Origin of the sequence: Nocardia carnea (assembly GCF_029868325.1) — a bacterium.
In the GTDB taxonomy this organism is placed as follows: domain Bacteria; phylum Actinomycetota; class Actinomycetes; order Mycobacteriales; family Mycobacteriaceae; genus Nocardia; species Nocardia carnea_C.
On sequence record NZ_JARWNW010000237.1, the window covers coordinates 1 to 57,671 of the forward strand.

The following is a 57,671-nucleotide window of genomic DNA, read 5'->3' on the forward strand; positions in this document are numbered from 1 at the left end:
GGCCAAGGGATTGGCCAGCGGCTTCCCCCTCTCCGGAATCGCCGCCTCGGCCGAACTGATGAGCGCCGCCTGGCCCGGATCGCAAGGCGGTACCTACGGCGGGAACGCCGTGGGGGGCGCCCCCCCGCCCACCACCCCCCCCCCCCCCAACACCCCCCCCCCCCACCCCCCCCCCCCCCCCCCCCCCCCCCCCCCCCCCCCCCCCCCCCCCCCCCCCCCCCCCCCCCCCCCCCCCCCCCCGCCGCCCCCCCCCCCCCCCCCCCCCCCCCCCCCCCCACTCCGATGCTGCGATACCGGCCGCGTACGGTGCGGCCGGTAGGGGTCAGCGGCTTGCGTAGACGACGAGAAGGTCGCGCATGGCGCGGATTTCGCGATTCGCCTCACTCAATGCGGTACGCAAACGCAGATTCTCGTCGAGAAGATCGTCGAGATCACCCGTGGTCTCCGCGGTCCGGTCGGCGGTGCGGATATGCACGAGTTCGGCGACAGACGCCGTTGCGGATTCCGTCAGCGGTTCGGCCTGGGCGCCGGTTTCGGCGGTGGCCTCGGCCGCCGGAAGCGGGGCGCTCTCGGTCACCGGAATCCCGGACTGTTCGCCGGGTGTTTCGGGCGCCGTATTCTGTTCGGCCTCCGAAGCGTTCGGCTCTGGTTCCGGCACCGGGGTCACGGCCGCCGGCGCCGATTTACGGGTGGCGGTCCGGCGGCGGCGTTTCTTCGGTGCAGCCGGAGCGGCCGGTGCGGCCTCCTCCTGGGTGGGCTCGGCTTCGGGGAGCTCTGCCGCCTTCAGCCAATTCGCGAGTGTGTTCGCCGCGGGCTGGCCACCTTCACGTTCGGAAACCGAAGTGCACGCGGCATTGACCGTTTTGCCCTGGGCGATAAGTTTTTTCACCCGATTGACGAGTTTGGTCTGTTCCCTTTTCGAGTAGCGCACTGCCATCCTCTACCTCCTGCACTCCGAGCGCTTGCTGCGAGAATTGAACCATTGTGCAGCCGTTCTCGTTCGGCCGGGGGCAATGGATTTCCGCGGAAGGGCCCGCGGTCATTCGGCCGGCCGCCGCCGAGAACCTTTTCCGGCAATGATTTACGAAGGCAATCCGGCCACCGGCGGCGCGCCCGCGGTTCGGCCCGACCGGTGAATTCCCGGTGGGTTCGTGAGGGAAACTTTGTGCTGACGCGTCCCCGGTTCGGTCGCGCGTTCGCACTCACGCGGGTCCCGGCGGCGACGAGATGCCGTGGGGTCCGGCAGCGGCCGGATCCGGGGTTGCGCCACGTCTCGTCTTGGCAACAGGCATTCACGCCCTCCCGCCGCGCCTGTTAGTTTGGGGCTGCTTTCCGTCGATTTCCCGCACCACGAGCGTGCAGAGGAGGCAGGTGGATGCACAGCCCGGAGCGCACGATGATCACCCGACTGGTGGTGTTCGGCGGAACCGGTGATCTCGCCGGGCGTTATCTCCTGCCCGGGCTGGCCGCGTTGCGCGCCGCCGGCTATGTGGACGACGATTTCGAACTGGTCTGCGTGGACCTGAAGGACTGGGACGAGTCGCGCTTCGAGACCTGGGCGCTGGACCAGCTCGATCGGCACGCGGCCGGGATACCGATCGAGGCGCGCCGGGCGCTCGTCGGCACCGCGCGGTACCGGCGTTCCGATATCGGCAATGCCGTCGAGGTGGCCGAACTGGTCAGCGGCGAGCGGCCCGTCGCGGTGTATCTCGCGCTGGCACCGAACCTGTTCCCGGTGGCGATCCGCACCCTGCATGCCGCGAAGATGCCGGCGGGTAGCCGGATCGTGCTGGAGAAACCGTTCGGCGAGGACCTCGCCACCGCGCAGAACCTGAACCGCCTGCTCGCGGATCTGGTCCCCGAACGGGCGGTGTTCCGGGTGGACCATTTCCTGGCCATGACGACCGTGCAGAATCTGCTCGGCAGCCGGCTGGCGAACCGCGTGCTCGAATCGATCTGGAACAGCGCGCATATCGCCAGGATCGAGATCGTCTGGGACGAGACCCTCACCCTCGAGGACCGGGCCGGCTATTACGACCGGGTGGGAGCGCTCAAGGATATGGTGCAGAACCATCTGCTGCAGTTGATGTGCCTGGTGGCGATGGAACCACCGATCTCGTTGTCCGAGCGTGATCTGCGCGACCGCAAGGTGGATGTGCTGCGCACGGTGCGGCCACTCGCGGAAGCCGATATACCGCACCGGACCCGCCGCGGCCGCTACCGCGCGGGCACGATCGGCACCCGGGAGGTCCCGTCCTATGTCGACGAGCAGGGCGTGGACCCGCAGCGGGATACGGAAACCTTCGCCGAGATCGAACTGAGCCTGGACAACTGGCGCTGGTCGGGCACCAGGTTCGTATTACGCAGCGGTAAGGCATTGGCCGAGGATCGCAAGGAGGTCGCGGTCCACTTCCGGCCCGTCCCCTCGATGCCGTTCGGCCGCGACGGCGGCACCCGGCCGAACGTGCTGCGGTTCGGGCTCGACCCGGAATGCCTGACGCTGGCTCTCACCGCCGCCGGTACCAGCGCGGACACCCTGGAACCGTTGACCATGACGGCGCAGATGGATCCGCCCGAGCTCCCGGCCTACGGGACCCTGCTGCTGAACGTCCTGGTCGGCGATCCCGCCTTGTCGATCCGTGCCGACGAGGCGGAGGAGGCGTGGCGGGTGGTGGCCCCGGTGCTCGCGGGCTGGGCACGCGATCTCGCGCCGCTGGAGGAATATCGCGCGGGTTCACGCGGTCCCGGCGAGATCGACCGGGGTGGATGAGGCCGGTGGACGTTGCGGGGGCTTCACCGCGTTCACCGTTGCCGTGTGTCGTCGTGATGGGCGTTTCGGGCAGCGGGAAGAGTTCGACGGCCCGGCTGCTCGCCTTACGCCTCGATGTTCCGTTCGCCGACGCCGACGATATGCACCCCCACGCCAATATCGCCAAGATGCGGTCGGGCCGGCCGCTGGACGATACCGACAGGGAACCGTGGCTGACGGAGGTCGGGCACTGGTTGCGCGATCGAGCGGCGGACGGAACCGGGGGAGTGGTCGCCTGCTCGGCGCTGAAGCGGCGTTACCGCGACAGCCTGCGAGCCGCCGCGCCGCGAATATTCTTCCTGCTCCTGACCGCGGACCGCGAGGAACTACTGGAGCGAACAGCGCAGCGAGGCGAGCATTTCATGCCCGCCTCGCTGCTCGATTCTCAGCTCGCCGCACTGGAACCGCTGGCACCGGACGAGCCCGGTACGGTCCTGCACGGCACCCGCGGCCCCCGCCAGGCCGTCGACCTGGCGCTCACGAGCCTCGACGAGGTCATCGCGGGTGATCAGGGCTGACCGGAGCGCGGGTCTGTCCGATCAGCAGCCCATGGGGACGTCCTCGCCGCGGAACCGGGCCTCCACGAAACTCCAGGCATCGGCGAATCCCGCGACCGCGGCCGTCATATGCTCGGCGATATCGTAGGTGGTCAGTTTGACCGGTGCCCCCGCCTTGCAGGCGCGGTCGGCATATTCGGCCACCCCGTCGTACGGGGTCAGCGTGTCGAAACGGCCGTGCCAGAGGTAGGTGGGCATCGCCGGTACACCGTCGAAATAGCGCAGACTGTTCTCGTGCAGCACCTCCCGCGCCTCGGGACTGTCCATCAGGCTCTTCGACGCCGCCATCTGCTCCGCACTGCGGAACGCGCCGTGGAACAGCAGGAATCGGCGGCAGGCGTCATGGGTGAACTCACGGAACCACAGGCCGTTCTCGTTGAGCTGATCCGATATCGGCAGCCGGTGCGGGTATTCGCGTTCCAGCCCCATGGCCGCGGCGAACGCCAGCCCGAAACCGGGATGCGGGGCAAAACCGAGCCCCAGCGCCATCTGCTCCAGATCGGCCGGGATCCCACCGGCCACGGCCGCGTCGATCTTCAGCTCCGGGGCATAGTCCGGCTGCAACGCCGCGGCCCAGCCGGTGGCGAGCCCGCCGCCGGAATAGCCCGCGATGGCGACCGGGGCATCCGCCAGGCCGAGTTCGGCGACCTGCTGAACGGCGCGGATACTGTCGAGGGTGATCATGCCGCTGAGCCGGCCCGCGGCGTAGGCCACGGTGGGCCCGAGGTAGTCGGGGACAGAAATGGCCCAGCCGCGGCCGATCGGGAGCATCGCCCCGACCGCGTCCTGCAGTTCACCGTTGAACAGCGACCGCGACGGATTGCACCGGGTGCCGAGCGAATTGATCAGCGCCTGATAGGAGACCAGCGGCGGGTTCTCGACACCGACCGGCATGAGCACGGTGGTGACCCCCAGAATGGGCTGGTTACGGGAATTGGTGGACCGGAAGGCGATCTGATGGCCCGTGGTCCCCAGGTAAAGGCCGGTATCGATGGTCCGGGTCCGGACCACATCGCCGGGCTGGAGATCGCCCAGGTTATCGGGTTCGGCGTAGAAGGGGTCCGGGTCGGGCTGGGGATACAGCGGTTCGGCTTTCGCCTCGACGCCGAACAACCCTACCGAGACGAGGGTCAGCAGCAGGATCAGGATTCGGGTGGAAACTCTGAACACGATCTTCTTTCGGACAGCAGGAAACGACCCGGCGACGGACCGGGCACTTGTGATGCCGTTCGGCCCGTCGCCGAGGGATAGGCGAGGTATGCGGGCGACTGCCGTCGCCGCGAAACTGCCGCCGCGACGGCCCGGAGGCAGCGAGCGCGGTGATCGCTCGAACGAACTGTCTCCGTTGGCTTGTGGCCGTGGCCCCAGTTCCGCGCGTGGCGGCTTACTTTACGACGCGCACCGATCGTAGCGGTCGGCTCCGGCCGCGTATATGCCCGATTCTGCGTGAGGTCACAAGGAACCGGCGGGACCTTCTCACTCGGTCCCAAGATCATCAGTGGGCGCCGGTGCCCGTCCTGCGACAGGCGCGGGTCCGAACACGCACGCCGGCCCTCCCGCCGCGCTGGGCGGTGTCGACGCCGGCGGGCAGAATGTCCATGTCGCCGAGCCGGCCGCGGGGCTGTCGCGGCGGCGTGACGACGTCACCGGCTACACGCCGCGCAGGCTCCTCGCTGAAACCGCCGGTGTGGCCGGGCGAGACCTGATCTACGCGGGGTCGCACGACCACGGTGTGCACCCGGACGCGCCGATCCTGGATCGATCAGGTGGTGGCGCCGTAGGAGTAGTCGTCGAGCGGGAACCGCACCGCCTCACGGTGGGCGTTGACGGTACTGGTGGGGCGCAGTAGCGCCGCTTCGCCGTGCTGATTGAAGTAGTAGCTGCGGGCGGTCGCGCAGTCGCCGCCGTAGAACACCGAGGAATCGAGTTTCCCGGTCACCCGTTCCAGGAATTCGGTGTTGGCGCGTTCGGTGACCTCGAAGGTCTTTTCGCCGCGGCGCCGCAACTCGCCGAAGAGGCGGCCCATATGTTTCATCTGCGCTTCGATGGTCGTGAAATACGATAATCCGCTGTAGGAGTACGGGCTGTTCAGGCTGAGGAAGTTCGGGAATTTCGGCACCGTGATTCCCTCGTAGGCCTGGAAGCGGTTCTCGCGCCAGAATTTTCCGAGGTCCACCCCGTCGCGGCCGGTGATCTCGAAGGCCGGGAAGTTGGCGTCCCACAGGTTGAATCCGGTGGCCAGGATCAGGGTGTCGATGGGTGTCCGGCCCCCGTCGGCGGTGACGATACCGTCCGCCTCCACCCGTTCGATCGGGTTCGTTTCCAAACGGACGTGCGGTTTGTTGAACGTGGCGAAATAGTGGTTGGAGAACGTCGGCCGTTTACACCCGAAATCGTAATGGGGTGTCAGTTGCTCGCGGAGCCGTTCGTCGCGGACCTGGGCGCGCAGATGTGCCTTGGCCAGCAGCGCCGCGGCCTTGTTCAGCGGCCGGGCCTGTTTGTAGTGCAGCACGCCGACCACCATCAAGGCCTCCAGCATGGTCGTATTGACCATCCGGGCCGCCTTCTGTGTCGCGGGTATCCGGGCGAAGAGCCGCTGCACCGCGTCCGGGATGGCCGCATCGATCTTGGGCACCACCCAGATCGGGGTGCGCTGGAAAACGGTGAGTTCACGGGCGCGGGCAGCGATCTCGGGTACCAGCTGCACACTCGTGGCGCCGGTGCCGATGATCGCGACCCGCCGATCGGTGAGATCGTAGGATTCGTCCCAGGCGGTGGTGTGAATGATCTTGCCGGCGAAGGTGTCGATCCCCGGGAAGGGCGGCGTGTAGGGCTGGGAGAGGAAACCGGTCGCGGTCAGCAGATAGCGCGCGGTGAGCGTTTCCCCACCGGCCACGGTGACCACCCAGTGCTGCTCTGCGGCGTCCCAGTGGGCGCTCTCGACCGTGGTGTCGAAGCGCATCCGTTCCCGGAGCCGGTACTTGTCCGCGACGTGGTCGGCGTATTTCTTCAGTTCGGCACCGGGGGCGAACAGGCGCGACCAGAACGGATTGGGTTCGAAGGAGTACGAGTAGGTCACCGAGGCGATATCGACAGCCAGACCGGGGTAGCGGTTGACGAACCAGGTGCCGCCCAGGTCGGCTTCCCGTTCGAGTATCACGAAATTGCCGAGACCGAGACGGTCGAGCTCGATACCCGCCCCCATACCACCGAATCCCGCACCGATCACGACGGCGTCGTACCGAGGTGCCACGTCGAACCTCCCAGCGAACTGAATCACACGTCACGGAATGACACCTCATTCCGTTTGTGATGACCGTATCATCGGGAGCGTGACGAAGCCACAGACGCGGGCCGAACGCCGCAAGGCCGAACTACGGCGCGACATCATCGATACCGCCTTCGTCTGCTTCGCGGAGAAGGGCTATCACGCCACCGGTATCGCCGATATCGCCGCCGACCTCGGTATCGGGCACGGCACCTTCTACCGGTACTTCAGCAATAAACGCGACATCATCGACCACGTTATCGACGATCTGGCCGCCCGTATCGTCGAAGCGCTCGGTACCGACAATGCCCCGGACGCGGCGAGCACGCTGGACGAATACCGGCAGCAGATCGAACGGATCGGGGATGCGCTCACCCGCATCCTGCTCGCCGATCGCCGGGTGGCGCAGTTGCTGCTGTTCCACGCACCCGGTATCGACGACGAGCTGACCCAGCGCCTGTACGGCCTGCTCGATACCGCCGACGCGCTCACGGCCGGATATCTCGAGCACGGTGTCGAGCTCGGCTATCTCCGTGCTGATCTGGACACCCGCAACACCGCCCGCGCGGTCACCGGCATGCTGCTGGCCGGGGTCGTTCACGGTCTGCGTGACCCGGACGAACAGGCCATCGCGGCGTTGAACGAGGCCATCCGCCGGCTGCTGATCGACGGGGTCGCCAAGGGGTGACCGGCGCCGCTACGGCCGATCGGCGCACCGGCCGCGGACCCGAGAGGCGCATACAGTGGAGTCCATGTCGCCGATGGACGAATGGCATCCGTCCACCGTCGCGGACTGGAGCGATGAACGTCGCCGGGCCCGGTTGCGGGAAACGCGCCCGAGTTACCGGTGGAAGGCATTGTCGCGCACCAGACAGGCGTTGCTGCGGGTTGCCGTACTACTGACGATCGCCCTGGTCGCCTTCGCGCAGTACTGGGAGCACGATGTGACCCCGGAACGGCAGCGCCTGGCCCGCACCGAACCCGCGCTGCTGCCGATCGCCGGCCCCGCCGATCCGGCTCTGCGGGATACCGCGGTCATCGATTTCGTCGGGCTGGGCGGCCTGAACGCCAGCGATACCGCCGCCGCACTGCCCGCGCTGCGCGAGATGGGTTCGGTCTGGGCGATCCGCTACGACAATCGCGGTATCGATACCGAGGTGATCGCCGAACTGGTCATTCGCGCCGCCGTCATGTCGGGGGTGCGCAATATCGTGCTGGCGGGGCACAGTATGGGCGGAGTGATCGCGCTGGAGGTGGCGCGGCATATCCACACCGGCAGCGATCGGCGGCTGCTGGCGGTACTGCTGGATTGCACACCCCTGGACCTCGATGCCGTACGCCCCGAAAGCCGGGGCCTCGGTGAGGATATGGTCCGCTGGATGGGCTGGCTGCCCGGCGCGCGGGAGAGTCGCGGCCTGCGGATCGCCGTGGAGACCTATGCCCGGCGCGAACGGTTTCTCGACTTCACGGGCGTCCCGGGAATCCGGTTCGACCAGTTGGGTGCCGCGGTCGAACAGGTGTTGCGGGACAAGATCTTCAACGCCGATGCCGCCAGCAACGGGCTCATCGAATCCCAGTTCCTGGCCATTGTCGCCGGCGGTGCCACCGACGATCTCCGGCAACTGTCCGGTGCGGCGCGCGGTAAACCACGCCCGGCCGTCGTCTTCCTCCGGCCCCACGACGCCACCCGCGACCGCGTGGTCGACGTCGCCCGCACCCATCAGGTGCTGATCGACGAGGTCGGCGGGGTGAACGGCAATCTGCTGGTGGTGAAGCCGCGTGGCACGGGGCACGCCGATCCGCGACAGCATCCGGCCGAATACAACAAGGTGATCGGGCAGCAGGTGCTGCCCTTCGTGGAGCGGTACCGGGCGGAGATCACCGCCGCGAGTTCGGCGGCGCCGCCACCGCGGTGACCTCCGATTCCGCGGTGCCGGTGAGGTAGCGCTGCACCGTAGGGCCCAGCCAGGCGATCACCTCGTCCCGGGTCATGGTGACCAGCGGCGGAAAGCGCAGAACGAATCGGCACAGGGCCATGCCGAGGATCTGGGTGGCGGCCAGGCCGGCGCGGATCGGGGCCTCGTGCGGGTCGTTGCCGGCTGCCGTGACCACGGGGCCGAGCTGGCCGGCGAAGATCGCGCGCATCCGTTCGGCGACGGCCTCGTTGGTGACACCGGCCCGCAGCAGGATGAGCAGGGCCTCGTCGCGTTCCCAGCGCTCCAGGAAGTGGGCGACGAGTGCGGTGCCCATGTCTTCGCGTGCGGCGGCCGACAGATCCGGTAGTTCCAGATCGAATTCGGCGGCCGCGGCAAAGAGCCGTTCCTTGTTGCCGAAATAGCGCATGACCATGGCCGGGTCGATCGAGGCGTCCGCGGCGATCGCGCGGATGGTTGCGCGTTCGTAGCCGTCGGCGGCGAAACGCTCACGTGCCGCCGCGAGGATCGTCTCTTTCGTTTCCGCTGCCGATCTCTTCATGCCAACAAGTGTAGGCCAACAAGTGTTGACATAGCTTTCCCGGGCGCTCTATCGTTGATGCCAACAGTTGTTGACTTCACGGAAGTGCAGGTGGGAGACATGTCCACACGCGAAATCGACGTGATCGTCGTAGGCGCCGGGCCGGTCGGCCTCACCACCGCGATCGTCCTCACCCAGCTCGGGCACCGCGTTCGGATCGTCGACGATCAGGCCGCCGGCGCGAACACCTCCCGCGCCGCCGTGGTGCATTCGCGCACCCTCGAACTCCTCGAGCCCTACGGCGTCGTCCCGGCACTGGTCGACCGCGGAATACCTATCCCGCGCTTCACCATTCGCGACCGGGACCGGGCGCTGGTATCGGTGCCGTTCGCCGGACTACCCACCGCCTACCCCTACACGCTGATGATCTCGCAGGCCGATACGGAGAAATTCCTGCTGGCGCGGGCGGCCGAACTGGGCATCGTTGTGGACCGCCCGGCCACGGTGACGGCCATCGCTCAGGACGACGACTCGGTCACCGCGACGCTGTCCACCGGCGAACCGATATCCGCCCGGTATCTGATCGGCGCGGACGGGATGCACAGCACGGTACGCGAGCAGGCGGGGATCGGATTCACCGGCGGCAGTTACGCGGAATCGTTCGTCCTGGCCGATATCCGGTCCACCGGAGGTATCCCACGCGACGAGGTGATCCTCTATTTCTCCCCGGCAGGCCTGGCAGTGGTGGCGCCGCTACCCGGCGATATGTACCGGGTCGTTGCCGTTGCCGATGAGGCACCGCACGATCCGGATATCGGTTTCGTGCAGCGGCTGCTGGACGACCGTGGCCCGCGCGTCGTTCCGGCGGCGGTCACAGAGGTGGTGTGGGGTTCGCGCTTCCGCGTCCACCACCGCCTCGCCGACAGCTATCGGCGCGGCCGGATCCTGCTTGCCGGTGATGCCGCCCATGTCCACTCGCCCGCCGGCGGTCAGGGAATGAACCTCGGCATCGAAGACGCCGTCACCACCGGCCGGATCCTGTCCCGGGTCCTGCAGGGCGAGACCGCGACGCTGCTCGACGAGCATGCCGCCGCGCGGCGCAGCACCGCCCGCTCGGTGATGTCGATTGCCGGGCGGCTCACCGATGCCGCCACCCTGCCGGCCACCGCGCGACCGTTACGCAATATCGGGCTACGCCTCGCCGGTGCCGCCCCGACCGTCCGGCGGCGGCTCGCCTACCGGTTGTCCGGGCTCGACCGCCGCTGAACCGAACCGCACCACTCGAGGAGTCCACCATGCGCGTCGTCAACGAACAGCACGCGAGCAAAGCCCGTCTCGCCGCTCCCACCGTCAATGGTTTCCTGCTGCTCGCCGCGGAGATCGGTGACTGGGCCGGGCCCCTACCGCGACCTTCGGTGCAACGCCGCCGGATCCTGGCCCGGATCGGGCGGCCGGTCGAGCGACTGGCCGCCCGGCACGATGTGCTCGAGGTGACGGCCTTCCGTGCCGCGCTTCGCCCCCCGGGGGAGGGCGCGCAGATCCTTCGCGGCGCCGGTATGACTCCCGCACGTTTCGACGTCGTCGTACTCGTCAGGTCGGAATCGGTGGCCGATCTCGCCGCCATCCGCACCGATCCGGCCTGGCTCGAGCTGTCTGGCCTGCTGGGAGATTCGGCCCGCCGCACCCATCTCGTCGCGGCGAGCAGTCCCGCCCGGATCGCCGATGTGGACCACGGCCCCGACCACTGGTTCCTGTTCAACTACTTCTACGGCGACGATCCCCGGACGGTGCACGATATCTGGGAGTACACCGCCGGTTGGTTCCAGCGGAAGACGGCCTTGCCGAATTCGGCGCCCATGCGCCCGCTGCCGGGTGAGCCCGCCGGCTATACGCTGATCAACCACGCCTCCTGGCCGGCGCTGCGCACCTTCCTTCCCGGGCTGCTCCTGCGGCCCACATTCCGTTCCTTCGTCCTCGCGAATTTCGCGGCGAACGGTATCGCCGCTCAGCCGATCATCTACCGGCGACTGCCCTGATCCGGAACCGCTGGCTCGCCGCGCCCGCGGTGGCCGGTTATCCCGCCGCCCGCACGGGCCGGGATTCCGAAAATTTTCCGGCGGCCCTGTTTGCCCGGAAATAACCCGGGTAGTTGCCGGGGATGTAGCCGATCGGCACTCCGCACTGAGCGCCCACCGGTTACCCGAGAAGAGCCGAAGCCGCGCCCGATGCGGAACCGAACACCGGGAGCGGCGAGCACGCCGAATCGCGGCAGCGACCGCACCCGGGGCCGGGGACAGCCACCCCCGAAGCGCCCGGATCCGGGAACGGTCCACCTGACGCGACTCGGTTCGCCGATCACGTATCGGACGAGAAGCTAGGAGGAGCCATGGCTCAACAGGTGGAAGAACTGATCGGAGACGCCGTCTACGATCTGGACGGCGACAAGATCGGCAAGGTGAAGCGGGTCTACGTCGACAATTCTTCCGGCGCCCCGACCTGGGCGTCGGTGAGCACCGGACTGTTCAAGGACGATTCACTGGTGCCGCTGGCCGGAGCCCAGCTGCGGCAGGACACCAGAGAACTGCAGGTCCGTGTGCACAAGGAAGCGGTGAAATCCGCGCCGCATCTGGAACACGACGGCCTGATCAGCCGCGAATCCGAGGACGAACTGTTCGTCCACTACGGAATCGACCCCGGCCATCCGGGCTGGGACGACTACGGGCGCCACGCCGAACGCCCCGGCGGCGAGACCACCGGTACGGGGACAGCGGCCGGAATGGGCACCGCCGCAGGTATGGGCACCGCTGCCGGGATGGGCGGGACCACCGCGTCACCCGCGGATCGGGAGTCCATGGTGCGCTCGGAGGAACAGCTCGACGTCGGCACCGAACAGCAGGAGTCCGGCCGGGCGCGGATGCGTAAATACGTGGTCACCGAAGAACAATCGGTCACCGTGCCCACCAGCCACGAGGAGGTGCACGTCGAACGGGAACCCATCACCGACCCCAGTTCGGTGAACGCGGACCTGGGTGACGAAGAACGCGAGGTCACACTGCACGAAGAGCGGGTGACTGTGAACAAGGAATCCGTCCCCGTCGAACGGGTCCGCCTCGCCGTCGACGAGGTCGAGGACGAACAGACCGTCTCCGATACCGTCCGCAAGGAACGGATCGAGACCGAAGGGACCGACCGCGACGACCGTCGCTGAGTACTGCACACCAAGGGATCCCGGGTGACAGGCCCGGGATCCCTTCTCGTCGGAGACCCCGCCCGCGCTGTATCCCCCAGCGATCGGTCGTCGCACGGGTGCGGGTTGCGCTCGATACTCCATCGGCGAGGCCGGGAGTGTGGAAACGTCTCTGCTGCACCGATGACTTTCGGGTGAACCTGTCGTCGATATGTCTGGATGAATCGGCAGACAGGAGTCGGGGTATGACAGGACCGTTTCGATCGGCAACGTCCTCGGTGCGGGCAAACGGTGTCGATCTCGGCATCGAGAGCTTCGGCCGCGCGGAGGATCCGCTGGTCCTGCTGGCCGGTGGCACAACAATGTTGTCCTGGCCCGACGCACTGTGCGAGCGGCTCGCCGCGGAGGGGCGGCGCGTGGTCCGCTACGACCTGCGCGACTCCGGCGCATCGACGACCCTCGACCCGGAGAACCCGGCATACGACCTGCGCGACCTCGTCGCCGACGCGGTCGCGCTGGTCGAGGTGCTCGGCGCCGGGACCGCCCACCTCGGTGGGGTCGGCGTCGGCGGGATGGTCGCTCAGGTCGCCGCGCTGGACCACCCGGACATATTCGCCGCATTGACCCTTGTCGGCACCCGGCCGGTGGCGCCGGGCCCGGTCGACAAGGACCTGCCCGACCACGACCGCGCGGTCATGGGCGCGATGTTCTCCCGCCCACGGCCGGACTGGACCGACCGGGACGCTGTCGCGGCGTTCGCCGCCGAGGGCGCCGAGCCGATGGGCAACGATCCGCAGCAGGCGCGGGCGACCGCGACCCGGATCTGGGACCGGACACCGTCGAACGATCCCGCGGTGCACCAGGCGAACCAGCTCGGGATGGTGTTCTCGCGGATCGACTGCACCCCGCGCTGGCGGGAGCGGCTCGGTGAGCTCGATATCCCTGCGCTCGTGGTGCACGGCCGCGCCGATCCCTTCTTCCCGGTCGGCAACGGCGAGGCCCTCGCCGCCGAAATCCCCGGGGCCCGGCTACTCGTCCTAGACGATATGGGTACCGCCCTGCGCGACGCTTCTGCCGATCGGATAGCCGGCGCCATGCTCGCCCTGTAATCACCCGGACGCGAGGCAGCTCGAACCGGCGGATCGTACGATATGCCGCGTTGCCCGCCGCTGGCGGCGATACCGGTTACGCGTCCTGCTCGACCTCGGCCGGTTCGGTGTTGTCCGCCGCGGGGAGCGATTCCTGTTCGCCGCCGGGCAAGGCCGGGGTCTCGGCGCGACCCGTTTCCACACCGGGAAGCAGTCGGGGGAGCAGGGCGGATCCCGCGGTGGCACCCGCGGCCGCGGTGGTCGCGACGGACCAGCCGATCGGACCGAGTGGAGTACAGCCGAAGTACGCGCCCAGCCCCGGTGTCATGACGACGATCCCCAGCACCGCACCGCTGGCGGCGGTGGTGAGCCAGACCAGTGGACTGCGGTAGCCGGCGACCAGGGTCTGGCCCAGCTGGGTACCGATCAGCGCGACCAGTCCGATGGTGTCGGCGCGCCGCTGGGTGCCGGTATAGCGTCCGACCAGCCAGGCGGCCGACGCGCCGGTCGCGGTGGCGACACCGCGGACGGCGATCGTCCGGATCAGATCGGAGCCGAGGCTGGCGGGTGGGATCGCGGCGAGCTGACGGGCCCGCTCCTCCACCCAGTCCGGGTCGTCCTGCGTTTCGACACCTTCCTGGCCCCCGGCCAGCGCGAGCGCCAGGGCCGGGAACATATCGGTGAGCAGGTTGACCAGCAGGAACTGGCGGGTGCCCAGCGGTGCCCGGCCGCCGACCGCGGTCCCGAACAGGGTGAACGCGATCTCGCCGGCGTTACCACCGACCAGCACCGCGACCGAATCGGCGACCCGCTGCCACATACTGCGGCCTTCGACCAGCGCGTGCAGCAGGGCCCGCGGGTCGGGCTCGGTGAGCACCAGATCGGCGGCGTTGCGGGCGGCCGCCGAACCGTGCGCGGCGATACCGATCCCGATATCGGCGGTGCGAATCGCGGCGGCGTCGTTGCTGCCGTCACCGGTCATACCCACGACATGGCCGCTGCGGCGCAGCGCCGTGACGATCCCGACCTTCTGCTCCGGGTCGATCCGGGCGAATACGGTGCTGCGTTCGATCAGCTCCCGCCGCTCGGTGTCGTCGAGTTCGTCGAGGTCCGCGCCCGTGGTGACCGTGCCCACGGTGATCCCGAGCTGCCGGGCGACCGCGGCCGCGGTGACCGGGTGGTCGCCGGTGATCATGCGGACACCGACCCCGTTGTCCTGTAGCGCGCGCACGAGATACGGGGTCTGTGGACGCGGGGTATCGGCGATCCCCAGGAAGCCGAGCAGCGTGAGTTCCTCGACGGCGTTCTCCATATCCTGCGGATGTTCCGGCAGGTCGCGGCGGGCCACCACGAGAACCCGCAGCCCCTGCTCGGCGAGGTCGTGCACCTTGGCGTCGGCGCGTTCACGCAGCTCGTCGGACAGGGCCGGATCCGGTTTCGTACCGGTACGCACCCGCGTGCAGCGCGGCAGGACGACCTCCGGTGCGCCCTTGACCATGAGCCGCAGTTTGTGCGCGGTCTGACCGAATGCTGCGGCGTATCCGCGGTTGGATTCGAACGGGATCTCGTCGAGGGGGTCCCAGCGATGTGCGTCGGATCCGAGCGTTTCGGCGGCGGCGTCGAGGACGGCACGGTCGGTGGCGTGCAGCACCGGCCCGTCGTCGGGTTCGGGGCAGGCCCGGGCGGCGGCCCGCAACAACCGTTGCGCCGTGGCGGATTCGCTGTCGGGCCGCCATTGCTCGTCGAGGTCGGCGAGTGCGGTGAGCCGCAACCGGCCCTCGGTGAGCGTGCCGGTTTTGTCGAAACACAATTCGTCGACCCGGCCCAGTGCCTCCACCGCGCGGTTGGAGCGGACCAGGACTCCGTAGCGGGACAATCGCCGCGCCGCCGCCAGCTGCGCCACCGTCGCCACCAGCGGCAACCCTTCGGGCACCGCGGCTACCGCCACCCCGACACCGTCGGCGATCGCCGCGCGCAGGGTGCGCCCGCGCAGGCCGCCGAGCGCGGTCACGATCGCGCCGCCGGTCAGCGTCAGCGGCAGCGCCCGATCGGTGAGTGAGCGCAACTGTGCCTGCACACCACCCTTGTCCGGGGGGACCGCACCCGCGGTCGCGCGACCGGCCTGGGTGTCGGCGCCCACCGCGACGACCACCGCCACTGCGGAGCCGCTGACCACGGTGGTGCCTTCGAACACGAGGCAGGCGCGGTCGCCGACAGCGGCGCCGGGAGTGGCATCGACCCCCTTGGGGACCGTCACCGATTCACCGGTCAGCCCGGATTCGTCCATCTCCAGGTCGTCGGTGCGCAGCAGCCGCGCATCGGCGGGAACCACCTCGCCCGCGCGGACGACGAAGACGTCCCCGACCTCGAGGCAGTCGGCGGGGACCTCGGTGCCCGCCGGTTCCGCGGCGCCGATTTCGGCCCGGTCGATCACCCGGCCGGTCAACCGCTCACCTTCGAGCAGTTCCTGCAGTTCGTTCTCCGCGGCCTGCCGCTGACGGGCGGAGATCATGGCGTTCACGGTGAGCACCGAGGACAGCAGCACGGCGTCGGAGGGTGCGCCGAGAATCGCGGTCGCCACCGCGCCCACGCCGAGCACCGGAGTCAGCGGGTCGGCCAGCTCGCGCCGCATATGGCCGAGATAGCCGGTGACCGGCGCGAGCGCGTTCGTAATCGCGCCGCGTCCGGCGGGTTCGTCGGTCTGCCGTTCCCCCGGGCTCGCGGGTTCCGGCAACCGGGACAGCACCTCGTCGGGTTCCAGGGCATGCCAGGGCAACAATGGTGCGGGCGCGCCTGCGACCTCCGGCCGGGCGGCCCGCAGACCGGTGACCGCGCCGTTGAACAGCCCCGCGAAGTTCGCCGCGATCATCGGTGCGGTCCGGGACCGGGCGGCCGGTGCGGCGGCCAGGATCAGCCCCGTGAGGCTGCAGGCCGACAATGCCAGAGTGCGACCGCGTTCGCTGACCTGCCGCGCGGGCCCGACCGCCGCCAGCGTGCGCCGCACCTGCTCCAGATTGCGGCACAGCAGATCCGCCGACCACGGCACATGGATACCGCCACCTTCACACCCGATGAGACCGATCGCGACATCGGCGTGATCGAGCGCCTTGTGCGCCCGGGTGCTCAGCACCGCCACCGCATGACCGTCCTGCTGCAGGCGTTCCACATGCGCGCTCAGCGATCCCCGGGCGGCGACGAATTCATCCGCGAGTCCACGTAATTCGGCGGCATCGCGGTGACCGGCGAGCACGATGCGCAAACCCGCGCGCCGGGCGGCGTTGAGCACACCGTGCGCGCGCGGATCCAGTTCGCGGCCGACCAGTACCCGCCCGACGACCCGGTCGCCGTCGCGCAGTTCCCGTTCCACCGGGCGGCTGGTGGTGCCGCGATCGCGGGTTCCGGAATGCGGGTGCACCAGCCGCAGCGGATGGCCGTCGGCGCCGGTGTTGTCCTGTGGCTCCCACAGCAACCGTTGCGCCGTACTCCAGACCCGCGCGTCCGGCCACTCCGCATCGGCACTTTCGGCCTCGAGCACCACCCGCCGGGTGGTGGCCAGCGATTCGGCGTCGACCACCACCGCCGTCAGCCTGTCGAAGCGCCGCCACGCGGCCGGGTGCAGCGTCAGGACCCCGGCGGCGGACAGGGTGGTGGATATGGTCGCCGAGTAGACCTCGCGCCCGGCCCGCGCCGCTTTCGGCGCGCCGAGGATGAGGGCGTCGGCGATATCGCCCGCCCGGCCGAGTCCGGCGAGGGTGGTGGCACCGGCGAGCGCCGCGGCGGAGGTTTCGTCGGCGACCCGCTCCACCGGCCCGCGCGGCATATCGGCCGGCCGGGTGAAACGCGGTAGCGGTTTATCGACCCGGAAATGTTCGGCGTCGACGATATCGGCCTCCCATTCGCGCCACTGCGCGTGCCGGGCCACGGCTTCGGTGAGGGCGAAACCACGCTGGACGGTGTCGGCCACCAGGTTGGTGACGCCGCCGGCGGCGCCCTCGCCGAGCGCCGACCCCGCGGCATTGGCCACCGCTAGCAAGAGGTCGGTGCGGGTACTGCCGAGCCGCTCCTCGAGGTGCCGGCGCAGCCGGGGCTGGGCGTCGGTGAACGCCGCCACCGAGCGCACCCCGCGCATGACCCCGCGCAGCGGCGGTACGGTGCCGGCGGCGGAGATCGCGATCGCGCAGATATCGCCGGCCACCTCGATCGCGGCCGCGATCACCGGTTCCCGGTCGGCCGGGAACTCCACGGCGCGGCTCCAGCCGGCGTCGGCGACCTCGGATTCGCGTTCGACCTCCTCGATCTCCGCGAGCAACCGGTCGAGGTCGGCTCCGCTGGACAGCGCCGTCACGATCCGCCCGGTCACCGCATTGACCCGCCACCACTGCACCCCGCGTAACCGCCCCAGATGCTGTTCCAATGCCCCGGTGACCGCGGACCGGTGGCTGTCGTCCAACCCCTGGACCTCGATGGTCGCCCTATCGTCGGAGAACGCGACCCGGCGTTGTGCGCGCCGGTCCCGCGGGTCGAGCAGTGCGGTCAGATCGTCGCGTAGCCCGCTGTTCTGGCCGGGTAGCAGGGGCGCGATCCCGGACGCCACCGTTGTGGCCATCTTTTCCGCGGTCCGCACCGGGGTTTCCACCACCTGCAACCCGGTGTCGACTGCCCGCTGGGCCCCCGAACGCATCGCCCCGGTCACCGTGGCGACAGGTGTGGTGATCAACCGGGGAGACAGGAGAGAGCGCACAGTGGGGGACATACCGGGGCGCTACCCGGCAGACGCCGCCGCAAACGCGCCGGACGGGCACGCCGGGGTGTCGTAGGGCGTCGATAGTCTCGCCGCATGTCTTCGGCATGGTTGCGCGCGAACGCGGTGTCCTGGTCCCTGCCCCGCACTCCCGGTACGCTCGCCGGCGCCCTGGCCGATATGGAGTTCGTCCAGGCAGATCCGATCCGGGCACCGGCGCGGGCCCAGGATCTGATCCTGCGTCAGCGTGTCCGCGGTTACCGGGCCGGGGATCTCGACCGCCGCTATCGCGAACTCGGCATCGACGAAGATTTCGTGTACGCCTACGGCTACACCGTGCCGCGGCTGCGCCCGATCCTGCACCCTCGGCGCCATCCGCGGGCAACGAACGGCGCCTACCCGCACGACACCCATTCGGCCGAGGTCCTGGAATTCGTCCGGGAACGCGGGGTGGTGCACCCGCGCGAACTACAGGAGCATTTCGGTCATCGCGGGGTGGTGAACGCCTGGGGCGGCACCTCCTCGGCGACCACCGTGCTGCTCGAGGAGTTACACCGCTACGGGCTGCTGCGGGTGGCCGACCGGGTCTCCGGTATCCGGCGTTACGAGGCGGCCACGGCCTCCGGGGAACCGGAATGGGAACCGGCGGCGCGGCGCCGGGCGCTGGCGCTGCGTATCGCCCGCACCCTCGCCCCGGCCGCGGAATCGACGCTCACCGCGACGGTCAACCGGGCGGTACGCCCGATCGGTGACGCCACCGGTTCGGCCACGATCCGGGAACTCCGCACCACCGGCGAACTCGCCGCCCGCATCGTCGACGGCGTGCGCTACCTGTGGCCGGCCGATCTGGTTCCCACCGACCGCCCGGCGCCGGCCCGGGTGCGTTTCCTGGCTCCGTTCGACCCGCTGGTGTGGGACCGGAAACGGTTCGGTGCGATCTGGGGCTGGGATTACCGGTTCGAGGCCTACACACCCGTCGCGAAGCGGGTCCGCGGCTATTACGCCATGCCGATGCTGTGGCGCGACCGGGTGATCGGCTGGGCCACCTGCGCGGGCGCCGGCAGCGAAGTCGACGTGGGGTATGTCGACCGTGCACCCGCGAGCAAGGCGTTCGCGACCGCCCTCGACGCGGAGATATCCCGGCTACGAGACTTTCTCGGTTTGCGGTGACCGGTCCCGGGTAGATCGCCCACCGGACCAACCGGCGAGCCGGCGCGGCCGCTCGACCGCACCGTGTTCGAGCCGGAACCAGCGTAGGAGGCCGTCGGTCGAGGGAGCGGATATGAAGGCTGTGACGTGGCAGGGCAAACGCGATGTGCAGGTATCCGATGTGGCCGATCCGCGGATCCAGGAACCTGGTGATGCCGTCGTCCGGGTGACCTCCACCGCGATCTGCGGATCGGATCTGCACCTGTACGAACTACTCGGCCCGTTCATGTCCGCGGGCGATGTGCTCGGGCACGAGGCGATCGGGGTGGTCGAGGAAGTCGGTTCCGGGATCACGAACCTCTCGAAAGGCGACCGCGTGGTGGTGCCGTTCCAGATCAGCTGCGGTGGTTGCGTGATGTGCCGGCAGGGGCTGATGACCCAGTGCGAGACCACGCAGGTGCGGGATCAGGGCTGTGGTGCGGCGCTGTTCGGTTACTCCAAGCTCTACGGTCAGGTGCCGGGCGGTCAGGCCGAATACCTGCGGGTGCCGCATGCCGATTTCACCCATATCCGGGTGCCCGACGGTCCCGCCGACACCCGGTACCTTTTCCTGTCGGATGTACTGCCGACCGCGTGGCAGGCCGTCGAATACGCCGCCGTGCCGGACGGCGGATCGGTGACCGTCCTCGGGCTCGGCCCGATCGGCGAGATGGCGGCGCGGATCGCGCACCATCGCGGGTTGCGGGTGATCGGTGTGGACCTGGTGGCCGAACGGCTGGACCGCGCTGCCGCGCACGGTATCGACACCATCGATCTGGGTGCTGTGGGCGGTGGAGTCGCGGACGCGGTACGCGACCGCACCGACGGCCGGGGTAGCGATGCGGTGATCGAGGCGGTCGGTATGGAGGCGCACGGGTCGCCGGTGGCGGCCGTGGCGCAGCGGGTCGTCTCGTACCTGCCCGACATGGTGGCCGCGCCGGCGATGAATGCCGCGGGGCTGGACCGGCTCGCCGCGTTGCATACCGCGATCGATATCGTCCGGCGCGGCGGCACGATCTCGATTATCGGCGTGTACGGCGGGATGGCCGATCCGATGCCGATGCGGGTGCTGTTCGACAAACAGATCCAGTTGCGTATGGGCCAGGCCAATGTGAAGCGCTGGTCGGACGATATTCTGCCGCTGCTCGACGACAGCGACCCGCTGGGCGTGGAAACCTTTGCGACCCACCACCTGCCATTGTCTGCGGCGCCCGAGGCGTACCGCATGTTCCAGGCCAAGGACGACGGCGCGATCAAGATCGTGCTGGATCCCGCCGCCTGAGAAGGCTCGGCAACACCGGGGAATTTGCGACTCAGGGTGAAAATGTCTCAGTTCGGGTTGAACTCCGGGACGAAGTGCGGAATACCTAGTAGCGGAGTGGCGATGTCGCGGTAGCGCGCGGCACGGAATCGAAGGAGACACCTGTGCGCACATTCACCGGCAAGGACGAAGTTCTCGCGGCCGTGGGAGAGACTCTCGGCACCAGCGACTGGGTGGAGGTCACCCAGCAGATGGTCGACCAGTTCGCCGAGGCGACCGGAGATCACCAGTGGATCCATGTCGACCCGGAACGGGCGAAGCGGGAGAGCCCCTTCGGCGGGCCCATCGCCCACGGCTATCTGACCCTGTCGATGCTGCCGCTGCTCGGTTCGCAGATCTTCGCGTTCGAGAACGCGAAACTGGGAATCAATTACGGCTCCAACAAGGTCCGGTTCCCGAGCCCGGTGCCGGTGGGCGCGAAAGTCCGCTCCACCGCCGTCCTGGCGCACGCGACCGAGGTGTCCGGTGGTGCGCTGCAACTGGTCGTCCAGCACACCGTCGAAACCGAGGGCGGTAGCAAACCCGCGCTGATCGCGGAGGCGGTGAGCCGCGTCGTGTTCTGATCTCCGGTGGTCCGGCGCCGGTCAGCGATCGGCGTCGGTGAACCGGATGATTCCGCGGATATTGCGGCCTTCGAGCATATCGGTGACCCCCTCGTTGATCTGCTCGAGCGAGTATTCGCGGGTGATCATATCGCCGAGCCCGAGATCGCCCAGTTTGTACAGCGCCAGCACCTCCGGGATCAGCAGTTGTGGGTTCCCGCCGCCGAACAGGGTGCCGCACAGGCTCTTCTGCTGGAAGGTCAGGGCCGAGAGGTTCATCCGGGGATTGGTTTCGGCGGCGTCGCCGGTGGCGGCGAGCACGCAGGTACCGGCCTTGGCGGTGATCCGCATCCATTTGGCCAGATCGTGGCCGTCGCACCGGCCGACCGCCACGATCACTGTCCGGCACATCTGCCCGCCGGTGATCTCCTCGATCGCGCCGATCGCGCTATCGATATCGGAGTAGGTGTGGGTGGCGCCGAACTTTGCGGCCTGCGTGCATTTGGCCTCGACCGGATCCACCGCGAAGATCCGCCGCGCCCCGGAGATCACGGCGGCCTGCACCGCGGCTGTACCCACCGCGCCGGCGCCGATCACCGCGATATCCTCGCCGGGCCGCACCGTGGCGGTGTTGACCACGGCGCCGTATCCGGTGGTGACGCTGCAACTGGCGAGGCAGGCGATATCGAACGGGATGGTGGGGTCGATCTTGACCACCGAACTCTTGTGCACCACCGCGTAGGGGGCGAAGGCCCCGATCAGGGAGGTGGGGTGCACATCGTGGCCGCGGGCGCGGATGCGGAAGGTGCCGTCGGATACGGCGCCCCGGGTGAGCAGTTCTTGTCCACGGTCGCACAGGTTGTGATGGCCCGATAGGCAGGACTGGCACAGCCCGCAGGCCGGGATGAACGAGAAGACCACATGATCGCCCACGGCCAGCTGGTCGACTCCGGCGCCCACTTCGACGATCACCCCGGCGCCCTCGTGCCCGCCGAGGATCGGGAATTCGGCGGTGGGGACGTCACCGCTGGCCAGCCGCTGATCGAACTGGCACAGGCCCGCCGTTTCGACCCGGACCTTCACCTCACCCTGCTGGGGATCGCCGATCTCGATCTCCTCGACCGACCACGGCTGCGCGTAATCCCAGATCAAAGCACCCTTGGATTTCATCGGCTTCCCTAACTGTCGTGACGGTCGTGCCCGCGGTCCACGGCAGTACCCAGATTGCCTGATAATGCCGTTCTCGGAAAGTGTTATACCGAATTTTCCTACCGGTTTTCCGCACGACCCCCACGAGAACCCGCCGCGGTGCCCGGTGACTGCGCCGCGGCGGGGTCTGCTCAGTACTGCGCCGAACCGAGATCCACCGAGATACTGCCGGCCGTGACGAACCGGGATTCCTCGCTCGCCAGCCAGCACACCGCGTCCGCGATATCCTCCGGCATCGCGATCCCCTCCGGCAGCAGCGGAGTATTCATCCCGGTCAGCTGTCCGTTCGTTTCGGCGGCCCGGGTGAGGGCGCCGACCATATCGCCCGAACCCATCGGCGTAGCCACCGGTCCGGGCGCGACGCTGTTCACCCGGATCGAATGCTTCCCGAGTTCGGCGGCGAATGCCCGCGCCATCCCGGTGACGGCATGCTTACTGGAGGTGTAGTGGACCATGAACGGCTGCATGGCCACCCCGGACGCCGAACTGATGAGGATGATCGACCCGCCGCGCCCGCCGTCGATGATGTGCTGCGCGCCGGCCATCACCGTATTCCAGGTTCCCGTGACATTGGTGTCGATCACCGCCTGGAACGATTCCGGGGTGATGGTGTCCCAGGGCTCCGGCGGACAGATCCCGGCGTTGGCCACGATCACATCGAGGCGGCCGAACCGCGCGACCCCCTCGTCCACAACGGTGCGCAACGCCGCGAGGTCACGGGTATCAGCGACGGCGGCAAAAATCTTGCCGCCGGCACCCTCGACCAGACGCACGGTCTCGTCGAGATCGTCCGGGGTCGCCGAATCGTAGGGCACCGCGGGCGGCAAGGGAGCGCACAGGTCGACCGCGATGATATCGGCGCCCTCCGCCGCCAGTCGCTGCGCGTGCGCGCGGCCCTGGCCACGCGCCGCCCCGGTGACGAAAGCTACTTTGCCGGATAGTCGACCGCTCACTTGCTCTACTCCTGTCGTAACGGGAAACGTCCGACCATTGTGGGCCGACAGGCGTTCCCTGCGCACAGGCCGGGGGTCGACAGCTGCCCGCGGTGGCACCGCAGGCAGCCCCCACACCTCGGAGTATTTACTCCGACAACGCTTTCAGAGCGATCTCGGCCAACTCAGGCCGGCAGATGAGCAGATCGGGCAGGTATGGATCCGGCCGGTTGTAGCGCAGCGGGGACCCGTCGAGCCGGGACACATGAAGCCCGGCCGCCAGCGCGACGGCGACCGGTGCGCACGAATCCCATTCGTACTGCCCGCCCGAATGGGCGTAGATATCGGCCTCACCGCGCACCACCGCCATCGCCTTGGCGCCGGCCGATCCCATCGGCACCTCGGTGGCCGACAACCGGGCCACGAGTTGGCGGACCTCGAAGGAGGGGCGGCTGCGCGATAGTGCGACCCGGATGGTGCCCGGAGGCGGCGGCGGAGCGAGCTCCGGCGGCCGGCCGGTGTGCAGGACCACGCCCGCGGCCGGGAGCGCGACGGCGCCGGCCACGGGTTCGCCGTCCACCGCCAGCGCCACGTGCACCGCCCAGTCCGGCCGTCCCGGTTCCCCGAATTCCCGGGTGCCGTCGAGGGGATCGACGATCCATACCCGGGAACGGTCGATGCGGGCCGCATCGTCGGGGGACTCTTCGGACAGCACGGCATCCGCCGGTCGCAGTTCGGCCAATCGGTCGAGCAGCAGACGGTTGGCCCGCAGGTCACCGGCCCGCCCGCCGAGTTCGCGGATCGACAGGAGCAGTTCGCCGGCGTCTTCGGCCAAGGTCGCGGCGAGGGTGTGATCGTCCATGGGGATCCTTCCTGGCGGGCGTTGCCGTCCGGATCCATATAACACGCCTGCGTCCGGCGGCTCGTCGTGCGGTTGCCGTAACGGCCGGCGGCGAGGCGGCCCGTGTCCGGCCGGGGCCGGCGGCCGGTACGGGCGCGACAGGCCTGGCTCAGAAGGCCATGAACAGGATCTGATCCCGGGTGTAGTCGTGGCCGGGGTGGTTCTCGGCCAGGTGTTTGCGCACGTTGTCGACGAGTTCGTCCTCGTTCGCGCCGGTCAGGTGTTCACCGCAGGGGCAGTTCAGCTGGGTCTTCATCCGGCCGTCCTTTCGTCATGGGGAGATAACGCCGCTCAGCGTAATAGCCGGGGCGCCGCGATGACGACCGATCAGACCCGCTGCACCGGCATTCGCTTGATGCCGTGGATGAAATCGCTGTGCACATACTCCGGTTTGCCGAGTACCACCTCGGGGACCCGGGTCAGCAGCTCGTGGAACAGCAGCCGCAACTGCATCCGGGCCAGCCAGGCGCCGAGGCAGAAATGGGCGCCGCCGCCCCCGAACCCGGAGTGCGTGTTCCGGGTGCGGGTGATATCGAAGATATGCGGATCGTCGAGCGCGGACTCGTCGCGGTTGGCCGAACAGTAGAACAGCACGAGCTTCTCCCCGGCCCGGATCCGGGTGCCGGCGACTTCGGTATCGGCCACCGCGTGACGCGCGAAATGCAGCACCGGTGTCGACCAGCGGATGAATTCCTCCACCGCGCCACCGATTCGCGCGTCGAAATCCTCCAGCAGCCATTCCCGCTGCGCGGGCCGGTCCACCAGCGCCTCGAAAGCATGGGAGGTGGCCTGTTTGGTGGTGTCGTTCCCGGCCGAGGCCAGCAGCACCATGAACGCCCCGATCTCCTCGTCGGTGAGCCGATGGCCGTCGACCTCGGCGGCGACGATGGCGGACATGAGATCGTCGCGGGGCGCCGCGCGCCGCAACCCGGCCAGATCGGTGCCGGCGCGGTGCAGAATCCCGAACTGCGCCATGAAGAATTCCGCGCGTTCCTCCAGGGCGGCGTATTCCTCGTCGCTGGAGCCGAACATGGCCTCGGCGGCGTGGGCGACCGCATCACGTCCGGCCGGATCGATACCGATCATGTCCGAAATCGTGCGCATGGGAAGTTTGCGCGACACGCTGTCGACGAAATCGACCGGCGCACCCGAGGACAGGTCCGCGAGGAATTCGCCGACGATCTCGGCAGCGTTGGCCCGGATCTGCGTTTCGATACGCCGCACCTGTTTCGGAGTGAACGCCGAACTGATCAGGCGCCGGTAGCGAGTGTGCTGCGGGGGATCCATGGTGAGGAAGAACGTGGTGGGCCGCTGCAGCTCGATCGGCATCGGGTCCATGCTGATACCCAGGGCCGACGTGAACAGCTCGGGATGCCGGCTGACGAAGGCGATATCGTCGTGCCTGGTCACAGCCCAATACCCGGGCTCGGAGTGCGGGAACACCGCGGGCGGCGGTGCGTGCCAGCTGAGTCCGGGCTCGGCACGCAACTGCGCGAACACCTCGTCGCGGGCGCGGAAATCCCGGGCCCAGAACGCGGGCTGGGAAATATCGAGCCGGTGGTAGCGGCGCGAGGTGGCGGGCGCGCTGTCGAGAGGGCTCATGAGCGACTCCGAGCTCGGTGATCCATGGTGCGCGCGGCACAGGCTGAGTGCGCGCGAGTCGTAGAAATACTCTAGAGCGCCACTCCTTCCCGGGCGGCGGCTTCCGGCGAATCCAGATGCGCCCGGCGCACCCGTTGCAGGAAATCGTCCAGGGGCGCGTCGTCCGGTGCCTGCGGCAAGACGGTGACGGCGGTATCGAAACGGTGCTCGTAGTCGGCGACCACCCGGCGAACGGCCTCGGCGCCGGGGTCCGTCGCGATCGAGGCACCCAGTGCGTGGTATCGCACGGGGTCGGGAACACGGATCGGCAGGCGTCCGGTGGTGTAGAGCTCGTAGCCCTGCCACAGCAGGCGCAGGGTGTGCCGGGCGTGTTTGGCCCGGCGGGCGGCCGCCGCCTGCGGCCGGGGGCCGATCAGTCGCCGGAACTGGCTGGTGGCGTAACCGAAGAACGCCTCGCGCACCCGGTCCGCGGACAGGAAGCAGGTCCGCAGCCCGACCAGTTCCCGGCCGAAGGCGGATTGCGCGGTGTAGTCGTCGAGCCAGAGGATTTCGGTCGCGGTGGGGTTGCACGAGAGCATGAGCCGCATGGCCTTGCCGATCTCGTGATAGGTCGCATCGGCACCGTCCCGGCCCTGCCGGGTCTGCCGGGTGGGTGGATACAGGCCCAGCAGGTTCCGGGTCGGCTCCACATAGATTCCGGCGTAGTCGATATCGCTGGCGGGTCCGGCCAGACCGTAGGCCGTCGAACCCACCACCCCTTCGAGCAGCAGATCATCCGTCTGGTTCATCCGCGATCTCCCTCGTCTTCCTCCCGATCGCCGTCCCCGGCGCATGAGCGCGCTTGTTGCCGGCGCCTGTCCCGAGATGATCATGAATGACCGGACACCGTGTGACCAACGGTTTTTCGGCAGCTACCTGCGCAGACGAGTGCCACGGAAATATTTTTCGAATGTTTTCTCCGGCCGGCGATGAATTCGCGGCGGTGCTTCCGTCACCACTGTCGAGCCCTACCTGTCGACGTCGCACCACCCCACAACCGGATAGAGAGAAACCGATGCCAGATTCGTCGTTCAGCTCGCCGGAGCCCGGCCGGAGCCCGGCCGGAGCCGATACCTCCCGGGCCGGTATCGCCCGCGTCTACGATGCCAGCCTCGGCGGCAAGGACAATTTCGAGGCCGACCGCCAGGCGCTCGACGCGGTTCTGGAGATCGCTCCCGGTATGTGCGCGGTCTCGCGCCGGAACCGGGCCTGGCTGCGCCGGGTGCTGCGGTACCTGGCCGGGGTCGTCGGTGTGGAGCAATTCCTGGATGCCGGTGCCGGATTGCCCACCGCGAGCAACACCCACGACATCGCCCAGCTGGTGAACCCCTGGGCGCGGGTCGTCTACCTGGACAATGATCCGATGGTCAGCGCGCACGGCCGGGTGCTGCTGGAAACCAACGAGGACACCATCTACCTCCACGGTGACCTCACCGATCCCGGTGTGCTCGGGGCGGATTCGGCGGTCTGGCGGTATCTGGACCAGGACCGGCCGGTTGCGGTGATCCTGGGCTCCGTACTGCACCACCTGCCCGATTCCGCGGACCCCGCGGGCATCGTGGCCCGGGTGGTGGATGCGCTGACCCCGGGGTCGTTTGTGGCGATCACGCATTTCTGGGATCCGGGCGAGGATTCCCCGGACCACGAGCTCGCGCGGGAGGTGGAGCGCCGTTTCGTGGAGAAGGGGCTGGGTTCGGGCTGGTTCCGCACGCGCGCGGAGATCGAATCCTATTTCGCGGGGCTGGAATTGATCGATCCGGGCGTGGTTCCGCTCGACGAGTGGTGGCCGTCGGGGCCGGTGCATCCGCCGGAGACCGCTGAGGAGCGCCTGATCCTGGGGGGAGTAGGCCGTAAGAGTGGGCTTGTCGCGGTGCAGTAGATGCTCGGCGCCACCCCGCGGGTGAAAACGGGGTTCTCTCAATCAGAGAATTGACTTATACTTCCGCTGGACCGGCTGTCCGGCGGAAGGCGACGCAGCGCGACCCCGGACGGCGCAGCACCGCCGGAACTGGATAGATGCCGTGAGCTCGTCGAACCAACCGTGGACAGTGGCCGAGGCGCCCGATCAGTCGGGCCGTACCGCAATGGTGACCGGATCGAATACCGGTATCGGCCTGGAGGTGGCGCGCGGGCTGGCCCGCCGGGGCGCACGGGTGATTCTCGCCTGCCGCAACGACACCGCGGCCGCGCAGGCCAAGCGGGATATCGAGGATTCGGTTCCGGGAGCCGATATCCGCACGACCCAGGTCGATATCGGCAATCTCGCCTCCATCGCCGACTGCGCGCGCCGCCTGCACGCCGAACTGCCCCGGCTCGACCTGCTGATCAACAACGCCGGTGTGGTCACCGGTACCCGGACGTTGACCGTCGACGGATTCGAAAGCGATTTCGGGATCAACTTTCTCGGCCATTTCGCGCTCACGGCGCAACTGATCGTTCTGCTCACCGCCGCGCCCGCCGGGCGGGTGGTCAGCGTCGGCAGCCTGAGTCACGGTCGCCGCAATGCCGAACTGGATTTCGACGATCTGCAGTCCGAGCACAGTTTCGGCCGTCTCATCACCTATTCGCGGTCGAAAATGGCCGCCACGACGTTCATGGTGGAACTACAGCGTCGGCTCGCGGCCGCCGGTGCGCCGGCCCTGTCGGTCGGCGCCCATCCCGGCGGCGTGCGGTCCACCATCCTGCGGGAACAGAGCCTCGTTGCCCGCATCGCCTACAGCGGTGTGGTGATGACCCTGGCACGCCTGTTCACCCAGACTCCGGAACAGGGCGCCCAGCCGATCCTGCGGGCCGCGCTCGACTCCGCGGTCCAGGGCGCCGGCTTCTTCGGCCCGGCACACCGCTGGGGGCTGGTCGGGCCACCGATCGCCGTACCCGCCGCGCCGTCGGCCCACGACCCCGAAACCGGCCGGCGGCTGTGGGCGGTGGCCGAAGAACTGACCGGCGTGGAATTCAGCCTGGGCGCAACGGTTCCGGCGACGCCGGACGTTACCCCGCCCGGCCCGTCCATCGGATCGTCCACGAGTGAAGCGGCAGGCGACGGCGCGGGGCTGGATCGGGGCCGATAGCCGCGGACGGTCCGGCCGTCCGCGGCGGGTTCACCGATTCACTTGGGGGCGAACCGCATACCGGCGTCCAGGCGCAGGCACTGGCCGTTGAGCATGGGGTTGTCGACGATGGAGCAGGCCAGCTTCGCGTATTCCTCCGGCCGGCCCATCCGCTTCGGGAAGGCGTTGCCTGCGACGAGCGGTTTCACCATTTCTTCCGTCGCACCGGCCAGGATGCCGGTATCGAACAGGGACGGCGCGATGGCCAGCACCCGGACCCCGACCGACCCCAGATCGCGGGCCATGGTCAGCGCCATTCCGGCGATACCGGCCTTGGCGGCCGTGTAGGCGACCTGCCCGATCTGGCCCTCGAACGCCGCGATGGAGGCGGTGTTGACGATGACGCCGCGTTCGCCGTCGGCGTTCGGTTCGCCCTGGCTCATATGCCAGGCCTGCAAACGGTTGAGGTTGAAGGTGGAGACCAGGTTCAGGTTGATGATCTGCTGAAACGATTCCAGATCGTGCGGCCCGGTCTTGGACAGGGTGCGCTTGGCGATACCGCCACCGGCGGTATTGACCGCGATATCGAGCCCGCCCAGCTGTTCCACCGCTTCGGCGAGTACCGATTCGACACCGGCGTGGTCGGTGACATCGGCTTCGAAGAAGGAACCACCGAGGTCGGCCGCGACCTTGCTGCCCTCACCGGCGGTGCGGTCGACGACGACCACCTTCGCGCCGCGGGCGGCGAGCAGTTCGGCGCTGGCCCGCCCCATTCCGGAGGCGCCTCCGACGACGACTGCACGTGCTCCCTGAATCTCCATATTTTCTGTCCTTCTCGGTGTTCGGCACTGGCCATCGATCGCCGATGGGGCCCGGTTACGTTATATCCGTCCGGGGAGCCTGCACCCAAGTATTTCGTAGAAGTATCGGTGAAAGCGCTGATCAACCGCTCAGCCGACAGGTGCGGGGTCGCGCGGATATCTGGCCGCGGCGCGAGTCCGGTCGCCGTAGTGGAAACAGGTCACCAGATCGTCGGCGACCTGGATCAGCAGATCCCGCCCCTCCACCGCACCCACCCATTCCCTCGGCAGCGCGGACAGTCCGTGCCCGGCACCGATGAGATTGCCGGCCACGGCGCCGGTGGAATCGGAATCACCGGAATGATTCACCGCCGCCAGCAGCGCACCTCGCACATCCCCGGTGTCCTGCGCGGACACGGCGCAATAGACGGCCACCGCAAGGCATTCCTCGGCGATCCAGCCTTCTCCGGCCTGTGCCACGCCCTGCGCGGAGCCCGGATCCGAATCGGCCAGCGATACCGCCAGTTCGAGCGCGTCGATCGTTTCCTGCCCGCCGGTGCTCGTGCGCAGCCGCGCCACAACCTCCTGCACCGCGGTGCGCAGCTCCACTCCCCGGATCGAGTGGTCGACGAGCGCGGCGAACGCGCCGGCGGCCAGATAGCCGGTGGGGTGGCCGTGAGTCAGCTGGCCGCATCGGGCCGCGAGGTCGAAGGCGGCGGCCGGGCCGGAACCGGTCAACCCGAACGGCGCTGAACGCATCACTGTCCCGCATCCCTTGGAATGCGGGTTCACCGGCCCTTCCGTGCCGAACTGCCGCGGCGGCAGCAGCCCCGCGGATTGCCGCCGCAGCCCGGTCATACAGGCATTGCCGGGCGCCCGGACGGCATAGAGGAAAGGTTGCGCTGCCAGCCAACCGTCTGGTTCGGGTGCGGGGCCCGCTGACTGCTGAGTGTCCAGCCAGCGTAGATAGGCCCGGTGCAGCGCGGGAACGGCGTCGCTACCGGGCGGGCAGCGCAGCAGGCCCTCGGCGGTGAACAGTGTCATCTGTGTGTCGTCGGTGATCGCCGCCGGGGCCCCCGGTTCGGGTCCGGGCAGGAAGCCGGTGACGCCCGGTTCGCCGTACCGGCGCAGGATTTCGGTCCGGGACAGGAACTCGATCGGCCATCCGAGAGCATCCCCGATGGCGCCCCCCACCATGGTCCCGCGGACTTTGTCGACGAGCATCTCGTAGTCGTGCACGCTCACCGATCCTGCCAGTTCTACGGTTGCGGGCCGATATACTTCAGGAGGACTGTCGCAGCGCAGGGCATGCGCCGGCAGCGCTGCCGAACGGAAACCCGCGCAGCCCCGGCCGAATTCGCGTAGCGGTGCCCGTTACGCCGTGGCCTGCAGATGGTGCGCGGCCATCCCGACATCCGCCGGCCCCGAACCCACCAGCAACTTCTTGAACGACGCCTGTTCCCGCAGTCCGCGTTCCTCGGCACGCTGCCGGGCGGCCGGGCTGACCCGGGTGGCCGCACTGCGCGCGAGGTTCACCGGTACGCGCAACACCGGATACCACGGCGGCATATAGGGCCACAGGCCGAGTTTGCGCATGGCGCCCGGCCCCAGGTACATGCTGGAGATAGACAGATGCTGGGCGCGGGCGATCCGGCCGCGCAACCACGGCAGGTTCGGGTAGTTCCAGGTGAGCGGGTCGTTGGCCATCGGCAGGGCGAGCTGCCGGGTGGTGTCGTCGGGATTCGTGATGGCTGTCATGGTGTGGTAGAGAATCCGGACGCTGTCGCGGAATCCGGTCGGCAGCCACTCCTCGGCAACACCCATCAGCCGGCCCACGTAGCGGGCGAGGTGGGCCGCGGCCTCCCGGTCCTGGCGGGACGGCACGATCCCCATCACCAAACCGCCGACGAACGGCGCGATGAGCGCGCCCACCAGGGTGGCGGCCATATCCGTCTGGTTGATCGGCAGCCCCCATGCGCGCTGATCCCAGTCGGGCATGGCCCCCACGTGCCGGCGGACCAGTGAATGGACGAATCGCACATGCAGGGTGGAGCGGTAGCCGGGTTCGAACTTGCCCATACCGTTCTGGACGTCGAGCGCCCACTGCATCGTCTCGGCGAACCGCTGGGCGGGCCCTTTCTCCAGCGCTCCGGTGCGCAGCAGCGTCTTGTTGAATCCGGAGGCCAGGTATCCGCCGAGGAAGGATACGTCGCGCGCCAGATACAACCCGTCGTAGCCGCCGCGGCGCAGGACCTGTTCGCCGCGGCGCAGCATCTCCTCGTCCAGCCAGTCCGGGGGAGTTTCGACGGCGGTGAAGAAGTCGCGCAGCGGCTGCGGTGCGTCGGTGACCGAATCGATGCCGCCGGCCACGGCCTGTTCGAACAGTGGCCGGGTATCGGCCATTCCGGTGCCGATCATCCAGTCGACCAGATCGTCCATCGGCTGGTCGCCGATCAGCAGCGATTCGCCCATGGCCGCCCAGCGCCGGGCGTCCGGTGCACCGATGCCCATCAGCATGGCGAACGGTTTCAACCCGGGCACGGCCACCGGACCGGCGGGGTGCCGGGTGGGGATCGCGGTGCCCATGTTTTCAGAACCCATGAAACGAATATATTGAGTGCGTTACATTGTGTCAATGATGGGGTCTATGGTGAGGCGGAGCGCAATATGAACGATTCCCGCCGATACGTCGTGATCGGGGGCGGGCTGGCGGGGCTCGCCTCGGCGGTATGGCTGGCCGAAGCCGGTAAGCAGGTGACACTGCTCGAACGCCGCGCCCGGCTCGGCGGACGCACCCAGGCGATGCAGGTGCCCGAGGTGGGGGATGTTCCCGACAACGGCCAGCACGTGCTGGCCAGCGGCTACCGCAGCCTGTTCCGGTACCTGGAGAGCGTGGGTACGCGCGACTGTGTGGAGTTCCCGGGGGGCGGTACTCTGCGCTGGCCGGGGGGTCGTGCGGTCCCGTTGCGCACCTCCGGTCCGGGGGTCGTGCGCACACTGCTGGGCGCCCACCCCGATGCCGGACCGCTGGACCGGCTGCGGGCATTGCGGGCCACCGCCCGCCTCGGCCGGCAGGCGCTGTTCCAGCCCGCGGACCTGGCCGATATCACCACCGAGCAATGGTTCGTACGCGTCGGTATGCCCGCGAAGGCCCGGGAGGCGCTGTGGGATTGGCTGGCACTGGGGATCGCCGCCGAACCGGTGCAGCGGGAATCGGCGAAGGTATTCGCCGATGTGCTGGCCACCGGTATCCGGATCGGTGTGCGGGACCGGGCCGGTGTCACCATCGGCTACCCGACGGTCGATCTGGACACGCTCTACATCACCGGCGCGGAGCGGATTTTCCAGAAGTACGGCGTGGACGTCCGGTACCGGTCCGTCGCCCGCCGGATCGTCGTCACCGACGGTCTGGTGACCGGTGTGCAGCTGGCCGACGGTACCGAGATCGCCGCCGATGCGGTGGTGTGCGCGGTCCCCAATTCACGGATCCACGGCCTGCTCGACGATCTGCCCGAGCATGCCGAAATCTATGCCGCCGCGGACAAATTGGGAGTTACCCCGATAGTGAGCACCAACCTGTACCTGGATCGCCCGCTGGCGACGCAATCGGCGATGGAGGCGCTGATCGGCGGTACCGGTGTGATCGACGAGGTCTTCGACCGTCAGCGCATGCATCGGCGCACCCCGGACGGCTCCTGGCTGTACTGCCTCACCACCAGCGGCGCCTACGAGCAGATCCACAAGAGCAACGAGGAGATCGTCACCGAACAGCTGGCGCTGATCCGCCGCTACTATCCGGAGGCGCACGCGGCGAAACTGGTGCACGCCCAGGTCGTCAAAATGCCGAGAGCGACCTTCTCGCAGGTCGTCGGCACCACCGGATTGCGCCCGGATCAACGAACCTCGGTACCGAATCTGATGCTGGCCGGTGATTGGACCCGCACCGACTGGTCGGCCACGATGGAGAGTGCCGCGCAGAGCGCGGAGCGGGCCGTGCAGGCGCTACTCGCCTATATCGACGAGGGCCGGGACACAATGCAACGCGGACTATAATTCCGCTACATGTTCCGCACCTATGACGAAGTCGACGAGCGCATTCTGGACGCGACCCTCGGACGGATTCTGCAGGTCGGCATCCGGCGGAGCAGTCTGGACGATATCGCCCGCCGCTGCGGCCTGAACCGGGTCACGTTGTATCGGCGCTTTTCCGGTAAGGACGCGTTGATCGAGGCGGCGCTGTCCCGGGAGATCTCGCGGGTGCTGGCGGAGGCGACGGCGATCGCGTCCACGACCGAGGGTACCGATGCGCAGATCGAGGAGACCGTTCTCTTCGTACTCCGGCTCACCCGGACCCACCCCCTGGTCACGCAGCTGCTGGCGGTGGCGCCGGAGGAGGCGCTGGGCTTCTACACCGTGCGTGGCGAGGAAATGGTGTCCCAGGGCATCGAGTACATCGCCGGTGTGCTGACGGCCGGTCAGGAGCAGGGGGGGCTGGCCCGCTACGACCCGCGGCCGGTCGCCGAACTCGTAGCCCGGATGGCGCATTCGCTGATGCTCACCCCTACCGCGGGGATCGACTTCGACGATGAGCAGGCGGCGCGGGCGTTCATCCGGACCACTATCGTGCCGCTGATGAAGTACGGCATCAGATCCGGGGCCGACGACGCCGGCAGTGACGGGTCGTCGACGTCGGAGCGTGCGGTCGGGTCGTAGCAAAGTCGCGGGTACACGCTGGGCACCTCGGCCCCGTCACCGCTACCGCGGCCTCCTGGACCTGCAGTACCTTGGATCGACAACGACGAGGACCGGACAAGGAGTTGGCGCCGTGGGGAAGATAACCCGGACCACCGAGGTATCCGACAGCATCGTGGTCGGCACCGACCCCCGCACCGCTTACGACGCGGTGAGCGATGTGACGCAGATGGGCCGGTGGAGCCCGGAGAATACGGGCGCGGTGGTCGCCGAACCGGGCCGGGCGGCGTACCCGGGAATGACCTTCGTGGGTGCCAACCGGCGTGGGCCCATGCGGTGGCATACCGAATGCACTGTGACCGTGGCCGAACGGCCGGGCCGGTTCGCCTTCCAGGTGCGCCGGTGGGGAGTGTGGAAACCGTTGCTGCCGGTGGCGGTGGCGACCTGGGAGTACCGGTTCGACGCCGTCGCGGACGGAACCCGGATCACCGAGATCTGGTACGACGACCGCACCCACTGGCCGGATACTCCCGCCCTGTGGTTCGACCGGGTGGCTACCGGTAAGCGGGGTTTCGCCGAATTCCAGAAGGGCAATATTCGCCGCACTCTGGTGCGGTTGAAAGCGGAACTCGAAGCCACCGGCTGAGCCGGGGAAAGGCTTCTACCTGCGATGGACAACTGTCCATATCACTGTTTGGGGGCCTGTCCATATAGCGTCTGAACTGGTGTGATAAGGCCGATCAAGATCGGGTCGATGTTGCTGGGCAATCGACCGATAGGTTCTTGACACTCGATGTGACATCTATCTACTTTCGAACCCGCCCGCGGAAAGCGCCTCGGGCACTTGGCTTGCCGGCTCTTCCGGCTGCCCGCGCGCGCCGGCGTTGCCGCGGCGGTGCGGCTGTTGCGGCGAGTCGTAGGCACAGCTGTTCGGAGGTCGCTCTTGTCCGCAATATCTCGACGCGTGTTCCTGGGAGGTGCCGCGGCGGCGGCCGGTATCGCGGTTTCCGGTACGACCGTCGCGGCAGCGGACAACACCCTGCGGATCCCGCGGCGCCGGACTCCGGTCGTCCGCGAGGACCACCGGGTGATCGTGGTGGGCTCCGGATTCGGCGGCGGCATCGCGGCCTTGCGGCTGGCACAGGCCGGTGTTCCGGTCCTGCTGCTCGAACGTGGAAAACGCTGGCCCACCGGCCCGAACGCGAATACGTTCGGCAATCCGCTGAATCCCGACAAACGACTACTGTGGCACGGTTCCGACCCGCAACTGTTCGGCAGGCCGGTTGCCCTCGAGCCTTACACCGGCCTCCTCGACGCCGTCGCCGGTGCGAATATGACCGCGCTGTGCGCCGCCGGCCTCGGCGGCGGTTCCCTGCTCTACCAAGGGATGTCGCTGCAACCGACGGAGTCGGTGTTCAACACCCATTTCCCGCAGGAACTCGACTGGCGGCTGATGGACCGGGTGCACTATCCGCGAGTTGCCGCCATGCTGCAACTGGCGGTGGCCCCGGACGAACTGATCGCGCATCCGAACTACAAGGCCGCGCGGGTATTCGCGCGTAATGCCACGGCGGCCGGGCTGCCGGTATCGAAGATCCCGATGCCCATCGACTGGAACTACGCACTGGCCGAGACGCGCGGTGAGATGACAACCTCCTACATCAACGGCGCCGGGGCGTTCGGTGTGAACAACGGGGGCAAGCATTCCGTCGACGTCACCTATGTCGCGGCGGCCGAAGCCACCGGATCGGTCGACGTCCAGGTGATGCACAACGTCACCGATGTGGAACGCGGTGCGGACGGCCGCTGGATCGTGCACGTCGACCAGACCGACGAGAACGCACGGGTGCTGGCGAAAAAGGTGCTCACCACCAAGGCGCTCATCATGGCCGCGGGCAGCCTCAACACCACCGATCTGCTCATGCGGGCCGGTGGGAAGGGGTTGATCCCGGATCTGCCCGACGCGCTCGGCGCGGGCTGGGGAACCAACGCCGACCGGATCTACACCTGGACCAGCCTGGCCGAGGATTTCGGCACGGAACAGGGCGGACCGGTCGTCTACGGCAGTCTGAACTGGGACGATCCCGCCACCGCGCATACCGTGATCCAGGCCTCGATCCCGCCGCTGGGTATGGATGCCCGCACCACCATGCTCGTCGGGTACGGCGTGAGTGATGCGCGCGGCCGCTTCGTCTACGATTCGGCCGCCGACAGCGCCCGGTTGTCCTGGCCCGCGGACGGTGACGCCGCGATCCAGTACGGGCATATCGAGAAAACCGTGCAGACGATCGCGGGCCCGGCGTCGGTGCTGGGCGATACCAATCGAGCCTTCCCGTCGACCTGGCATCCGCTCGGCGGCGCCTGTATGGGGTCGGTCTGCGATCTCGACGGGCGAGTGCTGGGCCAGCGGGGTCTCTACGTCCTCGACGGTGCGCTGCTGCCCGGTAACGCCGCCGCCTGCAATCCGTCGATGACCATCGCCGCCGTGGCCGAACGGGCGCTGGACAACCTGGTCGCGCAGGATGTGGGCACCGCGATCTGACGGTAGCCGGGCCGAGTGGGCGGCCGGTCCGCGGCGCGGTGGCCGTCCGGATTTGCCACGGGACAAGTAGAACGTGTTCTAATCTGGATATCCCGCACACAACCGGGATCGTTGCCCGACACCCACGACCGGAGTGATAGCCGTGCCCGTTGCCCTGACCGCCGACCAAGCGGCGCTGGCCGAAACCGTCGCCGGATTCGCGGACCGGTATGCCGCCCGCGAATACACGCGTAAGCACACCGATCGCCTGAAACAGGGCAACCTGCCGGAATTCTGGCCGGAACTGGTTGCGCTGGGGCTCACCGGGGTGCACCTCCCGGAAACAGTCGGCGGCCAGGGTGGAACGCTCGACGAGCTCGCCGTGGTGCTCGCCGAATCGGGCCGGGCGCTGCTGCCCGGCCCGCTGCTGCCCACCGCGGTCGCGGGTGCCGTACTCGCGGACGCCGGCGAGTCCGCCGGTACGGCGCTGCGGCGGATCGCCGAGGGCGCACCCGGTGCGGTGATCGGCCCGGAACACCGGGTCGGAGGCGCCACCGAAACCGGCGGCGGCGCAACGCGGCTCACCGGTGAAACCGGCGTGGTCCTGGGTGCCGCGTCGGCCGAGCTGTTCGTGGTGGCGGCCCTCACCGGCACCGAGACCCGGTGGTACCTGGTCGAGCGCACCGCCGACGGTGTCGAGGTGGAGGCGAAAGACGGCGCCGATCTGGGCCGCGACCTCGGTGTGGTCCGGTTCCGCGAGGTGGCCGTGGCCGCGCCGCTCGAACTGGACACCGATCGGGCCGAAGCCGTCGCCACCGCATTCCTCGCCGTGGAGGCGGCCGGGGTCATCCGCTGGTGCAGCGATACCGCCACCGAATACGTCAAATCCCGGGTGCAGTTCGGACGGCCGATCGGTGCCTTCCAGGCAGTGCAGCACCGCACCGCCCGGTTGCTGATCACCAGTGAACTCGCCACGGCCGCCGCGTGGGACGCCGTACGTGGCCTCGGTGACGAACCCGGGCAGCGGACCCACGCCCTCGCGGGTGCGGTCCTGACCACGCTCGGTAACGCGGTGCACGCCGCAGTGGAATGCCTCGGACTGCACGGGGCGATCGGCTTCACCTGGGAGCACGATCTGCATCTGTACTGGCGGCGTGCCATGGCGCTGGCCGGACTGGCCGGGCCCGTGGAATCGTGGGAGCTTCGGCTGGGTGACGCCGCCCTGCAGGGGCCGCGCACCTTCGCCGTTCCGCTGCCGGAAACGGATTCGGCATTCCGCGATTGGGTATCGGAAATCCTGGACCGCGCGGCGCAACTGGACAATCCGAACCCGTCGAAGGTCGGCGACCACGATGCGGTGAACACCGGCGCCCGCCGTACCCTGCTGGCGGACAGCGGCCTGGTATCGCCGCCGATGGCCAAGCCCTTCGGTATCGAAGCCGGACCGCTGGAACAGCTGATCCTCCAGGACGAATACGACCGGCACGGTATCGCCCAGCCCTCCATGGGGATCGGGCAGTGGGTGGTACCGATCGTGCTGCATCGCGGCACCCCCGAACAGCTCGCCCGGCTGGCCGGCCCGGCGCTGCGCGGCGAGGAGATCTGGTGCCAGCTGTTCAGTGAACCCGAGGCCGGTTCCGATGTGGCCTCGCTGAGCCTGCGCGCGACCCGGGTCGACGGCGGCTGGCGGCTACAGGGCCAGAAGATCTGGACCACCCTCGCCCATCGCGCCGATTGGGGTCTGCTGCTGGCCCGCACCGACCCCGAGGCCGGCCGCCATCAGGGGCTGACCATGTTCCTGGTGGATATGCACGCCGAGGGGGTCGAGGTACGCCCGATCGTGCAGGCCAGCGGCGATGCCGAATTCAACGAGGTGTTCTTCGACGATGCGTTCGTACCGGACGAGATGGTCCTGGGTGAACCCGGTCAGGGCTGGGCGCTGACCCTGGAAACCCTGGCACAGGAACGCCTGTTCATCGGCGGCGTCCGCGATCCGGGACACAACGAGCGGATCCGGGGCATCATCGAACGCGGTGAATACGCCGGCACGCGCGACGATGCGGTGCGCACCCTCGGCCGGATCAGCGCGCGGGGTGCTGCCATCTCGGCGATGAATCTGCGGGAGACGATCCGGCGGCTGGACGGTCATGCCATCGGCCCCGCAACCAGTGTCGCCAAGGCGGCCGCCTCGATTCTGCACACCGATGCGGCGGCCGCGGCGCTGAACCTGATCGGCCCGGCGGCCGCGCTCGGTGAAGCGGTAACCGAACCGGTGCACCACGAACTCGACATCCCGACCTGGGTGATCGGCGGCGGTACCCTCGAGATCCAGCTGAACACCATCGCGACCCTGGTCATGGGGTTGCCGCGGAAGTAGTAGTCCCGGCCGCGGCACCCGTCTCGGTGCCGCGGCAGAACCCCTCCGGCCGAACGGGTAACCATCGGGCTCGAACCGAAAGACCCGTTCACGATCGGCCGGAGGGGTGGACAGTCACGGTTCCCGACGCGAACTCGTCGCAGAGCCGCGCCCAGCTCTTCGGGGACTCTGTCTCAGGACGGCGTGGTCTTGGTGCCAACGGGTGCGCCGCTATCGGCACGTTCCAAGAATTCGTCGAGATCCGCCGCTGTCATCAGACCGAAGTTCAGCGCCAGGCGTCCGATCGGGATCGATCCGACCATCCGGGCCATATCGATACCCAGATCGGCACCGGCGGAACCGGAATCGCCGAGCAGTGGTTGTAAGCGCCCGCTCAGCTCCGGTCCGGCGATCGGATGCGCCAGCACCTCGGCAAGGCTCGAATCGCGGGTCAGCGGTAGCACGACCTGGTCTCCGGTGAGTGTGACCGTCGCAGACGCCCGGAGGTCCCGGCTGGAAGAACCCACGTGCACGGTGTAGTCGCCGCCCTCCACCGTCCAGCGGTTCGCCACTTCGTTCCAATAGGCGAATTCTGCGCGGGGGACGTGCACGGAGACCTCTCGGGTATCACCGGGGTCGAGCGCAACCGTGGTGAACCCGCAGAGCTCCCGGGGTGCGCGCATCACCGTGGAGGAGTCGAGGCTGCGGTAGACCTGCACCACTTCCCGGCCCGCCCGGCTGCCGGTATTGGTGATCCGGACGGTGACCGTAACCCCCTGCTCGTCGGCGACCGCCCGTGCGTCGGTGTACTCGAAGGTGGTGTAGGACAGGCCGTGCCCGAACGGGAAGGTGACCGCGAGTTCGCGGCGGTCGTACCAGCGGTAGCCGACGAAAATCCCTTCGCCGTAACGGACGTGCCCGTTCTCGCCGGGGAAATTGTCGTAGGCGGGGACATCGGCGAGCCGGACCGGGACGGTCTCGGTGAGCCGGCCGCACGGTTCGGCGATCCCGAACAGCAGATCGGCGACGGCGCCGCCGCCCGCCTGCCCGAGCAGTGCGGTATCGAGGACGGCATCGGCGGCGTCGACGATCGGCGCCAGGCGCAGGACGCCCCCGTGCGCCAGGACAACGACCACCCGCGACTGCACCGCCCGCACCGCGGTCAGCAATTCCACCTGGTCGGCGGGGATTTCGATATGGTCGCGGTCGAAGCCCTCGGACTCCTGGGCGGCGGCCAGGCCGAGGAACAGGACGGCGATATCGGCGCCGGCGGCGGTGTCGACGGCCTGGGCCCGCAGTTCCGCGCCCGCCGCCGGGTTCCCGGTATCGAATCCGCGGGCGTGGGTGACGGTGGCGGAGCCGGCGAGCGCGCGGATCTCGTCGAGCGCGATATCCACCCGGGTCGCGTTCACATGGGACGACCCGCCACCCTGATAGCGCGGTTCGGTGGCGAATTCCCCGATGACGGCGAGGGTTCCGCGGGGCTCCAAGGGGAGTACCGCATGATCGTTCTTCAGCAATACCGCGCAGCGGGCGGCCACCGAACGGGCCAGCGCATGGTGTTCGTCGATATCCCAGGAGGTCTCCGGGCGGGCGCTACCGGCGGCTTTGGTCGCCAGCGCGGCGATCCGTCCCGCCGCCGTCGCCAGGACGGAATCGGACGGCGATCCGGCTGCGACCGCCGCGGCAAGGCGCTGGTCACCGCCCTCGTCCGGGCCGGGCATCGTGAGATCGAGGCCGGCGGTCACTGCCGCCACCCGGTCGTCGACCGCGCCCCAATCACTGACGACCACCCCGTCGAAACCCCATTCGCCGCGCAGTACCTCGGTGAGCAACCAGTGGTTCTGGGAGGCGTACACACCGTTGATCTTGTTGTAGGAGCACATCACGGTCCACGGCGCGGCATCGGTGACCACGCGCTGGAATGCGCGCAGATAGATCTCCCGCAGCGGCCGCGGATCGATATCCGAACTCGACCGCATCCGATCGAACTCGGCATTGTTGGCCGCGAAATGTTTCAGCGAGGCACCGATGCCCTGGCCCTGTAATCCACGGACCCAGCCGGTGGCCAGGGCGGCGGTGAGATGCGGATCCTCGGAGTAGTACTCGAAATTGCGGCCACAGCGGGGGTCTCGTTTGATATTGATTCCGGGCCCCAGCACGATGTGCACACCGGCGGCCTGGGCTTCCCGGCCGATCGCCGCGCCCACCCGGGCTGCGAGCTCGGGATCCCAGCTCTGGCTCAATCCCACCGCGGGCGGGAAACAGGTCGCGGGGATACTCGGTCCGATACCCAGTGCGTCGCCGTTGTGCGCGGGATCCTGGTACCGCAGACCGTGCGGTCCATCCGTCAGCGCGAGCGAGGGAATGGCGCCGACCGCTTCGGTGGACCAGAAGTCTCGTCCGCTGCCCAGCCGGGCGCGCTGCCCGGTGGAGAGATCCGCGATCAGATCGTCGGTGGTGGGGACCGGGTCCGGCATACGGCTGCTCCTGTTTGTTCGGCGACTGGTGTCGAACATAGTCGGTGGCCGTCCCGGACCGGGGTCGCGCGCGCCGGTTCCCCAGGCGCGCCTCAGGACTGTGCGGGCCCGTAGTCCAGGTGCACCACACCGTTGGGGTAGACGTCGTGGGCTTTGAGCTCGAGCTTCGTGGTGTCGGCACCGTCGGTGAACAGTTTCTCGCCCTTGCCCAGGACGATGGGATAGACGAACAGGTGCAGATCGTCGACGAGTCCCTCCGCGAGCAGCGCCCGGACCAGGGTGCCGCTGCCGCTGATGTAGATGGTTCCGTCGATTTCGGTCTTGAGCTTGCGGATCTTCCCGGGGTCGTAGGCGCCGAGGGAGATGCTGTTGGCCCATTCGGCCTGCGGCTTCCGCGCGCCCACCACGTATTTGGTGGTGTCGTTGAAGAACGGGGCGCCCGGATCGTCCTCGACGGTACGGGTGGACCAGGCCGGCGCGAACATCTCGAAGGTGTTGCGCCCGAGCAGGATGGCTTGCGCCGCCCCGCTGATCGCGGCGAGGGTCTCGCCCATCTGCGGATCGAAGCCGAATTCGAAGGTGAACGACGGATCCTCGTACGACCCGTCGAGGGAGACGAACTCGTGTACGGCGATGGTTCCCATGCTGATGTCCTTTCCGGCAGCCGTTCGGCTGCGGCCGGTCCGCGCTGTCGTGCGGGGCTTGCCTTCTCGTTCGGGTAGACGGGGCCGGGCGGGTTTTCTCATCGGTCCCGGGCGTGACTGTCGAATCCCTGTGCTGGGCGGACCGGTTCGATCCTGCGTACAGTAAGTGCGCCGCAAACAGTGTTAACAGCACGGCGTCGTGGGGAAATCAATGTGAGGACGCGGCGCCGAACCCCGGCTCCGTGCAGGACAGCAAGGGAAACAGGACTTCCGAATGGGTCACCCGCAACCACCCAATCCGTACCAGCATCAGCCTGGTCAGCCCGTACCGCCGGGTCAGCCTTATCCGGGACAGCCCATGGGAGGACAACCCATGGGAGGGCAGCCCATGCCGGGTCAGCCGTATCCCGGCCAGCCGTACCCCGGTCAGCCACAGTACGGCCAGCAGTATCCGGGCCAGCAGCCGCAGATGGGTGCGCCCATGGGCTACGGACAGCCGCCGCGCTCGTCGGGGGGTGGCGGCGGCAAGATCGCGCTCATCATCGGCGGTGTCGCCGTGGTACTCATCGCGGTCGGAGTCGGCGCGTTCTTCGTCTTCGGCGGCAGTGGCTCGGCCGTGGGCGGCGGCTACGACGATCCGCGTGATGTGGCGCAGGCCTGGGTGGACCAGGACGGTGATCCCGAGGATCTGGTCTGCCAGGACGATCTGGACGAGATCTCGCAGTACGAGCAGGACAATCCTGTCCAGCCCACCGATGTACCGTCCGGTGTATCGGCGCCGGAAACCACGCTGAAGAGCGTGGATGTGCCCTCGGGCAGCGATTCCGGGACGTTCACCATGGAGATGACCATGGACATGATGGGTGACGAGACCACCAGCACCGCGACCTATGACCTGGTCAAAGAGGACGGCGGCTGGAAAGTGTGCGGAATCCTGAATCCCGATATCGACGTCGATATGCCGGGCTTCTGATCCTCGTTCGATACGTGGCCGGTCACCGGGGCGTTCCCCGGTGACCGGCCACTGTCGGTTCTCGGCACGCGGATCACCCTGGCTTAGTTGCAGCCCTCGGCGGCCGAGGGATGTCGAGCACCTGTGTGTACGAACGTAAAGCTGCGGCGCACCCCGCAGCGCCGCAACCATACCTTCGTACACACAGAACCCGCCGGAGGATTCACAGCGGGATCATCGAATGCGCACCCGGAACCCGAGGGCGGTTCACCGGCCGCGGTATCCGGCCGGTCGTCCGCAGGGGTGCGGTGCGGAGACAGGTGCGCCGTAGACCTCGTTCACGCGCCCCGGGCTGCGGGTCGCGCAGTGCTCATATCCGGCGGTTCACCTCGATCTCCCGTGCTCATACGAACGACGGTGCGGTCGCCGGACGCGACAGCACCGTTGCCCCTCGACGCTACTGTGTGGGACAGCAAGATCGGGAGGGGCGGAAGCGACAGGATGCGATGCGTTTGCGACAGGTCCGGCGCGCTTGCGCCGGCGTATAAGACCGATCGGTTTTCATAGGACGTTTTACGATCCGTATCCTGCCAGCGTGGATGTGGGTATTTTCGTCGCGGACGGTGTGGGCGAACTCGGCCTGGGCGCCCTGCACGGGGCATTCAGTACTGCGAACATCCTGCGCAGTGAGCTCGACCATCCACCTGCCGCGTGGAACGTGCATACGGTGTCACTCGGTACCTCGGTGCGGTCGGGTAGCGGAAACATCGTGCAGACCGTCCCGCTGAGCGAGGTATCGACCTCGTTCGATGCCCTGGCGGTGGCCGCGGTGAACGTTCTGGAGCCCGAGCCACTGATCGCACTGGTCTCGGACCCCGGTAACGCGTGGCTCCTCGACCGCATCCGCAGCGCACGTGAACAAGGTGTCCATCTCGCCGCTGCCTGCACCGGGACGTTCTTCCTGGCCGAAGCCGGTGTGCTCGACGGGTCGCCGGCGACGACGAGCTGGTGGCTCGGGACGAGCTTCCGCGGGCGGTACCCGAAAGTGGATCTGGACGAACGGAGCATCGTCTGCCACGGCGACGGCATCACCACGGCCGGTGCCTCGCTGTCGCATATGGATATGGCGCTGTCGCTGGTGTACCGCACCAGCCCGGAATTGGCGGAGCAGGCACGGCGCTATCTCGCCTTCGAAGGCCGCGCCAGTCAGGCGCCGTACGTCATCCCCGAGGTGGTCGCCCGCGGTAACCCGCTGATCGTCGCGTACGAACGCTGGGTGCGCGAGCATATCTGCGAGCAGTTCCTGATCTCGGCCGCGGCGCGGGAACTGGGCGTCACCGAACGCAGCCTGCAACGCGCCACCCGAGCGGCGCTCGGCATGTCACCCAAGGATTTCGCCGACGATATCCGGCTCGACCGGGCCACCCGGCTCCTGCAGACGACCGGTCTCACGGTCGAAGGGGTGGCCCGGGAGGTCGGCTATATGAACGCCAGCGCGTTGCGTGCGCTGATCCGCCGGCGCCGTGGGCTGTCACCGGCGCAGATCCGGGCCCATGGTGGCGTATGAGGTCCGGGCGGAGATTGCGGTGGCGGCGCGGCAATTCGACCCTAGACTGACCGCATGTATGTTCGACGGCTGATCGCCGTAGCCGGGTTCTTGGCCACACTGTCACTCGGAGTTTCCGCCTGCACCGCCACCGGCGCGGGTGCTACCAGCCAATGTGATGTCCAAGGCTGCACCGTGACCTTCGACCGCGGCGTGGACGCGAAGATCAGCGTTCTCGGCGTGGACGCCGAACTCGCCGCGGTAGAAGGCAATGTGGTGACACTGAAGGTCGCGGGCCAGGAGGTCACCGTGCCGATGGGCTCCACCGAATCCGCGCAGGGCCTGGACTTGACGGTCCGCGAGATCACCCAGGAGAAGGTCGTGGTGCAGTTGTCCACCGGACTCTGACCTCGGCCCGCCCTCCTCGGGTCGCGCACCGACCGCCACGTCGCGCCTCCTGGGCGGCGGAATCCGCGGCGATCGGGGCACGGCCGTATTAGATCGGGGCACGGCCGTATTGCCCGATGGCCGGTCTGCTGCTCCGGCTCGTGGCGGTAGCCTATTCGCCGCCGGGACCGTGGTCGTTTTGAACCGGGTGACGACCTGGGGCAGCACTGATGCGCCCGGTCCGATGTTCACCCGGACCGGGCCGGATCACTGCGGCTCGCGAACCGGTGTTTCGGTCCAGCGCGGTTCGGCGCGACCGTAACCGGCAGCCGGGAACGGGTAGTCGGGGAATTCGGCCAGTGCGGGTGCGGCGGTGACGGTCCGCCCGTGTGTCACTGTGCTGTGTGGGCCGGGTATCGCGGGTGCGGGATGGCCGGGAGTCCGGCCGCGTTCGGACAGCAGCCAGGTGGCGGTGCGGGCCAGGGAGACCCGGACGTCCCGGCCGAAACCGTCGCCTGTCCGGGCAGCGAGCGCGTCGACGATACCGGCGGCCAGGAGATAGCCGGACGCATGGTCGAGGGCCTGGGCGGGTAAGGCTCCGGGGATCGCGGAGGCGCCCTCGATCACCGCGATCCCGGTGGCGGCCTGCACGATGCTGTCGAAACCGCGCCGGCCGGCCCAGGGGCCGGTGAACCCCCAGGCGCTCACGCGGGCGTGGACCAGCCCCGGCCGGCCGGCCAGACCCAGCCGTTCGAGCGCACCGGGCCGGTAACCCGTCACCAGAACGTCCGCGGTGTCGAGCAGACTCTCCCAGTGCGCATTCGCTGTCCGCAGATCGAGCAGGGCCGAGGATTTGCCCTGCCCGGTATCGGTGAACTGCCACGGGATCTCAGGCAGTGCGGGCGGGTCCACCCGCAGCACTTCGGCCCCGAGGAGTGCCAGCGCGCGGGTGGCCACGGGGCCGGCGATCACCCGGGTCAGATCGAGTACCCGCACACCCTGCAGCGGCTGATACGGGGTGCCGGATACCGGCAGCGTGTAGCGGCGCCGGTCCGGCCGTTGCGCGACAGCGACCAGCGGACCGGCCGCGGCCGGACCCGATTGGGGATGGGCCCGCCACTGTGCCTCGTCGCGGACCTGCACCGCAATCGCGCCGCGGGCCGCGGCCAGTTCCTCGAGGTCCGCGGCCCGGAGCATGGCGATCTGGGATTCGGCCTGTTCCACGGGGGCGTCGGCGGGTAGCTCGAGCGCGGCCAGCAGGCGGGCGCGATGATGCGGATAATTGGCGTGGGTGCGCACCCAGCCGTCGAACGTGGGGAAGAAACCGGACAGATCCGCGAAACCGGCTACGGGGGCGCCGTCGATCCGCAACAGCCGGTCACTGCTGAACGACGCGGCGATCCGTTCCGGGTCGAGGCGGTGCCGGATCGGCGTAGTTCCCGCGGCCGCGCGGTAGCGGTCGGCGGCCGCGATGAAGGCCTGGACGGATCCGGCGGCCAATCCCCACACCGGCAGTGTGGCGGCGAGATAGCGTCCGGGGTCGGGCCAGTCCACCGGCGCCGACGCGGCGACGCCCGCACCATCCTCGTAATCACGAACCAGCCGTGCTCCCACGTCCACTGCTCCGAGCGTACTGGCGTGCGGCGCGGGCGATCCCCGGGTAACCGGTTGGCACAGCGATTTTCATCACACCGTCACCCATGGGTGCGAACAGTTCAGACGAGGGTGCGCGCGGTGGACCGCCCCGGCTGGTGCCGGACCCGCCACCACCAGCCGGCCCACGACACCAGGACACAGATCGCGACCAGTATGCGCACCTCGGCGAGCATGCTCTCCGGATAGATGACGCCGGTCAGGTAGTAGTCGATGTACCCCTCCGGCGGCAGCCCCTGCATCCCCGCCCGTTCGCGCGCCCAGTTCTCGGCATAGGTCAGCGGGCAGTCGTAACCGACCAGGACCGTACCGAAACCCCAGGCCGCCGCACCGCCGTGCAGCCAGATCGTGCGCGGCAGCCGCCAGGCAACAAAACCTCCCGCCACCACATAGCCGATGAACAGCATATGCACGGCGGCGGTCAGATCGGCGAGCAGCCGGTACCACACCCTTCCAGGGTATGTGCTGATCGTGATTGCTGCGCCGGATTCACCAGGGGGAGGGCTGGTAGTCCTTCAGGAAGCAGCCGTAGAGGTCTTCACCGGCTTCGCCGCGCACGATCGGGTCGTAGACCCGCGCCGCGCCGTCCACCAGGTCCAGCGGAGCATGAAAACCCTCGTCGGCCAGCCGGACCTTGGTGTAGTGCGGCCGCTCGTCGGTGATCCAGCCGGTATCGACGGCGGTCATCAGAATCCGGTCGGCTTCGAACATCTCACCCGCGCTGGTACGGGTCAGCATGTTCAGTGCCGCCTTGGCCATATTGGTGTGCGGATGCCCCGGACCCTTGTAGCGGCGGGAGAACTGACCCTCCATGGCCGAAACGTTCACCACATACTTGCGGCGAGCTTGCGCCGCGGCCAGCGCCGGGCGCAGCCGCGACACCAGAATGAACGGTGCCACCGAATTGCACAGCTGTACTTCGAGCAGTTCGGTGGGATCGACCTCGCCGACCGTATGCACCCAGCTGTTGGTGTGGGCCAGATCGGGCACCAGGCCACCGGCGTCGATGGCGACTCCGCGGGTGATCCGGTCCGGTGTGGCCGAACCGGCCACCAGTGCCAGCTCGGCCACATCGGCGCCGGTGAGGCCGGGGGTGAGTGAGGCGGTGAGGGCGGTCGGATGGGCGCGGGTGGTCTGGCCGAAGGTCACCGTTTCGGGGAGTGCACCGGCGGGCAGTGGATCGGATTCGGCGGCGGCCAGGGCGCTGTAGGCGCCGGGGGAGCGGCGAACGGTCTGTGCGGCGTTGTTGATGAGGATATCGAGCGGCCCCTGGGCCGCCACATCGTCGGCGAGCGCCACGACCTGGGCGGGATCACGCAGATCGATCCCGACGATCCGCAGCCGGTGCAGCCAGTCGGCGCTGTCGGGCTGGGCCGCGAAGCGGCGGATCGCATCGTTGGGGAACCGGGTGGTGACGGTGGTGTGCGCGCCGTCGCGCAGCAGCCGCAGTGCGATGTACATACCGATCTTCGCGCGGCCACCGGTCAGCAGTGCGCGGCGCCCGGTCAGATCCGTGCGGGCGTCGCGGCGGTCGTGGCTGCGCGCGGCGCAGTCGGGGCAGAGCTGGTGGTAGAAGGCGTCGACGCGGGTGTACTTCTCTTTGCAGATATAGCAGCCGCGCGCCCGCAGCAGGGTTCCGGCCGATGCCCCGGTGGTGGCCGAGCTGATCGGGATTCCGGCCGTTTCGTCGTCGATCCGGTTCGGTGACCCGGTGGCGGTCGCGGCGACCACCGCGCGATCGGCCGCGAGTTTGGCCTGCCGGGCGGCGATGCGGCGTTGCCGTTTGAGCTCCTTGAACATGCCGCCGACGGCGCGCTGGACCGTGACCGAGTCCGGGTGGCCGGGGTCCAGCCGGCCTGCCTGTTCGAGTACGCGCAGACAGGTGGTGAGGTCGTTCGGATCGATGCTGGTCGCGGCCATCGGTGCGGGGATGTCCTTCGTGAGCTGGGAAAGCGTGCCCACCATTGTGGCAAGGCTGGGTAGCAGGCCTGCGACCGGGCGCGAACGCCCTCGCGCCCGCTTCGTTGACATCACGCCAATAGTGCGGGAAAGTCGTTCCCGAAAGATCCGGCACCCCACCGTGCCGAGCTGATGATCACGAACCGAAGGATGCGGATATGGCACGCCCCGCGTGGAGCGACGACGAGGTCGAGGCGGTACGGGAACTCGCCCGCACCTACTTCGAAAAGGAAGTGGTGCCGCACGAGGAGCGGTTCATCGAACAGGGCCATCCGGACAGGCAGCTGTACCGGCGGGCCGGCGAACTCGGCCTGCTCTGTCCAGCGGTGGCCGAGGAATACGGTGGCGGTGGCGGCACCTTCGCCCATGAGGCGGCCATCATCGAAGAGCAGGTGCGCGCGGGCGACGGTGCCCTCGGCATCCCGGTGCACAGCTCGATCATCGCGCCGTACCTGGCCGAATTCGGTTCCGACGAGCTCAAGAAGCGCGTCCTGCCCAAGGCATGTAGTGGCGATATGGTCCTGTCCATCGGGATGACCGAACCGGGCACCGGTTCGGATCTGCAGGCGATCAAAACCCGCGCGGTGCGCGAGGGCGACGAATACGTGATCACCGGCTCCAAGATCTTCATCTCCAACGGCTGGCTGTGCGACGGCATCATCATCGCCGCCAAAACCGACCCCGAGAAGGGGGCGGCCGGGGTCTCGCTGCTGTTCGCGGAGGTGAGCGACGATACTCTCGGCTTCAATCGGGGGCGGATCCTGTCCAAGATCGGCGGGAAGGGGCAGGACACCGCGGAGCTGTTCTTCGACGGCCTGCGCGTACCGGCGGCGAACCTGCTGGGCGGGGTCGAGGGACAGGGCTTCTACCAGATGATGCAGCTGCTGGCCCAGGAGCGACTGGTCACCGCGATCATGGCGGTGGCGATGATGGAACGCGCGGTCGAGCTCACCGTCGAGTACACGAAAGGCCGCGAAGCGTTCGGCAAACCGCTGTTCGCCATGCAGAACACCCGGTTCGAACTGGCCGAATGCGCGACCATCGCCCGCACCAACCGGGTTTTCCTCGACGACTGCCTCACCCGGCACCTGAAGGGTGAACTCGATATCCAGACCGCGGCCATGTCCAAGTACTGGTCCACCGATCAGCTCGGCATCGTCGTGGACCGCTGCCTACAGCTGTTCGGCGGCTACGGATACATGACCGAATACCCGATCTCGCAGCTCTACACCGGTGCCCGCGTGCTGCGGATCCTCGCGGGCAGCAATGAGGTGATGAAGGATCTCATCGCCCGTGGCCTCTGACCTCGAATCCGTCACCGGCCCCGGCCCCGTCACGAACGGGGTCGGGGCGCCGGCCCGGCGGCGCCGCCTCGAACCAGACGAACGCCGGGCCCAGATCCTGGCCAAGGCGATCGAAATGTTCGGGGAGCGGCCCTACGCCGCGGTATCCACCGCCGAACTCGCGCAGCGCGCCGGGGTGGCCCGCGGGCTGATCAACCACTACTTCGGCAACAAACGCGACCTTTACCTCGCCGTGGTGCGCCGGATGGTGACCCTGCCCCGGCCCGACGACCTCCGAGTTCCGGCGGGCACCGCCCGGGAACGGATCGACGCCAGCGTCGGATGGCTGCTCGATACGATTTCCGAGCACGGCAGCACCTGGGTGAAGGTCACCAGTCACGAAGGGGTCGGCGACGATCCCGAGGTGCAGCAGATCCTGGACGCCGCCGACGATGCCGCAGCCCAGCGGCTGCTGCTGATGATCGGCCTCTCGGGCGACGAGGCGGCGGAGCCGCGCCGGGCGATGGTCCGGGCCTACGGCGGGATGGTGAAAGTCGCCGGACGCGAATGGCTCACCCGCGGCACGATGACCCGCGACCAGGTGCACGCACTGCTGGTCGATGTTCTCACCACACTCGTCACCGATTCCCTTCCGCGAGTGACCGGGGAGGAGTAACCGCCGGCGTCGGATTTCGTTATGGAAAACCACGGCGTGTCGGCTGGACATCTGTGATCCGGGCAACTCCCGTTTCCCGCAACGGCCGGGCCGATCCCGCTTATTCTTGGCGCAATGCCGGGCGGGTCGACTGCTCCGGGTTCCCCCGGCAACAGTTCGAAGGGATTCGCGCATGGCATATTCGCAGCGCTGGGGCGAGCAGCGCTGGCCGGAGGTACCGCGGGACCGTGACGCCGAACCACCCGCGCGGGCGGGCCGGCGCCGGCCGGAACCGCAACAGGAACCCGAGGATCTCGACTACCCCGACGATTCGCCGTTCGACACCGACCGGCCGATCGTCAACCCGTACGCCGTCGTCGCGCTGGTCGCGGCGCTGGTTCTGCTCTTCCCGGTCGCCCTCGTATTCGGGCTGATCGCGTTCACCCATCCCCGCGGCCGCTTCATGGCCTTCGCCGCGTTCCTGCTCGGCGCGTTCGAGGCGGCATTGCTGGTGGCATTCGTCGTGCTGCCCGATAACCGCGTATCCGATATGTATGCCCGAGTCGGCGATGCTCTAGGGGTGAGCGCCGGATCGGAGGCCGCCGCAGGTGGTCCGCCCGAGAACACAGTGGGAAGTGCCACCGCCGTCTCGATCCCGGCACCACCCAGCGCCCCGCCGGCGCCGCCCAGCCGGCCCTCGGTCGCGGCACCGGTCGCCGCCGAACAGGACACGGCCTGCCCGGAGCCCGCCCTGATCGGGGCGGCCGCCGACGGCACCACCCTGCTCTGCCTGGCCGGCACCGGGTCCGTCACCGGATATCAGTGGTCCGGGCCGTACCGGGTCGATGCGGCGGTACGTGACGAGGGCGGGGAGTGCACTGTCGGCGCGGGCGCTACCGCCCGCACCACAGCGGGGCAGGCGCTGGTCTGCGAAGACGGCACCTGGGTCTTATGGGTCTCCTGAACCGAGCCCCGACGGACGCCGTCGGCGCGCGCCGAGTCCGCCCGGAGCGGGGACGACCACGGCCGATCAGGCCATGGTCCGGACGTGCCCGTGATCGATCCGTCTGGGGTAACCCTGACCTGCCCGTCCGGGGATGGTCGTGACCGGCCCGCCGGGACGTCCGTGCGGAAGTGCCCGTGACCTGCCCGTCCGGAGTGCCCGGCGAGGTGGTGCCCACGCCGACCGGCAGCCGCATTTGCGGCGCGCGCCGGCCTGGCCCTGACCCGCCCGGCCGTGCTCATGAACTGCCCCGGGCCGACGGGCGCGTGGACTATCCGGCCGGATCCGGTTTGCGGGCGCGGCTGGGCTGGACCCGGGGTGGTTCGTTCGGCATCTTCGGGTACTGCGGTGGCCACGGCGCGTCCATGAGCCCGCCCGCCAGATCGCGTTCGGACCATTGCAGCAGCGGTTCGATGGATTGCGGCGGGCGATCCGCCCACGGATCGCCGCTGTCGGCCAGCCGCGCCGGCACGGTCGCGATCGTCAGCTCCTCGGGCACGACGGTATCCAGTTCGGACCAGCGCAGCGGGGTCGACACCTGGGCGCCGACCTTCGGCCGCACACACCACGCCCCGAAAACGGTTTTGTGCGGGGCGTTCTGGTTGTAGTCCACGAAAACTCGCCGGCCGCGTTCCTCTTTCCACCAGTGGGCGGTGATCTCGTCCGGAAACCGGCGTTCCAGTTCCCGCGCCAGCGCCACGGCGGCGGCCCGCACCTGGTAACCGTCCCAGCGCGGTTGTAGCGCGATATACAGGTGCAGCCCGCGGGAACCCGAGGTCTTCACCCATGTCTCGATACCGAGTTCGGTACACAGTTCGCGGGTACGCAGCGCCGCGGAACGCAGTTCGTCGAAGCCGATACCGGGCGAGGGATCGAGATCGATCCGGAGCTCGTCGGCGACCCCCAGCTCCGCGGCACGGTTGGGCCAGACGTGGAAGCCCAGGCAGCCCTGGTTCACCGCCCACAGCACATGCGCCATATCGTGGGCCACCAGCGCATCGCTGGTGGTGCCGTTCGGCGTGGACACTTCGACGGTGTGCAGCCAGTCCGGCGCCGATTTCGGCACCCGCTTCTGGAACCAGGATTTCCCCGACGCACCGTCGGGATAGCGCTCCAGCAGCAGTGGTCGCCCGCCGTTCACGCGCAGGAATGCCTCGCCGACGCTCTGGTAGTAGCGCACCAGATCGAGTTTGGTCTCGCCGCGGCGGGAGAAATACACCTTGCCGGGGTTGCTGATGGTCAGCACCCGCCCCGCGACCTCGATATCGACGGATTCGCTCATTTCGCCACCGGGGTCCCGAAGATTTCGTGCAGTTCGGCGGGCGCCACTTCCTCGAGCTGAGCGTAGGTACACGATTCGGGGGTGCGGTCGGCGCGGAACCGGACCAGCCGGCCGCCGTGCCGGAACCGGCCGGACTGCACATGTTCGTACCGGACCTCGGCCACCAGTTCGGTACGCAGTGGTTCCCAGGACAGGTCCTTACCGCCACTCCACCGGCTGATCCCGCCGGGCATCGAACCGCCGGAGGCGGCCTGCGCCGCGGCATCGGCCCAATCACGCCACGGGTGGTTGTCCAGCGCGTGCTCCCGGTAGGGCGCGAGCTCGTCGACCAGTTCTTTGCGGCGGGCGGCGGTGAAACTACTGGCGACCCCCACGTGGTGCAGACCGCCCTTGTCGTCGAAGAGGCCGAGCAGCAGCGATCCCACTCCCGCGCCGTCCTTGTGCCAGCGGAATCCGGCGACCACACAGTCGGCCGTGCGCTCGTGCTTGACCTTGATCATCACCCGTTTGTTCTGCTGATACGGCTGGTCGTCGGCCTTCACCATCACGCCGTCGAAACCGGCGCCCTCGAATCGGGTGAACCAGTCCCGGGCCAGCGCCGGATCACCGGTGAGCGGGGTGAGGTGCACCCGGCCCGGCGCGGTATCCAGGATCGATTCGAGTAGTCCGCGGCGTTCGGTGAACGGCGCGGTGGTCAGGTCACGGTCGCCGAGTGCGAGCAGGTCGAACGCGACGAAACTCGCCGGTGTCTCGGCGGCCAGTTTGGTGACGCGCGACGCCGCCGGATGCAGGCGCTGCTGCAGAACATCGAAATCGAGCCCGTGCTCGGTGACGACCACGATTTCCCCGTCCACCACGCAGCGCTGGGGCAACGCAGCCTTCAACAATTCGGCGACCTCGGGAAAATACCTGGTCAGTGGCCGGTCGTTACGGGAGCCGAGTTCGATATCGTCGCCGTCGCGGAAGACCACGCAGCGGAACCCGTCCCATTTGGGTTCATAGCTGAGTCCGGGGCCGGGCGGGATCTCGGGCGCTGTTTTGGCCAGCATGGGCCGGACGGGCGGCATCACCGGTAGATCCACGCGGTCCTCCTGGGGGTCGATCCTCACCCGTATCGACGTCGCGGCCGACGCCGATTCATCGCCCCTGAGCATAGGAGTTCCCGCCGACAAGTCGGCGGATTCGCGCCTCAGTCCGTGATCCAGCCCTGAACGCCGGCGAAATCGGTGAGACGTTCGCGGATCACGACGATCTCCCCGGCGGTGAGCGCCGGGGAGGCGTCGAGCAGCAGTTCGGTGACCAGCCGCGTGTATTCGCCGGCGGTGAGCGGGGAACCGCCGCCACCGGCCGGTTCGGGGCGGGGCCCGGCTGCCCGCGGTGACCGGAGATTGACCGCCTTCGGCCCGCGGTCGCCCTCGGTGACCTCGAATTCGAAGATCCGTCCCTGACGCAGTTCGTCCTCGCCGAGGCCGATATCGTTGACGTGGACGAATACATCGGGACCACCGTCTTCGGGCCGGATGAAACCGAATCCCCGCGATCCGTCGAACGACACCAATTTCCCGCTGGCCACCACACGCTCCTCGCCGCAGTTACGCGGTCACTCTATATCCCGCTTTTCCTCATCGCCGGTTATCAGCGCCTTTTGCAGGGAGTTGAACACGGTGAGCCCCTGCCCGACCATGCCGTTGAGCAGTTCGCCGACCCCGTCGGGCCCGTTGAGCACGGTCAGATTCGCATTCGACAACCCGCGTGCGGCCTGTTCCACGATCAGCGGCAGCTGTTCGATCAGCATCTGGTCGAGCGCGATCCGGTTGTTCGACGCCGCGGCCTCGGCCTGGATCCGCGTTCGGTTCGCCTCGGCCTCGGCCAGGATCCGGACCCGGTCTGCCTCGGCCTGTGCGGGTTTGACCACTTCGGCCTGCAGCTGCTGTTCACGCAGCTCGGCTTCCTTACGTGCCTGTGCGGCCTGCGCGCTGAGCACCTCCTGCTGGGCCAGTGCCGCGGCCAGCGGACCGGCCGCGGCGGCTTCTGCCTCGGCCTTGTCGATATCGCGCTGGTAGCTCGCCTTGAGGATCGAGGTCTCGCGGGAGTATTCGGCCTGTTTACGCAGTGATTCCTGTTCCGCTTCGGCCGCTCGCTGGGCCGCCTGCGATTTGGCGATCTGGGCGTCGCGGTGCACGGCGGCGTTGTGCGGTGCGGCCAGGGCGGAGATATAGCCGAGGTCGCCGTCGTCGATGGACTGGATCTGGAAGGAATCGACCCACAGGCCGATATTGCTCATCTCCACCTTGGAGGCCACCAGCACCTCATCGGCGAGGCGCTGGCGTTCGCGGATGATCTCCTCGACCGTCATCGAGCCGACGATCGACCGCAGATGGCCGGAGAAGATCCGCCCGGTGAGCACCGACATCTCCTGTTCCTGTTCGGAGAGGAAACGTTGCGCGGCATTCACGATCGAGGCGGTGTCGTTGGCGACCTTGAAGGCGATCACCGCTCGCACCTGCAGTTGAATGGCCTGTTTGGTGACGCAGCGTTCGGAGATCTCGGCCTCGAACATCGCCAGCGACAGATACCGGACCTTGCGGAAGAACGGTACAACCCAGGAACCGCGGCCGATGATCACCCGGAACGGTGCCGCATCGCTGCTCCTGGCGCCGCTGACCAGCATCGCCTCGTCGGGGTCCGGGACGTGATAACCCAGCACGGTATGACTCCTCGCGTTCGCCTACTCGGATGCCGGGTCCGCGGCGAGGGGTATCCAGGGCACCACATCGGCGATACGGCCGGAATCGACCGCGATGACCAGCACGGTGCTCCCGGCCGCAATGGCTTCGGTTGCCCGCGCGATGTAGCCTTCGGTTCCCCCTCGGACGGCGACCAGGACCTCACCCAGCATCCCGGGGCCGCGGATCGGCGAGATCAGCTTACCCGTCGACCCGACCACTTCGTCCTGCAATTTCCCCGAACCTCCCAGCCGTGCGGTGGATTCCGCCTCCGTGAGGTTACTGGTAGAGCGTGCGGTAGGCGCCGAGCATCGCGACCAGATGGTCGACGATCTCCTCGCGCGTCGCCCGCAGCGAACCGTTCAACCAGGCCGAGAACATCCCGGCGTTCCCGCTGGCCATGGTGACGGCCGCGAGCCGGCGCCGCACGGGGTCATCGATCCGGGCGAAGAGATGGTCCTGGATGAGCCGGGTGAACGCGGGCATCACCGAGATGGTGGTCTGGCCGAGGCCGGTGCTGGAATAGGGTTCGACCAGGAACAGGCGGGATTTGCGGGGGTCGTCGAGTACCTTGTCCACCAGCGCCTCCGACAGCGCCCGATCGCGAGAGGAATCGTCGGCCACCGCGAACGCGGTCATCGGTTCCAGGAAATCCTCGGCTGTCTGCCGGTAGAGCACATCGAGCAATTCGTCGCGGCTGGCGAAACTTTCGTAGAAGTACCGGTCGGTGAGGTTGGCGCGGCGGCACACCGCCCGCATGGTGACCCCGCCCGCACCGGCCTCACCGATCAGATCGAGCGCCGCCTCGAGCAGCGCAGTGCGCCGTGCCTGCCGGCGCTCCGAAAGCGTGGTGCCGCCCCAGATCCGGGGCCCGCTGTCGTCCGATCGCTGGTCTGCATGCACCCGTCCACAGTAATCTGCCGCCGCCTGCCATCCGGCCGGGTGGTCGGCGGCGGGTGACCGTCACCTGGACTATCGGGCCGGTCGGGTATCGGTGTCGCGGCCCGGCGGCCGGGCGATCAGTACGGCACGACCCTGGTCCAGGTCGATCCGATCCCGCGGCGGTGCACTGTCGCTGTGGTCCTCGCGCAGCATGGACTGCTCCGTCCGCTGGTCGAGTTCGCGGCGTTTGCTGCCGTACCAGAAGGCCGTGATCTCCTCGACGCCTGCCGCCGCGAGGCGGGTGGAGGTATGCCCGGCCTGCGCGCGTCCGGTTGCCGGGAACCGGGTGTAGACCCAGCGGACCGCTGCCGCCGCACCCAGCAGCATCATGAAACCCGGAGCACCGAAGAAGAGGAGTTCCACGAGTTCACGATAGACACCGTCCGCGCTGCTCGCCGGGCACGGCCGCCCATCGCGGGATCCAGCGACAGCCGCGATAGCCCACTCGGGGACCCGCCCACCCCGGCGGAACTGCGGGGTCCCGGCCAGGCCGGGCCGGTACGCACTTCCGCGGTATCGGCAGATCGGGCCGGGAAAGATCCGAGCCGGACGCCACTGTGTCCGGTTTGTGGCAAATGTCCAGCAGTTATCGTGAAACGTATGGTCTTGTTCGCTGTGCTGCTGCTCGCCGCATTCGCCGCCCTGACCGGATCGGTGCTCTCCGGGGCCGTGACCGGGGTCGATACGGCGATACACGAGTGGTTCCTCGGCGTACGGGACGACCCGCTGACCACCGGCGCGGTGGTGATCACGCACGCGGGCGGGTCGGCGGTCATGTGGATGCTGGCGCTGGCCGCCTGCGCGGGGTTGCTGTGGCGTGGCCGGCGAACGGATGCGGCGCTCGTGGCGGGGGTGGGCGCGGCGGCCGCCGTCCTGGTGCCGGTGGCCAAGAATCTGATCGGCCG

Annotated in this window: 51 protein-coding genes and 1 pseudogene (1 of these 52 running past the window's edge); 26 read left to right on the forward strand and 26 right to left on the reverse strand. The window is 68.5% G+C overall.

Annotated elements, in window-relative coordinates:
- Nucleotides 1–121 (forward strand): annotated as a pseudogene (locus QH196_RS20200) (aminotransferase class III-fold pyridoxal phosphate-dependent enzyme); the annotation flags it as partial.
- A gap of 201 nt (nt 122–322) precedes the next feature.
- Here QH196_RS20200 and QH196_RS20205 read toward each other — a convergent pair.
- Complete coding sequence (locus tag QH196_RS20205; protein ID WP_280417372.1) at nt 323–937, reverse strand: hypothetical protein; 615 nt, start codon at nt 935–937, stop codon at nt 323–325.
- A 438-nt stretch (nt 938–1,375) separates the two neighbouring features.
- Here QH196_RS20205 and QH196_RS20210 point away from each other — a divergent pair, with 438 nt between their 5' ends.
- On the forward strand, nt 1,376–2,770 hold the full coding sequence (locus tag QH196_RS20210; RefSeq protein ID WP_280417373.1) for a glucose-6-phosphate dehydrogenase: 1,395 nt from the start codon (nt 1,376–1,378) through the stop codon (nt 2,768–2,770).
- A 56-nt stretch (nt 2,771–2,826) separates the two neighbouring features.
- Nucleotides 2,827–3,327: a gluconokinase gene (locus QH196_RS20215; RefSeq protein WP_280417466.1), complete on the forward strand. Its 501-nt coding sequence runs from the start codon at nt 2,827–2,829 to the stop codon at nt 3,325–3,327.
- A 21-nt stretch (nt 3,328–3,348) separates the two neighbouring features.
- Here the strand turns inward: QH196_RS20215 and QH196_RS20220 are convergent, their stop codons facing one another.
- A complete protein-coding gene (locus tag QH196_RS20220; protein ID WP_432279522.1) occupies nt 3,349–4,515 on the reverse strand; it encodes a lipase family protein in 1,167 nt (388 codons plus the stop codon).
- A 613-nt stretch (nt 4,516–5,128) separates the two neighbouring features.
- Nucleotides 5,129–6,619: a flavin-containing monooxygenase gene (locus QH196_RS20225; RefSeq protein WP_280417374.1), complete on the reverse strand. Its 1,491-nt coding sequence runs from the start codon at nt 6,617–6,619 to the stop codon at nt 5,129–5,131.
- A 70-nt stretch (nt 6,620–6,689) separates the two neighbouring features.
- Here QH196_RS20225 and QH196_RS20230 point away from each other — a divergent pair, with 70 nt between their 5' ends.
- Both QH196_RS20230 and QH196_RS20235 read left to right on the forward strand, forming a co-directional pair.
- Nucleotides 6,690–7,322 (forward strand): TetR/AcrR family transcriptional regulator, encoded by a 633-nt coding sequence (locus tag QH196_RS20230; protein WP_432279523.1) that lies wholly within the window; start codon nt 6,690–6,692, stop codon nt 7,320–7,322.
- A gap of 64 nt (nt 7,323–7,386) precedes the next feature.
- On the forward strand, nt 7,387–8,550 hold the full coding sequence (locus QH196_RS20235) for an alpha/beta hydrolase (RefSeq protein ID WP_280417376.1): 1,164 nt from the start codon (nt 7,387–7,389) through the stop codon (nt 8,548–8,550).
- Here the strand turns inward: QH196_RS20235 and QH196_RS20240 are convergent.
- Entirely contained in the window at nt 8,513–9,109 is a 597-nt protein-coding gene (locus tag QH196_RS20240) for a TetR family transcriptional regulator (RefSeq protein ID WP_280417377.1), read from the reverse strand. The genes QH196_RS20235 and QH196_RS20240 overlap by 38 nt on opposite strands.
- Before the next feature lie 99 nt (nt 9,110–9,208).
- Between QH196_RS20240 and QH196_RS20245 the strand changes: the two genes are divergently transcribed.
- From QH196_RS20245 to QH196_RS20260, 4 genes are all read left to right on the forward strand, one after another.
- Nucleotides 9,209–10,354, forward strand: a complete 1,146-nt coding sequence (locus QH196_RS20245) for an FAD-dependent oxidoreductase (RefSeq protein WP_280417378.1) — start codon at nt 9,209–9,211, stop codon at nt 10,352–10,354.
- 29 nt (nt 10,355–10,383) lie between these two features.
- On the forward strand, nt 10,384–11,124 hold the full coding sequence (locus QH196_RS20250) for a hypothetical protein (protein ID WP_280417379.1): 741 nt from the start codon (nt 10,384–10,386) through the stop codon (nt 11,122–11,124).
- Nucleotides 11,125–11,474: 350 nt separating this feature from the next.
- Nucleotides 11,475–12,296, forward strand: a complete 822-nt coding sequence (locus QH196_RS20255) for a PRC and DUF2382 domain-containing protein (protein WP_280417380.1) — start codon at nt 11,475–11,477, stop codon at nt 12,294–12,296.
- Nucleotides 12,297–12,520: 224 nt separating this feature from the next.
- The gene (locus QH196_RS20260) at nt 12,521–13,384 is read left to right on the forward strand and encodes an alpha/beta fold hydrolase (protein WP_280417381.1); all 864 of its coding nucleotides are present in this window, start codon (nt 12,521–12,523) and stop codon (nt 13,382–13,384) included.
- A 76-nt stretch (nt 13,385–13,460) separates the two neighbouring features.
- On the opposite strand, the gene QH196_RS20265 is transcribed toward QH196_RS20260, so the two are convergent.
- Complete coding sequence (locus QH196_RS20265) at nt 13,461–18,116, reverse strand: cation-translocating P-type ATPase (protein ID WP_280417382.1); 4,656 nt, start codon at nt 18,114–18,116, stop codon at nt 13,461–13,463.
- Between the two features lie 84 nt (nt 18,117–18,200).
- Between QH196_RS20265 and QH196_RS20270 the strand changes: the two genes are divergently transcribed.
- The 3 genes from QH196_RS20270 to QH196_RS20280 all read left to right on the forward strand — a co-directional run bounded on the left by QH196_RS20270 (nt 18,201) and on the right by QH196_RS20280 (nt 21,176).
- Nucleotides 18,201–19,274, forward strand: a complete 1,074-nt coding sequence (locus QH196_RS20270; protein WP_280417383.1) for a DNA glycosylase AlkZ-like family protein — start codon at nt 18,201–18,203, stop codon at nt 19,272–19,274.
- 112 nt (nt 19,275–19,386) lie between these two features.
- Nucleotides 19,387–20,574, forward strand: coding sequence for an alcohol dehydrogenase catalytic domain-containing protein (locus QH196_RS20275; protein WP_280417384.1), 1,188 nt, complete (start codon nt 19,387–19,389; stop codon nt 20,572–20,574).
- A 143-nt stretch (nt 20,575–20,717) separates the two neighbouring features.
- A complete protein-coding gene (locus tag QH196_RS20280; protein WP_280417385.1) occupies nt 20,718–21,176 on the forward strand; it encodes a MaoC family dehydratase in 459 nt (152 codons plus the stop codon).
- A gap of 21 nt (nt 21,177–21,197) precedes the next feature.
- Here QH196_RS20280 and QH196_RS20285 read toward each other — a convergent pair whose 3' ends face one another.
- From QH196_RS20285 to QH196_RS20310, 6 genes are all read right to left on the reverse strand, one after another.
- Entirely contained in the window at nt 21,198–22,325 is a 1,128-nt protein-coding gene (locus tag QH196_RS20285; protein WP_280417386.1) for an NDMA-dependent alcohol dehydrogenase, read from the reverse strand.
- A gap of 170 nt (nt 22,326–22,495) precedes the next feature.
- Nucleotides 22,496–23,317: a mycofactocin-coupled SDR family oxidoreductase gene (locus QH196_RS20290; protein WP_280417387.1), complete on the reverse strand. Its 822-nt coding sequence runs from the start codon at nt 23,315–23,317 to the stop codon at nt 22,496–22,498.
- Between the two features lie 127 nt (nt 23,318–23,444).
- Nucleotides 23,445–24,158: a 3'(2'),5'-bisphosphate nucleotidase CysQ gene (locus QH196_RS20295; RefSeq protein WP_280417388.1), complete on the reverse strand. Its 714-nt coding sequence runs from the start codon at nt 24,156–24,158 to the stop codon at nt 23,445–23,447.
- Between the two features lie 148 nt (nt 24,159–24,306).
- Nucleotides 24,307–24,453 carry a DUF1059 domain-containing protein gene (locus tag QH196_RS20300; protein ID WP_063915790.1) on the reverse strand — a complete coding sequence of 49 codons (147 nt, stop codon included), beginning with the start codon at nt 24,451–24,453 and terminating at the stop codon, nt 24,307–24,309.
- 71 nt (nt 24,454–24,524) lie between these two features.
- Entirely contained in the window at nt 24,525–25,799 is a 1,275-nt protein-coding gene (locus tag QH196_RS20305) for a cytochrome P450 (protein ID WP_280417389.1), read from the reverse strand.
- 71 nt (nt 25,800–25,870) lie between these two features.
- Nucleotides 25,871–26,587, reverse strand: coding sequence for a nucleotidyltransferase domain-containing protein (locus QH196_RS20310; RefSeq protein WP_280417390.1), 717 nt, complete (start codon nt 26,585–26,587; stop codon nt 25,871–25,873).
- 266 nt (nt 26,588–26,853) lie between these two features.
- Here QH196_RS20310 and QH196_RS20315 point away from each other — a divergent pair, with 266 nt between their 5' ends.
- Together QH196_RS20315 and QH196_RS20320 are read left to right on the forward strand one after the other, a co-directional pair.
- Nucleotides 26,854–27,717, forward strand: coding sequence for an SAM-dependent methyltransferase (locus QH196_RS20315; protein WP_280417391.1), 864 nt, complete (start codon nt 26,854–26,856; stop codon nt 27,715–27,717).
- A gap of 142 nt (nt 27,718–27,859) precedes the next feature.
- Entirely contained in the window at nt 27,860–28,906 is a 1,047-nt protein-coding gene (locus QH196_RS20320) for an oxidoreductase (RefSeq protein ID WP_280417392.1), read from the forward strand.
- Between the two features lie 38 nt (nt 28,907–28,944).
- On the opposite strand, the gene QH196_RS20325 is transcribed toward QH196_RS20320, so the two are convergent.
- The 3 genes from QH196_RS20325 to QH196_RS20335 form a co-directional block, all read right to left on the reverse strand.
- Nucleotides 28,945–29,706, reverse strand: a complete 762-nt coding sequence (locus QH196_RS20325) for an SDR family NAD(P)-dependent oxidoreductase (protein ID WP_280417393.1) — start codon at nt 29,704–29,706, stop codon at nt 28,945–28,947.
- A gap of 129 nt (nt 29,707–29,835) precedes the next feature.
- Entirely contained in the window at nt 29,836–30,930 is a 1,095-nt protein-coding gene (locus QH196_RS20330; protein WP_280417394.1) for an ADP-ribosylglycohydrolase family protein, read from the reverse strand.
- A 129-nt stretch (nt 30,931–31,059) separates the two neighbouring features.
- Nucleotides 31,060–32,271: an oxygenase MpaB family protein gene (locus tag QH196_RS20335; protein ID WP_280417468.1), complete on the reverse strand. Its 1,212-nt coding sequence runs from the start codon at nt 32,269–32,271 to the stop codon at nt 31,060–31,062.
- Nucleotides 32,272–32,352: 81 nt separating this feature from the next.
- On the opposite strand from QH196_RS20335, the gene hpnE reads away from it, so the two are divergent.
- The 5 genes from hpnE to QH196_RS20360 all read left to right on the forward strand — a co-directional run bounded on the left by hpnE (nt 32,353) and on the right by QH196_RS20360 (nt 39,275).
- The gene (gene hpnE / locus QH196_RS20340; protein WP_280417395.1) at nt 32,353–33,738 is read left to right on the forward strand and encodes a hydroxysqualene dehydroxylase HpnE; all 1,386 of its coding nucleotides are present in this window, start codon (nt 32,353–32,355) and stop codon (nt 33,736–33,738) included.
- 9 nt (nt 33,739–33,747) lie between these two features.
- Nucleotides 33,748–34,398 carry a TetR/AcrR family transcriptional regulator gene (locus tag QH196_RS20345; RefSeq protein WP_280417396.1) on the forward strand — a complete coding sequence of 217 codons (651 nt, stop codon included), beginning with the start codon at nt 33,748–33,750 and terminating at the stop codon, nt 34,396–34,398.
- Nucleotides 34,399–34,510: 112 nt separating this feature from the next.
- The gene (locus tag QH196_RS20350; protein WP_348538093.1) at nt 34,511–35,023 is read left to right on the forward strand and encodes an SRPBCC family protein; all 513 of its coding nucleotides are present in this window, start codon (nt 34,511–34,513) and stop codon (nt 35,021–35,023) included.
- A 297-nt stretch (nt 35,024–35,320) separates the two neighbouring features.
- Nucleotides 35,321–36,919 (forward strand): GMC oxidoreductase, encoded by a 1,599-nt coding sequence (locus QH196_RS20355; RefSeq protein ID WP_280417397.1) that lies wholly within the window; start codon nt 35,321–35,323, stop codon nt 36,917–36,919.
- 142 nt (nt 36,920–37,061) lie between these two features.
- Complete coding sequence (locus QH196_RS20360) at nt 37,062–39,275, forward strand: acyl-CoA dehydrogenase (protein ID WP_280417398.1); 2,214 nt, start codon at nt 37,062–37,064, stop codon at nt 39,273–39,275.
- 173 nt (nt 39,276–39,448) lie between these two features.
- Here the strand turns inward: QH196_RS20360 and QH196_RS20365 are convergent, their stop codons facing one another.
- Nucleotides 39,449–41,734 carry a glycoside hydrolase family 3 C-terminal domain-containing protein gene (locus QH196_RS20365; RefSeq protein WP_280417399.1) on the reverse strand — a complete coding sequence of 762 codons (2,286 nt, stop codon included), beginning with the start codon at nt 41,732–41,734 and terminating at the stop codon, nt 39,449–39,451.
- 92 nt (nt 41,735–41,826) lie between these two features.
- Nucleotides 41,827–42,378 carry a dihydrofolate reductase family protein gene (locus tag QH196_RS20370; protein WP_280417400.1) on the reverse strand — a complete coding sequence of 184 codons (552 nt, stop codon included), beginning with the start codon at nt 42,376–42,378 and terminating at the stop codon, nt 41,827–41,829.
- A 373-nt stretch (nt 42,379–42,751) separates the two neighbouring features.
- Between QH196_RS20370 and QH196_RS20375 the strand changes: the two genes are divergently transcribed.
- The 3 genes from QH196_RS20375 (at nt 42,752) to QH196_RS20385 (ending at nt 45,284) form a co-directional block, all read left to right on the forward strand.
- On the forward strand, nt 42,752–43,351 hold the full coding sequence (locus QH196_RS20375; protein ID WP_280417401.1) for an Rv0361 family membrane protein: 600 nt from the start codon (nt 42,752–42,754) through the stop codon (nt 43,349–43,351).
- A 574-nt stretch (nt 43,352–43,925) separates the two neighbouring features.
- Nucleotides 43,926–44,897, forward strand: a complete 972-nt coding sequence (locus QH196_RS20380; protein WP_280417402.1) for a GlxA family transcriptional regulator — start codon at nt 43,926–43,928, stop codon at nt 44,895–44,897.
- A gap of 54 nt (nt 44,898–44,951) precedes the next feature.
- Complete coding sequence (locus tag QH196_RS20385; protein WP_280417403.1) at nt 44,952–45,284, forward strand: hypothetical protein; 333 nt, start codon at nt 44,952–44,954, stop codon at nt 45,282–45,284.
- Nucleotides 45,285–45,530: 246 nt separating this feature from the next.
- On the opposite strand, the gene QH196_RS20390 is transcribed toward QH196_RS20385, so the two are convergent.
- The 3 genes from QH196_RS20390 to QH196_RS20400 all read right to left on the reverse strand — a co-directional run bounded on the left by QH196_RS20390 (nt 45,531) and on the right by QH196_RS20400 (nt 48,836).
- Nucleotides 45,531–46,877, reverse strand: coding sequence for a CoA transferase (locus tag QH196_RS20390; RefSeq protein WP_432279524.1), 1,347 nt, complete (start codon nt 46,875–46,877; stop codon nt 45,531–45,533).
- A 101-nt stretch (nt 46,878–46,978) separates the two neighbouring features.
- Nucleotides 46,979–47,365 carry a DUF2784 domain-containing protein gene (locus QH196_RS20395; RefSeq protein WP_280417405.1) on the reverse strand — a complete coding sequence of 129 codons (387 nt, stop codon included), beginning with the start codon at nt 47,363–47,365 and terminating at the stop codon, nt 46,979–46,981.
- 40 nt (nt 47,366–47,405) lie between these two features.
- Entirely contained in the window at nt 47,406–48,836 is a 1,431-nt protein-coding gene (locus QH196_RS20400; protein WP_280417470.1) for an SDR family NAD(P)-dependent oxidoreductase, read from the reverse strand.
- Between the two features lie 197 nt (nt 48,837–49,033).
- On the opposite strand from QH196_RS20400, the gene QH196_RS20405 reads away from it, so the two are divergent.
- The 3 genes from QH196_RS20405 (at nt 49,034) to QH196_RS20415 (ending at nt 51,777) form a co-directional block, all read left to right on the forward strand.
- Nucleotides 49,034–50,179: an acyl-CoA dehydrogenase family protein gene (locus QH196_RS20405; RefSeq protein ID WP_280417406.1), complete on the forward strand. Its 1,146-nt coding sequence runs from the start codon at nt 49,034–49,036 to the stop codon at nt 50,177–50,179.
- Nucleotides 50,169–50,834 carry a TetR/AcrR family transcriptional regulator gene (locus tag QH196_RS20410; RefSeq protein WP_432279519.1) on the forward strand — a complete coding sequence of 222 codons (666 nt, stop codon included), beginning with the start codon at nt 50,169–50,171 and terminating at the stop codon, nt 50,832–50,834. Before QH196_RS20405 ends, QH196_RS20410 begins: the two co-directional genes overlap by 11 nt.
- A 172-nt stretch (nt 50,835–51,006) precedes the next feature.
- Nucleotides 51,007–51,777, forward strand: a complete 771-nt coding sequence (locus tag QH196_RS20415) for a hypothetical protein (protein ID WP_280417407.1) — start codon at nt 51,007–51,009, stop codon at nt 51,775–51,777.
- Between the two features lie 310 nt (nt 51,778–52,087).
- On the opposite strand, the gene ligD is transcribed toward QH196_RS20415, so the two are convergent.
- The 7 genes from ligD to QH196_RS20450 all read right to left on the reverse strand — a co-directional run bounded on the left by ligD (nt 52,088) and on the right by QH196_RS20450 (nt 57,129).
- A complete protein-coding gene (gene ligD / locus QH196_RS20420) occupies nt 52,088–53,098 on the reverse strand; it encodes a non-homologous end-joining DNA ligase (protein ID WP_280417408.1) in 1,011 nt (336 codons plus the stop codon).
- Nucleotides 53,095–54,180: an ATP-dependent DNA ligase gene (locus tag QH196_RS20425; RefSeq protein WP_280417409.1), complete on the reverse strand. Its 1,086-nt coding sequence runs from the start codon at nt 54,178–54,180 to the stop codon at nt 53,095–53,097. Before QH196_RS20425 ends, ligD begins: the two co-directional genes overlap by 4 nt.
- A gap of 107 nt (nt 54,181–54,287) precedes the next feature.
- On the reverse strand, nt 54,288–54,674 hold the full coding sequence (locus tag QH196_RS20430; RefSeq protein ID WP_280417410.1) for a cold shock domain-containing protein: 387 nt from the start codon (nt 54,672–54,674) through the stop codon (nt 54,288–54,290).
- Between the two features lie 24 nt (nt 54,675–54,698).
- Nucleotides 54,699–55,805 (reverse strand): SPFH domain-containing protein, encoded by a 1,107-nt coding sequence (locus QH196_RS20435; RefSeq protein ID WP_280417411.1) that lies wholly within the window; start codon nt 55,803–55,805, stop codon nt 54,699–54,701.
- 21 nt (nt 55,806–55,826) lie between these two features.
- A complete protein-coding gene (locus QH196_RS20440) occupies nt 55,827–56,057 on the reverse strand; it encodes a hypothetical protein (RefSeq protein ID WP_280417412.1) in 231 nt (76 codons plus the stop codon).
- Between the two features lie 46 nt (nt 56,058–56,103).
- On the reverse strand, nt 56,104–56,727 hold the full coding sequence (locus QH196_RS20445; RefSeq protein ID WP_280417413.1) for a TetR/AcrR family transcriptional regulator: 624 nt from the start codon (nt 56,725–56,727) through the stop codon (nt 56,104–56,106).
- A 69-nt stretch (nt 56,728–56,796) separates the two neighbouring features.
- Nucleotides 56,797–57,129 (reverse strand): DUF6191 domain-containing protein, encoded by a 333-nt coding sequence (locus QH196_RS20450; RefSeq protein WP_280417414.1) that lies wholly within the window; start codon nt 57,127–57,129, stop codon nt 56,797–56,799.
- A gap of 237 nt (nt 57,130–57,366) precedes the next feature.
- Here QH196_RS20450 and QH196_RS20455 point away from each other — a divergent pair, with 237 nt between their 5' ends.
- Nucleotides 57,367–57,671, forward strand: the 5' portion of a protein-coding gene (locus QH196_RS20455; RefSeq protein ID WP_280417415.1) for a phosphatase PAP2 family protein. Its footprint extends 373 nt past the window's final position; 305 of the gene's 678 nt are visible here — the first part of the coding sequence; it begins with the start codon at nt 57,367–57,369; its stop codon lies off the right edge, out of view.

Bases quoted from the DNA above. Each gene is read 5' to 3' on its own strand.
- QH196_RS20270 (WP_280417383.1), top strand. From the start codon at position 18,201: ATGTCTTCGGCATGGTTGCGCGCGAACGCGGTGTCCTGGTCCCTGCCC.
- QH196_RS20415 (WP_280417407.1), top strand. From the start codon at position 51,007: ATGGCATATTCGCAGCGCTGGGGCGAGCAGCGCTGGCCGGAGGTACCG.
- QH196_RS20205 (WP_280417372.1), bottom strand. From the start codon at position 937: ATGGCAGTGCGCTACTCGAAAAGGGAACAGACCAAACTCGTCAATCGG.
- QH196_RS20345 (WP_280417396.1), top strand. From the start codon at position 33,748: ATGTTCCGCACCTATGACGAAGTCGACGAGCGCATTCTGGACGCGACC.
- QH196_RS20315 (WP_280417391.1), top strand. From the start codon at position 26,854: ATGCCAGATTCGTCGTTCAGCTCGCCGGAGCCCGGCCGGAGCCCGGCC.
- QH196_RS20240 (WP_280417377.1), bottom strand. From the start codon at position 9,109: ATGAAGAGATCGGCAGCGGAAACGAAAGAGACGATCCTCGCGGCGGCA.
- QH196_RS20305 (WP_280417389.1), bottom strand. From the start codon at position 25,799: ATGAGCCCTCTCGACAGCGCGCCCGCCACCTCGCGCCGCTACCACCGG.
- QH196_RS20325 (WP_280417393.1), bottom strand. From the start codon at position 29,706: ATGGAGATTCAGGGAGCACGTGCAGTCGTCGTCGGAGGCGCCTCCGGA.
- QH196_RS20385 (WP_280417403.1), top strand. From the start codon at position 44,952: ATGTATGTTCGACGGCTGATCGCCGTAGCCGGGTTCTTGGCCACACTG.
- QH196_RS20405 (WP_280417406.1), top strand. From the start codon at position 49,034: ATGGCACGCCCCGCGTGGAGCGACGACGAGGTCGAGGCGGTACGGGAA.
- QH196_RS20300 (WP_063915790.1), bottom strand. From the start codon at position 24,453: ATGAAGACCCAGCTGAACTGCCCCTGCGGTGAACACCTGACCGGCGCG.
- QH196_RS20295 (WP_280417388.1), bottom strand. From the start codon at position 24,158: ATGGACGATCACACCCTCGCCGCGACCTTGGCCGAAGACGCCGGCGAA.
- QH196_RS20335 (WP_280417468.1), bottom strand. From the start codon at position 32,271: ATGGGCACCGCGATCCCCACCCGGCACCCCGCCGGTCCGGTGGCCGTG.
- ligD (WP_280417408.1), bottom strand. From the start codon at position 53,098: ATGAGCGAATCCGTCGATATCGAGGTCGCGGGGCGGGTGCTGACCATC.
- QH196_RS20255 (WP_280417380.1), top strand. From the start codon at position 11,475: ATGGCTCAACAGGTGGAAGAACTGATCGGAGACGCCGTCTACGATCTG.
- QH196_RS20310 (WP_280417390.1), bottom strand. From the start codon at position 26,587: ATGAACCAGACGGATGATCTGCTGCTCGAAGGGGTGGTGGGTTCGACG.
- QH196_RS20375 (WP_280417401.1), top strand. From the start codon at position 42,752: ATGGGAGGGCAGCCCATGCCGGGTCAGCCGTATCCCGGCCAGCCGTAC.
- QH196_RS20365 (WP_280417399.1), bottom strand. From the start codon at position 41,734: ATGCCGGACCCGGTCCCCACCACCGACGATCTGATCGCGGATCTCTCC.
- QH196_RS20260 (WP_280417381.1), top strand. From the start codon at position 12,521: ATGACAGGACCGTTTCGATCGGCAACGTCCTCGGTGCGGGCAAACGGT.
- QH196_RS20215 (WP_280417466.1), top strand. From the start codon at position 2,827: ATGGGCGTTTCGGGCAGCGGGAAGAGTTCGACGGCCCGGCTGCTCGCC.
- hpnE (WP_280417395.1), top strand. From the start codon at position 32,353: ATGAACGATTCCCGCCGATACGTCGTGATCGGGGGCGGGCTGGCGGGG.
- QH196_RS20210 (WP_280417373.1), top strand. From the start codon at position 1,376: ATGCACAGCCCGGAGCGCACGATGATCACCCGACTGGTGGTGTTCGGC.
- QH196_RS20265 (WP_280417382.1), bottom strand. From the start codon at position 18,116: ATGTCCCCCACTGTGCGCTCTCTCCTGTCTCCCCGGTTGATCACCACA.
- QH196_RS20400 (WP_280417470.1), bottom strand. From the start codon at position 48,836: ATGGCCGCGACCAGCATCGATCCGAACGACCTCACCACCTGTCTGCGC.
- QH196_RS20285 (WP_280417386.1), bottom strand. From the start codon at position 22,325: ATGAAATCCAAGGGTGCTTTGATCTGGGATTACGCGCAGCCGTGGTCG.
- QH196_RS20245 (WP_280417378.1), top strand. From the start codon at position 9,209: ATGTCCACACGCGAAATCGACGTGATCGTCGTAGGCGCCGGGCCGGTC.
- QH196_RS20275 (WP_280417384.1), top strand. From the start codon at position 19,387: ATGAAGGCTGTGACGTGGCAGGGCAAACGCGATGTGCAGGTATCCGAT.
- QH196_RS20235 (WP_280417376.1), top strand. From the start codon at position 7,387: ATGTCGCCGATGGACGAATGGCATCCGTCCACCGTCGCGGACTGGAGC.
- QH196_RS20250 (WP_280417379.1), top strand. From the start codon at position 10,384: ATGCGCGTCGTCAACGAACAGCACGCGAGCAAAGCCCGTCTCGCCGCT.
- QH196_RS20370 (WP_280417400.1), bottom strand. From the start codon at position 42,378: ATGGGAACCATCGCCGTACACGAGTTCGTCTCCCTCGACGGGTCGTAC.